Annotated in this window: 47 protein-coding genes and 2 pseudogenes (2 of these 49 only partly in view); 18 read left to right on the top strand and 31 right to left on the bottom strand. The window is 71.8% G+C overall.

The genetic code is table 11. The features are described 5' to 3' along the window. Both ACZ7MG_RS23010 and ACZ7MG_RS23005 read right to left on the bottom strand, forming a co-directional pair. A protein-coding gene (locus ACZ7MG_RS23010) for an ABC transporter permease (protein ID WP_471390742.1) crosses the window boundary here: on the bottom strand, nt 1-534 show its 5' portion. It extends 240 nt beyond the left edge of the window; the window shows 534 of its 774 coding nt (coding positions 1-534); it begins with the start codon at nt 532-534; its stop codon lies beyond the left edge, outside the window. Next, entirely contained in the window at nt 531-1,499 is a 969-nt protein-coding gene (locus ACZ7MG_RS23005) for an ABC transporter substrate-binding protein (RefSeq protein WP_471390744.1), read from the bottom strand. Before ACZ7MG_RS23005 ends, ACZ7MG_RS23010 begins: the two co-directional genes overlap by 4 nt. Nucleotides 1,500-1,718: 219 nt before the next feature. Between ACZ7MG_RS23005 and ACZ7MG_RS23000 the strand changes: the two genes are divergently transcribed. After that, on the top strand, nt 1,719-2,621 hold the full coding sequence (locus tag ACZ7MG_RS23000; protein WP_471390747.1) for an IclR family transcriptional regulator domain-containing protein: 903 nt from the start codon (nt 1,719-1,721) through the stop codon (nt 2,619-2,621). Here ACZ7MG_RS23000 and ACZ7MG_RS22995 read toward each other — a convergent pair. From ACZ7MG_RS22995 to ACZ7MG_RS22985, 3 genes are read right to left on the bottom strand one after another with little or no spacing between them, the layout of a single operon-like run. Continuing rightward, nucleotides 2,598-3,551 (bottom strand): PDR/VanB family oxidoreductase, encoded by a 954-nt coding sequence (locus ACZ7MG_RS22995; protein WP_471390749.1) that lies wholly within the window; start codon nt 3,549-3,551, stop codon nt 2,598-2,600. The two genes, ACZ7MG_RS23000 and ACZ7MG_RS22995, sit on opposite strands and share 24 nt — an antisense overlap. Beyond that, the gene (locus ACZ7MG_RS22990; protein WP_471390752.1) at nt 3,548-3,754 is read right to left on the bottom strand and encodes a hypothetical protein; all 207 of its coding nucleotides are present in this window, start codon (nt 3,752-3,754) and stop codon (nt 3,548-3,550) included. Before ACZ7MG_RS22990 ends, ACZ7MG_RS22995 begins: the two co-directional genes overlap by 4 nt. Continuing rightward, on the bottom strand, nt 3,751-4,815 hold the full coding sequence (locus ACZ7MG_RS22985) for a Rieske 2Fe-2S domain-containing protein (protein ID WP_471390754.1): 1,065 nt from the start codon (nt 4,813-4,815) through the stop codon (nt 3,751-3,753). The genes ACZ7MG_RS22990 and ACZ7MG_RS22985 overlap by 4 nt, the downstream gene beginning before the upstream one ends. A 304-nt stretch (nt 4,816-5,119) precedes the next feature. Here ACZ7MG_RS22985 and ACZ7MG_RS22980 point away from each other — a divergent pair, with 304 nt between their 5' ends. Then, complete coding sequence (locus ACZ7MG_RS22980) at nt 5,120-7,174, top strand: phosphocholine-specific phospholipase C (protein ID WP_471390755.1); 2,055 nt, start codon at nt 5,120-5,122, stop codon at nt 7,172-7,174. Nucleotides 7,175-7,404: 230 nt separating this feature from the next. Here the strand turns inward: ACZ7MG_RS22980 and ACZ7MG_RS22975 are convergent, their stop codons facing one another. Further along, the gene (locus ACZ7MG_RS22975; RefSeq protein WP_471390757.1) at nt 7,405-8,352 is read right to left on the bottom strand and encodes a DMT family protein; all 948 of its coding nucleotides are present in this window, start codon (nt 8,350-8,352) and stop codon (nt 7,405-7,407) included. Beyond that, the gene (locus ACZ7MG_RS22970; RefSeq protein WP_471390758.1) at nt 8,349-9,149 is read right to left on the bottom strand and encodes a phosphatase PAP2 family protein; all 801 of its coding nucleotides are present in this window, start codon (nt 9,147-9,149) and stop codon (nt 8,349-8,351) included. The genes ACZ7MG_RS22975 and ACZ7MG_RS22970 overlap by 4 nt, the downstream gene beginning before the upstream one ends. 231 nt (nt 9,150-9,380) lie before the next feature. On the opposite strand from ACZ7MG_RS22970, the gene ACZ7MG_RS22965 reads away from it, so the two are divergent. Next, entirely contained in the window at nt 9,381-9,995 is a 615-nt protein-coding gene (locus ACZ7MG_RS22965; protein WP_471390761.1) for a TetR/AcrR family transcriptional regulator, read from the top strand. 136 nt (nt 9,996-10,131) lie between these two features. Here the strand turns inward: ACZ7MG_RS22965 and ACZ7MG_RS22960 are convergent, their stop codons facing one another. Both ACZ7MG_RS22960 and ACZ7MG_RS22955 read right to left on the bottom strand, forming a co-directional pair. Then, a complete protein-coding gene (locus tag ACZ7MG_RS22960) occupies nt 10,132-11,196 on the bottom strand; it encodes a DUF2510 domain-containing protein (RefSeq protein WP_471390764.1) in 1,065 nt (354 codons plus the stop codon). A 589-nt stretch (nt 11,197-11,785) separates the two neighbouring features. Beyond that, nucleotides 11,786-12,286, bottom strand: a pseudogene (locus tag ACZ7MG_RS22955) (MFS transporter); the annotation flags it as partial. A 244-nt stretch (nt 12,287-12,530) separates the two neighbouring features. Here ACZ7MG_RS22955 and ACZ7MG_RS22950 point away from each other — a divergent pair. Beyond that, a pseudogene (locus ACZ7MG_RS22950) lies at nt 12,531-15,205 on the top strand (ATP-binding protein). A gap of 51 nt (nt 15,206-15,256) precedes the next feature. On the opposite strand, the gene pcaDC reads toward ACZ7MG_RS22950, so the two are convergent. From pcaDC to ACZ7MG_RS22915, 7 genes are read right to left on the bottom strand one after another with little or no spacing between them, the layout of a single operon-like run. Next, the gene (gene pcaDC, locus ACZ7MG_RS22945) at nt 15,257-16,402 is read right to left on the bottom strand and encodes a bifunctional 3-oxoadipate enol-lactonase/4-carboxymuconolactone decarboxylase PcaDC (protein WP_471390770.1); all 1,146 of its coding nucleotides are present in this window, start codon (nt 16,400-16,402) and stop codon (nt 15,257-15,259) included. After that, entirely contained in the window at nt 16,399-17,760 is a 1,362-nt protein-coding gene (gene pcaB, locus ACZ7MG_RS22940; RefSeq protein ID WP_471390773.1) for a 3-carboxy-cis,cis-muconate cycloisomerase, read from the bottom strand. The genes pcaDC and pcaB overlap by 4 nt, the downstream gene beginning before the upstream one ends. Next, nucleotides 17,757-18,362: a protocatechuate 3,4-dioxygenase subunit alpha gene (gene pcaG / locus ACZ7MG_RS22935; protein WP_471390776.1), complete on the bottom strand. Its 606-nt coding sequence runs from the start codon at nt 18,360-18,362 to the stop codon at nt 17,757-17,759. The genes pcaB and pcaG overlap by 4 nt, the downstream gene beginning before the upstream one ends. Before the next feature lie 6 nt (nt 18,363-18,368). Beyond that, complete coding sequence (gene pcaH / locus ACZ7MG_RS22930) at nt 18,369-19,142, bottom strand: protocatechuate 3,4-dioxygenase subunit beta (protein WP_471390778.1); 774 nt, start codon at nt 19,140-19,142, stop codon at nt 18,369-18,371. Between the two features lie 49 nt (nt 19,143-19,191). After that, a complete protein-coding gene (locus ACZ7MG_RS22925) occupies nt 19,192-20,394 on the bottom strand; it encodes a thiolase family protein (RefSeq protein WP_471391328.1) in 1,203 nt (400 codons plus the stop codon). A gap of 44 nt (nt 20,395-20,438) precedes the next feature. After that, the gene (locus ACZ7MG_RS22920; protein ID WP_471390781.1) at nt 20,439-21,086 is read right to left on the bottom strand and encodes a CoA transferase subunit B; all 648 of its coding nucleotides are present in this window, start codon (nt 21,084-21,086) and stop codon (nt 20,439-20,441) included. Next, nucleotides 21,086-21,865, bottom strand: a complete 780-nt coding sequence (locus tag ACZ7MG_RS22915; protein WP_471390783.1) for a CoA transferase subunit A — start codon at nt 21,863-21,865, stop codon at nt 21,086-21,088. The genes ACZ7MG_RS22920 and ACZ7MG_RS22915 overlap by 1 nt, the downstream gene beginning before the upstream one ends. Before the next feature lie 223 nt (nt 21,866-22,088). Between ACZ7MG_RS22915 and ACZ7MG_RS22910 the strand changes: the two genes are divergently transcribed. After that, on the top strand, nt 22,089-22,550 hold the full coding sequence (locus tag ACZ7MG_RS22910; RefSeq protein WP_471390785.1) for a MarR family winged helix-turn-helix transcriptional regulator: 462 nt from the start codon (nt 22,089-22,091) through the stop codon (nt 22,548-22,550). A gap of 42 nt (nt 22,551-22,592) precedes the next feature. Here ACZ7MG_RS22910 and ACZ7MG_RS22905 read toward each other — a convergent pair whose 3' ends face one another. After that, nucleotides 22,593-23,615, bottom strand: a complete 1,023-nt coding sequence (locus tag ACZ7MG_RS22905) for a DUF3048 domain-containing protein (protein ID WP_471390788.1) — start codon at nt 23,613-23,615, stop codon at nt 22,593-22,595. A 130-nt stretch (nt 23,616-23,745) separates the two neighbouring features. Between ACZ7MG_RS22905 and ACZ7MG_RS22900 the strand changes: the two genes are divergently transcribed. Next, complete coding sequence (locus ACZ7MG_RS22900; protein ID WP_471390791.1) at nt 23,746-24,936, top strand: zinc-dependent alcohol dehydrogenase; 1,191 nt, start codon at nt 23,746-23,748, stop codon at nt 24,934-24,936. Between the two features lie 20 nt (nt 24,937-24,956). On the opposite strand, the gene ACZ7MG_RS22895 is transcribed toward ACZ7MG_RS22900, so the two are convergent. Further along, entirely contained in the window at nt 24,957-26,036 is a 1,080-nt protein-coding gene (locus tag ACZ7MG_RS22895) for an ATP-dependent DNA ligase (RefSeq protein WP_471390793.1), read from the bottom strand. A gap of 89 nt (nt 26,037-26,125) precedes the next feature. Between ACZ7MG_RS22895 and ligD the strand changes: the two genes are divergently transcribed. Further along, the gene (ligD, locus tag ACZ7MG_RS22890; protein WP_471390796.1) at nt 26,126-27,136 is read left to right on the top strand and encodes a non-homologous end-joining DNA ligase; all 1,011 of its coding nucleotides are present in this window, start codon (nt 26,126-26,128) and stop codon (nt 27,134-27,136) included. A gap of 107 nt (nt 27,137-27,243) precedes the next feature. Here the strand turns inward: ligD and ACZ7MG_RS22885 are convergent, their stop codons facing one another. The 3 genes from ACZ7MG_RS22885 to ACZ7MG_RS22875 form a co-directional block, all read right to left on the bottom strand. Then, on the bottom strand, nt 27,244-29,385 hold the full coding sequence (locus ACZ7MG_RS22885) for a HEAT repeat domain-containing protein (protein WP_471390798.1): 2,142 nt from the start codon (nt 29,383-29,385) through the stop codon (nt 27,244-27,246). Nucleotides 29,386-29,497: 112 nt separating this feature from the next. Continuing rightward, nucleotides 29,498-31,702, bottom strand: a complete 2,205-nt coding sequence (locus ACZ7MG_RS22880) for an OmpL47-type beta-barrel domain-containing protein (RefSeq protein ID WP_471390801.1) — start codon at nt 31,700-31,702, stop codon at nt 29,498-29,500. Beyond that, a complete protein-coding gene (locus ACZ7MG_RS22875; RefSeq protein ID WP_471390803.1) occupies nt 31,702-34,182 on the bottom strand; it encodes a ThuA domain-containing protein in 2,481 nt (826 codons plus the stop codon). The genes ACZ7MG_RS22880 and ACZ7MG_RS22875 overlap by 1 nt, the downstream gene beginning before the upstream one ends. A 210-nt stretch (nt 34,183-34,392) precedes the next feature. Here ACZ7MG_RS22875 and ACZ7MG_RS22870 point away from each other — a divergent pair, with 210 nt between their 5' ends. Next, nucleotides 34,393-35,436, top strand: coding sequence for a multicopper oxidase domain-containing protein (locus ACZ7MG_RS22870; protein WP_471391331.1), 1,044 nt, complete (start codon nt 34,393-34,395; stop codon nt 35,434-35,436). A 3-nt stretch (nt 35,437-35,439) separates the two neighbouring features. Here the strand turns inward: ACZ7MG_RS22870 and ACZ7MG_RS22865 are convergent, their stop codons facing one another. Continuing rightward, nucleotides 35,440-35,973 (bottom strand): hypothetical protein, encoded by a 534-nt coding sequence (locus tag ACZ7MG_RS22865; RefSeq protein ID WP_471390806.1) that lies wholly within the window; start codon nt 35,971-35,973, stop codon nt 35,440-35,442. A 38-nt stretch (nt 35,974-36,011) separates the two neighbouring features. After that, nucleotides 36,012-37,328: a DNA polymerase III subunit beta family protein gene (locus tag ACZ7MG_RS22860; RefSeq protein WP_471390809.1), complete on the bottom strand. Its 1,317-nt coding sequence runs from the start codon at nt 37,326-37,328 to the stop codon at nt 36,012-36,014. 117 nt (nt 37,329-37,445) lie between these two features. On the opposite strand from ACZ7MG_RS22860, the gene ACZ7MG_RS22855 reads away from it, so the two are divergent. After that, on the top strand, nt 37,446-38,465 hold the full coding sequence (locus tag ACZ7MG_RS22855; protein WP_471390812.1) for a LacI family DNA-binding transcriptional regulator: 1,020 nt from the start codon (nt 37,446-37,448) through the stop codon (nt 38,463-38,465). A 104-nt stretch (nt 38,466-38,569) separates the two neighbouring features. On the opposite strand, the gene ACZ7MG_RS22850 is transcribed toward ACZ7MG_RS22855, so the two are convergent. Further along, nucleotides 38,570-39,787 carry a glycoside hydrolase family 64 protein gene (locus ACZ7MG_RS22850; protein ID WP_471390815.1) on the bottom strand — a complete coding sequence of 406 codons (1,218 nt, stop codon included), beginning with the start codon at nt 39,785-39,787 and terminating at the stop codon, nt 38,570-38,572. Nucleotides 39,788-39,953: 166 nt separating this feature from the next. Then, on the bottom strand, nt 39,954-40,745 hold the full coding sequence (locus tag ACZ7MG_RS22845) for a VOC family protein (RefSeq protein WP_471390818.1): 792 nt from the start codon (nt 40,743-40,745) through the stop codon (nt 39,954-39,956). A 166-nt stretch (nt 40,746-40,911) separates the two neighbouring features. Between ACZ7MG_RS22845 and ACZ7MG_RS22840 the strand changes: the two genes are divergently transcribed. Beyond that, nucleotides 40,912-41,160 (top strand): WhiB family transcriptional regulator, encoded by a 249-nt coding sequence (locus tag ACZ7MG_RS22840; RefSeq protein WP_471390821.1) that lies wholly within the window; start codon nt 40,912-40,914, stop codon nt 41,158-41,160. Nucleotides 41,161-41,217: 57 nt separating this feature from the next. On the opposite strand, the gene ACZ7MG_RS22835 is transcribed toward ACZ7MG_RS22840, so the two are convergent. The 4 genes from ACZ7MG_RS22835 to ssgD all read right to left on the bottom strand — a co-directional run bounded on the left by ACZ7MG_RS22835 (nt 41,218) and on the right by ssgD (nt 45,836). Then, nucleotides 41,218-42,195 (bottom strand): acyl-ACP desaturase, encoded by a 978-nt coding sequence (locus ACZ7MG_RS22835; protein ID WP_471390824.1) that lies wholly within the window; start codon nt 42,193-42,195, stop codon nt 41,218-41,220. A gap of 236 nt (nt 42,196-42,431) precedes the next feature. Then, a complete protein-coding gene (ddaH, locus tag ACZ7MG_RS22830) occupies nt 42,432-43,208 on the bottom strand; it encodes a dimethylargininase (RefSeq protein WP_471390825.1) in 777 nt (258 codons plus the stop codon). A 214-nt stretch (nt 43,209-43,422) separates the two neighbouring features. After that, on the bottom strand, nt 43,423-45,054 hold the full coding sequence (locus ACZ7MG_RS22825; protein WP_471390828.1) for an ABC-F family ATP-binding cassette domain-containing protein: 1,632 nt from the start codon (nt 45,052-45,054) through the stop codon (nt 43,423-43,425). Nucleotides 45,055-45,419: 365 nt separating this feature from the next. Then, nucleotides 45,420-45,836: a spore wall synthesis regulator SsgD gene (gene ssgD, locus ACZ7MG_RS22820; protein WP_471390830.1), complete on the bottom strand. Its 417-nt coding sequence runs from the start codon at nt 45,834-45,836 to the stop codon at nt 45,420-45,422. A 274-nt stretch (nt 45,837-46,110) separates the two neighbouring features. On the opposite strand from ssgD, the gene ACZ7MG_RS22815 reads away from it, so the two are divergent. The 4 genes from ACZ7MG_RS22815 to mmpA all read left to right on the top strand — a co-directional run bounded on the left by ACZ7MG_RS22815 (nt 46,111) and on the right by mmpA (nt 48,616). Next, complete coding sequence (locus ACZ7MG_RS22815) at nt 46,111-47,178, top strand: WD40/YVTN/BNR-like repeat-containing protein (RefSeq protein WP_471390833.1); 1,068 nt, start codon at nt 46,111-46,113, stop codon at nt 47,176-47,178. 78 nt (nt 47,179-47,256) lie between these two features. Next, nucleotides 47,257-47,583: a plasmid stabilization protein gene (locus ACZ7MG_RS22810; protein ID WP_471390835.1), complete on the top strand. Its 327-nt coding sequence runs from the start codon at nt 47,257-47,259 to the stop codon at nt 47,581-47,583. A gap of 46 nt (nt 47,584-47,629) precedes the next feature. After that, nucleotides 47,630-48,319: an endonuclease V gene (locus ACZ7MG_RS22805; RefSeq protein WP_471390838.1), complete on the top strand. Its 690-nt coding sequence runs from the start codon at nt 47,630-47,632 to the stop codon at nt 48,317-48,319. Nucleotides 48,320-48,469: 150 nt separating this feature from the next. Continuing rightward, nucleotides 48,470-48,616 carry a morphogenic membrane protein MmpA gene (gene mmpA / locus ACZ7MG_RS22800; RefSeq protein ID WP_471390841.1) on the top strand — a complete coding sequence of 49 codons (147 nt, stop codon included), beginning with the start codon at nt 48,470-48,472 and terminating at the stop codon, nt 48,614-48,616. A 31-nt stretch (nt 48,617-48,647) separates the two neighbouring features. Here mmpA and ACZ7MG_RS22795 read toward each other — a convergent pair whose 3' ends face one another. Further along, nucleotides 48,648-49,829, bottom strand: coding sequence for a saccharopine dehydrogenase family protein (locus ACZ7MG_RS22795; RefSeq protein ID WP_471390844.1), 1,182 nt, complete (start codon nt 49,827-49,829; stop codon nt 48,648-48,650). 103 nt (nt 49,830-49,932) lie between these two features. On the opposite strand from ACZ7MG_RS22795, the gene ACZ7MG_RS22790 reads away from it, so the two are divergent. The 4 genes from ACZ7MG_RS22790 (at nt 49,933) to ACZ7MG_RS22775 (ending at nt 55,144) form a co-directional block, all read left to right on the top strand. Further along, entirely contained in the window at nt 49,933-50,313 is a 381-nt protein-coding gene (locus tag ACZ7MG_RS22790) for an MmcQ/YjbR family DNA-binding protein (RefSeq protein ID WP_471390845.1), read from the top strand. A gap of 173 nt (nt 50,314-50,486) precedes the next feature. Next, a complete protein-coding gene (locus ACZ7MG_RS22785; RefSeq protein ID WP_471390848.1) occupies nt 50,487-51,638 on the top strand; it encodes a CaiB/BaiF CoA transferase family protein in 1,152 nt (383 codons plus the stop codon). A gap of 47 nt (nt 51,639-51,685) precedes the next feature. Next, nucleotides 51,686-52,900: an acetyl-CoA C-acetyltransferase gene (locus ACZ7MG_RS22780; protein ID WP_471390851.1), complete on the top strand. Its 1,215-nt coding sequence runs from the start codon at nt 51,686-51,688 to the stop codon at nt 52,898-52,900. A 69-nt stretch (nt 52,901-52,969) separates the two neighbouring features. Beyond that, a complete protein-coding gene (locus ACZ7MG_RS22775; RefSeq protein ID WP_471390853.1) occupies nt 52,970-55,144 on the top strand; it encodes a 3-hydroxyacyl-CoA dehydrogenase NAD-binding domain-containing protein in 2,175 nt (724 codons plus the stop codon). A 322-nt stretch (nt 55,145-55,466) separates the two neighbouring features. Here ACZ7MG_RS22775 and ACZ7MG_RS22770 read toward each other — a convergent pair whose 3' ends face one another. After that, on the bottom strand, nt 55,467-56,095 hold the 3' portion of the coding sequence (locus ACZ7MG_RS22770) for a MerR family transcriptional regulator (protein WP_471390856.1). Its footprint extends 70 nt past the window's final position; only the last 629 of its 699 coding nucleotides appear in the window; the start codon falls outside the window, past its right edge; its stop codon occupies nt 55,467-55,469.

The raw sequence follows: 56,095 nt of genomic DNA, 5'->3' as shown, positions 1-56,095 counted from the left end.
CGTCATGACGTACGGCAGGGCCGTGGGCCACAGCACGTACCGGACCCGGGCCCAGGTGCCGAGGCCGTAGGAGCGGGCCGTCTCCTCGGCGACCGGGTCGACGTCCTGGACGCCGTACAGGGTCTGGATCAGGATCTGCCAGAAGGACGCGTAGACCACCAGCAGCAGCACCGACCGCAGTTCGCTGCCGTAGAGGAGGACCGCGAGGGGGATCAGGGCGACCGAGGGGATCGGGCGCAGGAACTCGATCGTGGACGTCGTCGCCTCCCGCAGATACGGGACGACGGCGATGACGACTCCCGTCACGATCCCGGCCGTCACGGCGATCAGCAGGCCCACCGCCCAGCCGGTGAGGGTGTCGCCGAGCGCCGTCCAGAAGGTCTCGTCGGCGAGTTCGGCGGCCAGCGCGTCGGCGACCCGGCTCACCGGCGGGAGATAGGCGTCCTCGACGAGACCGAGCCGCGGGGCCGCCTCCCACACGGCGAGGAACCCCGCGAGCCCGGCCGCGCCGAGGACGGCGTCTCCACCCCTCACGGCAGCAGCTTGTCCAGGTCCGGGGCCTTCTCGAACAGGCCGTCCTGCTGCCCCAGTTCGGCCAGCCGCTCGATGGAGGCCCGGTCCGGCTCGGCCGGCCAGCGGGGCAGCACGACCGAATCCAGCAGACTCTGCGGGATCTTCGTGTACGTGGTGATGATCTCCCGTACCTCGTCCGGGTGTTCGTCGGCGTACGCCAGCGACTCGGCCGTGGCCTCCTGGAACTTCTTCACCAACTCCGGGTTCTTCGCGGCGTACTGCTCCGAGGTGAAGTACATGGCCACGGTGAGGTCCGGGGAGACGTCCACGAAGTTCGACGCCAGGACCGTGCCGCCCTGCGACTTGATGGTGGCGAGCGCGGGCTCCACCACACAGGCCGCGTCGACCTGCCCCTTGGACAGCGCGGCCGGCATCTGGTCGAACGGCATCTCCACGTACTCCACCTTCGACGGATCGCCGCCGTCCTTGCGGACCGACTCGTTGACCGAGGTGTCGCAGATGTTGCCGAGGGTGTTGGCCGCGACCTTCTTGCCCTCCAGCTCCTTGGCGGACTTCAGCTCACTGCCCTTCGGCACGGCGATCTCCGCGAAGTCGGCGCCCGGCTTCCCGGTGGAGGCCACCCCGTTCACCACGGCCTTGACCGGCACGCTCTTGGACTGGGCGACCAGCAGCGAGGTCATGTTGCTGAAACCGAAGTCGAACTGCCCGGAGACGACACCGGGCACGATCGCCGCCCCGCCCTGCGCGAGCGTCGGCTCCAGCTTCAGCCCGCGTTCGCTGTAGAAGCCCTTCTTCTCGCCCAGGTACATCGGGGCGACATCGATGATGGGAATGACGCCCAGCTTGAGCGTGGTGGTGCCGCCGGAGGCCGAACCCCCGCCGCCCGAACCGGAGTCGGACGAACCGCAGGCGGTCGCGGCGGTGAACAAGGTGCCGGCCGCGAGGCCGATGAGCAGACGACGCATGACTCCCCCAGACGGGAACGCGCTTCGACGGATGTCCTCGACAGGCTGTGCGCACACCGCACAGAAGTGCTCAGCGGGAAGGTAGAACGCCGTCGGTCGCGGGTCAATGCCCTTGCTGTGCAGATGCGTTGACAGTTGCGGAAGTGTGCTCCTAGCGTGCGCAGAGCGCACCGGCGTACGACCAGCGTCACAGGCCCTGGCGGCTTCCTGGAGGCGACGATGCCCGATCGAGACCGGTTCGGCGCGGACCGCGCGCCCCACGCGGACCCCGCACCCCAGGTGGACCGTGCACCGCACGCGGACCGTGCACCGCACTTCGTCCGGTCCTTCGAGCGGGGCCTCGCGGTCATCCGCGCCTTCGACGCCGAGCACCCCGCGCTGACCCTGAGCGAGGTCGCCCGGACGTGCGAGCTGACCCGGGCCGCCGCCCGCCGCTTCCTGCTCACCCTCGTCGACCTCGGGTACGTCCACACCGACGGCCGGCTGTTCCGGCTGACCCCGCGCGTGCTGGAACTCGGCTACGCCTATCTGGCCGCCTTCACCCTCCCCGACCTCGCCGTACCGCATCTGGAGCGGCTGGTCGCGCAGGTGGGGGAGTCGTCCTCGCTGTGCGTCCTCGACGGCGACGACATCGTGTACGTGGCGCGGGTCCCCACCAGCCGCATCATGACGGCGACGATCACCGTGGGCACCCGTTTCCCGGCCCAGGTCACCTCGGTCGGCCGGGTGATCCTCGCGCATCTGCCGGACGAGGAGATCGACGCCCGGCTGGCCCGCGTCGTCCCCGAGGCCTTCACCCGGCGCACCCTCACCTCCGCCGACCGGCTCAGGGCCGAGCTGCGGCGCGTACGACGCCAGGGGTACGCCGTCGTCGACCAGGAGCTGGAGGAGGGGCTCCGCTCGGTCGCCGCCCCGGTCCGGGACCGCGACGGCGAGGTGGTGGCCGCCGTGAACATCCCCGTCCACGCCGGCCGCACCTCGGTCGAGTCGGTACGCCGCGACCTGCTGCCCCCGCTGCTGGCCACGGTCGCCCGGATCGAGGCCGACCTGTGCGTGCCGGGGAGGGCCGCGGGCCACGGCACCGCCGTGCGCCCGTCGCTACAGGTCGAGCACCAGCCGTGAACCCCGGCACCGGGAGACACAGATGAGCATGGTCTCCCCGGCCTCGCGCTCCTCCTCGCTGAGCACCGAGTCGCGGTGGTCGGGGGTGCCCTCCAGGACGTCCGTCTCACAGGTCCCGCAGGTGCCCTCCGCGCAGGAGTACAGCACCTCGACCCCGGCGGCCCGCACGGAGTCGAGCACGGAGACCCCGACGGGAACCGTGACGGTCTTCCCCGACCGCTCCAGGACGACCTCGAACTCGCTGTCCGGGCCCGTCTCCTGCTCCTTCGGCCGGAACCGCTCGACCCGGAGCGCCTTGCCGGGACACCGCTCCTCCACCGCGTCGAGCAGCGCGCCGGGCCCACAGCAGTAGACGAGGGTGTCCTCGGGCAGCCCGTCCAGCACGGACCCGAGGTCGAGCAGCCCCGTCTCGTCCTGCGGGGCGACGGTCACCCGGTCCCCGTACGCCTCCAACTCCGCCCGGAACGCCATGGATTCACGACTGCGCCCGCCGTACAGCAGGGACCACTGGGCGCCCGCCGCCTCGGCCGCGGCCAGCATCGGCAGGATGGGGGTGATGCCGATGCCGCCGGCCACGAACCGGTAGCGGGCCACCGGCTCCAGGGCGAAGTTGTTGCGCGGCCCGCGCACCCGGACCTTGTCGCCCGCCGCCAACTCCGTGTGCACATACGCCGATCCGCCGCGCCCGTCGGGCTCCCGCAGGACCCCGATCCGCCACGTCGTACGGTCCGCCGGATCACCGCACAGCGAGTACTGGCGCTCCAGCTCCGGGCCCAGCAGTACGTCGATGTGCGCGCCCGGCTCCCAGGCGGGGAGTTCCTCGCCCAGCGGATGCCGCAGGGTGAGGGCGAGCACGCCGTCGGCGGCGAACTCGCGCCCCTCGACGACGAGTTCGGCCTCGTAGACGGGTGACGTGGAGGTCGAGGTCATGAGCTGTTTCCTTGCGGCTCCAAGCCTTGCGGCTCGTGTCCTTGGGGGTGGGCGAGCATCCACTCCCACATCTCGATCGGGTCCTGCGCGGTGTGCTCCCGCCCGCAGTGGCAGGTGCCGTGCAGGATGTCCGTGCCCGGCAGCCAGTCGATGCGGTAGACCTCGCCGGTCCCTCCGGTCCGGAGCGTGGGCGGTGTGCTCACTGGACCTTCTCCACGGGCTTCTCACCCTGCTCGACCAGCCGGGCGAGGATCCGCCGGGCGGCCAGACCACCGGTGTCGATGTTGATGCTCAGCTCCTGGTAGCCGGTGCGCTCGGTGCCCAGCGTCTCCTGGAGCAGGTTCAGCGCGACGACGTCCTGCATGACGACCGTGTGGTTGTTGCCCTTGAGGAACTCGGTGACCTCGTCGCTCTCGGTCGCCCAGTCCCGCGAGACCATCCAGAAGTCGTACACCTTGCCGTCCGCCGACGGGGTGATCGCATAGGTGATCTCGGTGTGGAAGCCGTTCGGGTCGCTGCCGTCCGCCTCGGGGAGCACGCCCACGGGGGCGATCCGGCTGTGCAGCAGGTACAGGCACGGGGCGAAGTACTCGATGTCCTGCCAGCGGGTGATCCGGCCCTCGATGCCGGTCGACTTCGCGTAGAACGGCGGGCACTCGGCGTCGTCCATGTGCCGGCTCACCCGTACGACACCGGCGCCCTCGTCGACCTCGGTGGTGATCGGCGTCTCGGCGACCTCGGGGGTGCCGATGTAGCCGCCGTGCAGATACGTCTCGTGGGAGAGGTCGAGCAGGTTGTCGACGAGGAGCCCGTAGTCGGCGTCGATCGGCTCCATACCGCGCACGGTCGTCCAGCCGGGGGCGGCCAGGTGCTTGGCCCGGGGGATGGTCTGCGGGTCGGCGAGCGCCGGGTCGCCTATCCAGACCCAGATCAGCGAGTCCTGCTCGACCACCGGGTACGAGGCCACCCGCGCCGTCCGCGGTATCCGCTTCTGCCCCGGCACGTACACACAGGCGCCGGTCGTGTCGTACGTGAAGCCGTGGTACCCGCAGACGATCCGGTCGCCGTCCAGCCCGCTCTCCGACAGCGGGTACCGGCGGTGCACACACCGGTCGTGCAGCGCGACCGGCGTCCCCTCCTCCTCCGTCCGGTAGAACACCAGCGGCTCCCCGAGGATCGTCCGGCCGAGGAGCTCCCGCCCGACCTCTTCGGCGTAGGCGGCGACGTACCACTGATTCCTGGCGAAGGCGGTCATGTGAGGCATGGCGATCCCGTCCCTGAGAACCCTGAGAACCCGGTGAGCGGAGCCGTGTCGCCCCGCGTGCCACCACATTCCTGAGCGGGCGCGGGGCCGGGCAAGACCCCTTCCGTCAGACGGAAGCCCGCTGCGCACGGCTTTGCCAGGAGGAGGGCGGCCCGCCCGCCGCTGTTCGCACGGCGGACCTCCCCGCGTCACACCCGCGCCACGGACCCTTCCCCGGCGTTCGTTCCTCTTGGACCATTCCTTGCGCGTAGGCCACACCCGATCACATCCGACGCACCACGTCAGGACAAGAGGTCAGTCACCCATGCCTGAAGTCAACCGGCGGCGATTCCTCCAAGTCGCGGGCGCCACAACGGCGTTCAGCGCACTGTCGGCCAGCATCCAGCGGGCCGCGGCGCTGCCCGCGCACCACCGTTCCGGGACGATCGAGGATGTCGAGCACATCGTCGTCCTGATGCAGGAGAACCGGTCCTTCGACCACTACTTCGGCGCGCTGAGAGGGGTACGCGGCTTCGGCGACCCGCACCCGGTGACGCTGGACCACGGCAGGAGCGTGTGGCACCAGTCGGACGGCACGGCCGGCGCCAAGGACGTGCTGCCGTTCCACCCGGAGGCCGACGATCTCGGGATGCAGTTCCTGGAGGGCCTGCCGCACAGCTGGCCGGACGGGCACGCCGCCTACAACGCCGGCAAGTACGACAAGTGGGTGCCGGCCAAGGGCACCACGACGATGGCGTACCTGACCCGCGAGGACATCCCGTTCCACTACGCCCTCGCCGACACCTTCACCGTCTGCGACGCCTACCACTGCTCGTTCATCGGCTCGACCGACCCCAACCGCTACTACATGTGGACCGGGCACACGGGCAACGACGGCAAGGGCGGCGGCCCCGTCCTCGGCAACGACGAACTCGGCTACGACTGGACTACCTACCCCGAGCGCCTCGAAGCGGCCGGGATCTCCTGGAAGATCTACCAGGACATCGGCGACGGCCTGGACGCGGCCGGCTCCTGGGGCTGGATAGCGGACGCCTACCGGGGCAACTACGGCGACAACTCGCTGCTCTACTTCAACAAGTACCGCAACGCCAAGCCGGGCGACCCCTGGTACGACAAGGCCCGCACCGGGACCAACGCCAAGGCCGGCGACGGCTACTTCGACCTGCTGAAGGCCGACGTCAAGGCGGGGAAGCTGCCGCAGATCTCCTGGATCGCCGCCCCCGAGGCGTTCTCCGAGCACTCCAACTGGCCCTCGAACTACGGCGCCTGGTACATCTCCCAGGTCCTCGACGCGCTGACCTCCAACCCGGCGGTCTGGGCGAAGACGGCGCTCTTCATCACCTACGACGAGAACGACGGCTTCTTCGACCACCTCGTCCCGCCGCTGCCGCCGCGCGACGCGTCCCACGGAAAGTCCACGGTCGATGTCTCCCTCGACCTCTACAAGGGCGACGCCAACCGGGTCGCCGGACCCTACGGGCTCGGCCCGCGCGTCCCGATGCTGGTCGTCTCGCCCTGGAGCAAGGGCGGTTACGTCTGCTCGGAGACCCTCGACCACACCTCGATCCTGCGGTTCATGGAGCGCCGGTTCGGGGTGAAGGAGCCGAACATCTCGCCGTGGCGGCGGGCCGTCTGTGGCGACCTGACCGCCGCGTTCGACTTCTCCCGCAAGGACAGCCGGCCCGCCGCGCTGCCCGGCACCGACGAGTACGAGCCGCAGGACCGGGAACGGCACCCCGACTACAAGCCGGCCGTGCCGGCGGACCCGAGCATGCCCCGGCAGGAGCGGGGGCTGCGTCCCGCCCGGCCGCTCAAGTACGCGCCCCGGGTGGACGGTTCCGTCGACCCGAAGGCCGGGACCCTCACCCTCACGTTCGCCTCCGGCGGCAGGGCGGGGGCGGCGTTCCTGGTCACGTCCGGCAACCGTACGGACGGGCCGTGGACGTACACGACCGAGGCGGGCAAGGCCGTCTCGGACACGTGGAGCTCCGCGGCCGCCGGGGGGTCGTACGACCTCACGGTGCACGGGCCGAACGGCTTCCTGCGGGTCTTCGAGGGGCCGGGGGCGGTGCGTGGGGCCGAGGTCACCGCGCGGCACGTCGGCGACGATGTGGAGCTGACCTTCACCAACAGGGGCTCCGCCGCGGTGAGTCTGAAGGTCGTCAGCGCGTACGGGGGGCGGGCCCGGACGGTTCGGGTGCGGGCCGGGGGGATCGTCCGCGAGGTCTTCGAGCTGCGCTCCAGCCGACGGTGGTACGACCTGACGGTCACCGCCACCGGGGGGTTCCTCCGGAGGTTCGCCGGACACGTGGAGAACGGGCGGGTCGGGGTGAGTGATCCGGCGTTGGGGCGGCGGTAGGCGCCGGGCGACTTGGGGCCCGGGCGCCTAGTAGCTCGGCGGGACCTGTGATCGGGCGGGTAGCGGCCGTACGTGGCTGATCGCGCAGTTCCCCGCGCCCCTGGGGGGCCTGCGGCCCCAGGGGCGCGTCCGCCTGTTGCAACTGCGGGCAGTCGTGCCGCTGGGGCGGCACGGGTGGGCGCAGGCGGCGCGCTGTCAGCGCCGGTAAGCGCCTCCCGCCCCCCGTCTGCTCAGAGGGGGGTGAGGTGTCCAGGGGAGGGGGTGCTCGGGCGACGCGGTCGCAACGACGGTTCCGTGGGGGCGTGGTGGGGCTCCAGGGCCAGGACGGCCGCCACCGGGTGGTCCTCGTCCACCGGGGTGGGAGCCGTCGCCCGGGTCAGCAGGACCACGCCGCGCGCCGCGATCACGGCCCCCGCCACCGCGAGCAGCACCCCCGCGGCCCCACCCCGCAGGCCCTCGCCGAGCAGGGAGAGGCCGATCACCGCGGCGGCCAGCGGGTTGGCGAGGGTGACGACCGCGAGGGGCGCCCCCAGACCCCCTCGGTACGCCGTCTGGGAGAGCAGCAGCCCGCCCACCGCGAACGCGGCGACCAGCAGGGCCACCACGACGACCTCCACGTCGAGGAGGGACCCGGAGCGGTCCGTCGCGGCGACGGTGACGGTCTGGGTGAGCGCGGAGGCGACACCCGAGGCCATCCCGGAGGCCCCGGCGTGGCGCAGCCCCGGCTTGGCGCCGGGCCGGGAGAGCAGTCCGACCAGGACGACGGTCGCCCCGGCCACCGCGACGGCCTCCGGAAGACTCAGCACGTCGTCCGGGGCGGGCCCCGACGCGACGACCAGGATCGCGGCCAGCCCGGCCAGCGTGAGCGCGGTGCCCCGCCACTCCGTCGCCGTGACCCGCCGCCCCGCCACCCGCGCCCCGAGCGGCACCGCCGCCACCAGCGTGAGCGCGCCGAGCGGCTGCACGACCGTGAGGGGGCCGTACTTGAGCGCCACGACGTGCAGCAGCGCGGCGCCCGCGTTCAGCGCGACCGAACTCCACCAGGCAGCGCTGGCGAGCATCCGCCGTACACCGGTGCCGGCGCTGCGCGCGGCCAGCCGCTCCTGGGCCACGGCGGCGGCCGCGTAGCCGACGGCGGAGAGCAGGGAGAGGACGACGGCGACGAGGGTGGCGTTCATCGGCCCGCTCCGACCAGGACGGGCTCCTCGGCCGGTGCGAGGGCCGGGGCGTGCCGCCCGGCGGTGGTGACCGTCCGGTGCGGGAGCTGGATCACGGCGAGGGCGACGGCCAGCAGGGTGCCCGCCACGATCGCGTCCAGCCAGTAGTGGTTCGCGGTGCCGACGATCACGACCAGGGTCACCAGCGGATGCAGCAGCCAGAGCCAGCGCCATCGCGAACGGGTCGCGGCGATCAGCCCGATCGCGACCATCAGGGCCCAGCCGAAGTGCAGCGAGGGCATCGCCGCGAACTGGTTCGCCAGCGTGTCGGTGGTCGGCGCCGACGAGTAGACCGTCGGCCCGTACACCTGTCCGGTGTCGACGAGACCCGCGGCCTCCAGCAACCGCGGCGGCGCCAGCGGGAACGCGAGGTGCAGCAGCAGGGCGGCGGCGGTGAGGGCGGCCAGGACCCGGCGCGCCCAGACGTAGTGCTCCGGGCGCCGCAGATACAGCCAGACCAGGAAGGCCGCGGTGGCCGGGAAGTGGACGGTCGCGTAGTAGACGTTCGCGACGTGGACCAGCGTGTCGCCGTGCAGCAGCGCGGACTGCACGGACCCCTCGCCCGGCAGGTGCAGGGCCCGCTCCCAGTCCCAGACGTCCTGGGCGTTGCGGAAGGCCTCGGCGGTGTGGCCGTTGGCCAGCAACCGGCCGAACTTGTAGACGAGGAAGAGCCCTGCGACGAGCAGGAACTCACGGACGAGCGGCGGCCGCGCTATCGCGGCGGCCGGCTCTTTCGCAGGCTCGGTGCGGCATTCCATCCCCCGGCCCTTTCACTGACGGCGCTGGTGGCGCTGGTTCCCTTGGCGGCACAGACGATCGACACGGCGTCGTACCGATACGTGCTGGTACCGATACGAGAGTGTACCGATACGCTACTGTACCGAAACGGCGGGGTATCGATACGGCACTGTACCGATACGACAGCGTTCCGGTACAGTGGCGTTTCGACAGGCCTTTCGGCATGGGGACGACCGAAGGAGACACGAGTCATGACGTCGCAGGCAGCGGAGGGGCCGGAGACGGCCGTCGCCTCGCGCCGCTCCAAACTCACGCCCGAGCGTGAGCAGGAGTTCTTCGACGCTGTGCTCGAACAGATCCGTGAGTGCGGGTACGACGCGGTGACCATGGAGGGCGTCGCCGCGACCACGCGGTGCAGCAAGTCGACGCTCTACCGGCAGTGGCGGACCAAACCGCAGTTCGTGGCGGCCGCGCTGCGCGCCCGCCGCAGTGTCCGCTTCGCGGGGATCGACACCGGCACCCTCGCCGGTGATCTGCGCGAGGTGGCCCGGCACGCAGGGGCGGGCTACGTTCTGGAGGGCCGGCTGCTCCAGGCCCTCGGCCAGGCGTTCGTCCAGGACGAGGAGTTGCAGGCCGCCCTGCGGGACGCGCTGGTGGAGCCGGAGATCGAGGCGCTCAGGGCGATGATCGCCCGGGGAGTGGACCGGGGCGAGGTCGCCGCGGACCATCCGGCGCTGGAGTTCATCCCGGCGCAGATCTTCGGTGTGCTGCGGGCCCGGCCGGTTCTGGAGGGCCGGGACGCGGACGAGACGTACATCATCAAGTTCATCGAGGCGGCCGTGCTCCCGACGCTCGGCCTCGCGTGAGACTCAGGCCGCCGTCCGTGGCATGAACCGGACGACGACCTGATCGCGCCGCACCGTGGGGACGGGGGCGGCGCGTACCCCCGGCCGGGTGGGATTCCTCTGGAGCGGAGAGGATTCCCACCCGGCCGACTTGCTCTCACACGTCCTGGCCGCTGCCGCCCCCGCTGATCGACGCCTTCTTGATGCCCTTGGTGATCTCGTCGATCACCGACTGCTCGGGGGCCTTGTCGCTCACGTCGATGCCGAAGCGGACCACGACGAGCTGCGAGGAGTCGGCGGGGGAGGGGAAGGCCAGCGACTCGACATAGCCGTCGTCGCCCTCGCCCGTGACCACCTTCCAGCGGACGTAGTACCCCTTCTGACCGGCCACGGTCACCGCCTTGGAGGCCAGCTCCTCGTGCGAGGTGATCTTCCCGTAGCCCTCGGAGCCGTAGGCGTCCTCGGCGGCCTGGGAGATGTCCTCCTTGGCGGCGTCCTCGGCGGTGGTGGCCTTCAGCTTCAGCAGCTCGGCGGGCGACGAGTAGGCGCCCCCGCGGGTGCAGGTCTTCGTGGCGTCCGCCGGGCACTCGTACGAGGCCTCCGTCGTCACCTGCGCACCGGCCTGCAGCGGCGAGCCCAGCCAGCCGTCCGGCACCGGGATGCTGATACCGCTGGTCGTGTCGGTGGCGTACCCCTCCTCCAGCTGCGGCGGCTGCCCGGACCCGTCCGGCGCCGGGGTCTGCCCACCGGAGCCACCGGAGCCACCGGAGCCGCCCGGATCGCCGGGGCCGCCCTGGCCGCCGGAGTTGCCGCCCGGCCCGCCCTGTCCGCCGTCGGTACCGCCCGTGCCGTTCTGTCCGCCGGGGCCCTGGGACGTCGCGCTGCCCCCGCCGCCCCCGTCGTCGCCGGCCAGGGCGTACACGCCCACCCCGATGCTGGCCAGCACCGCCGCCGCCACGGCCACGGCTATCCCGGTGCGCAGACCGCGCTTCGGAGCCGCGGCCAGGTACCCGGGATAGCCCGGATACCCGGGGTGGCCCCCGGGCGCCGGCGGATAGGGAGCGGCGCCCGCCGGGTAGGCCGGGGGACCGAATCCCGCGGCCGAACCCACGGGCCGGACCTGGTCCGTCCACGCCTTGCCGTCCCACCAGCGCTCGGTGGCGGGCGCGTCATTTGTCTGCCCGGGGTCGGGGTACCAGCCGGGAGGAGTCACCTGCGTCATGGACCAACCGTATGAGGCCGGAGTGAAAACCGGATGAGAGGGCACGGATATTGCCCCACCCACCGCCGCTCGCGGTGCCATCCACCGCAGTCTTCCGTTCCCCGTTCCCCGTTCTCCGTTCTCCGTTCCCCGTTCCCCGTGCGGGGTGCGGGGTGCGGGGTGCGGGGTGGCGGGCGCCGCGTGCCGTCTGCCGTCCGGGCCGCCGGAGTTGCCGGTCGGTCCGGGCGGCTGCCCTCGGGACCGGACGGTGTTATCGCTGCCGCATGCGGTCGGCCGTCCGGTGCTGCCGTCAGGCGCCTGCCGTCCGGACCGCCGGAGTTGCCGCGTGGCCCGCGCAGTGGTCCGCCGGCCCGGAGTGCGGATTCCCCGCCGACTGCCCGAGTCCGCTGACGACTGGCGACTGGCGCCGAAGTGGACGCAGGTGGATGGGTGTGCCTGCCCGGCGGAGCCTCAGCCGCACGGCTCTCGCCCCGGCTGCTCACCGTACGGTCAGCCGTACCGGTGGCCGCACGGTGAGCGCCGCTGCCGGCAGGGGTGGCAGCCCCCGGCGCCCCGGGGTCACCGCGCCCAGCACGCTCGGGTGGCGGGCGCCCGTGCTCGCCGGGTCGGTGCCAAGCAAGGCGGACACCCCCGCCCCGCCCAGCAGCCCCAGCGCCACCGTGAACGACTGCCACGACCCGTACAGCCCCCGTCTGCCCGGCGGCGCGAACTCCGTCATCACCGACACCGCGCCCCCGAACTCCCCGCCCGCTGACAGCCCTTGGAGCACCCGGAGGAAGGTCAGCAGCCACGGTGCGAGGGCGCCGACCGTGTCGTACGTCGGGAGCGCGCCGAACAGGGCGGCGCCGACCGGCCGGAAGAAGAACGCCAGCGCGAACGAGGCGTACGTCCGCACCAGCCCCTCGGCCTCACCGCCGCCCTCCGGCGTGAAGAACCGGGCCGCGACGACCGTCGCGAAGTAGCCGTAGACACCGAACTCGTACCACTCGATGAGGTTCCCCACCGACCCCGCGAACAGTGCCCCGCGGGACCGTGCGGGCCCCTCGGGCCGGGCGGGGCACGGGGTACGGCCGGGGTCGGGTGGGCGCATGGACTCTCCTGGCGGGGACGGGACGCCGCCGATACCGCAGAACGGCAAAAACGGTGGCGGATCACGGGCAGTTGACTGTCCATCACCTTCAACGCGGCAGGTGGGCGGCCGGATGCGTCGCCCCGGGGCCCTCCGATGTCACCCGACACGGCAATAGGTGCCCGGACCAGCCTCCACTTCGGCAGCCGGAGGGCTACGCTCAATCACCTGTACGTCGTTCGGGCGACGCTGGGGAGGTAGCGGGATGACGGAGGGACGGCCCGGTGAGGCCGCCTCGGCTTCCCTGTGGGAGCGCGACGCGGAGATCGCCGCCCTCACACAGGCGATCGACGAACTCCGCGTCGACACGGCATCTCCGGGCAGTGTCCTGGTGTTCAGCGGTGAGGCGGGCATCGGCAAGACCGCCCTCCTGACCGAGGCCCGCCGGATCGCCGAGGAACGCGGCTGCAAGGCCTGGTACGCACGCGGCGGCGAGACCCCGTCGCGTCCGTCCCCTTCAACGTCGTACGGCAGCTGCTGAAACCCGCGCTGACCGGGCTGCTGGAGGAGGAGGTCCGCGAGTACCTGGGCGACTGGTACGACATCGCCGGACCCGCCCTGGGACTCACGGAGCCGGGCGAGGGCCCTGCCGACCCGCAGGTCGTGTGCGACGGGCTGGTCGCCGTCATGAACCGGCTCTCCCGGGTGAGCTGGCCGCTCGTGCTGCTGATCGACGACGCCCACTGGGCCGACCAGGAGACCCTGCACTGGCTGTCCGGCGTCGTCGACCGCCTCACCGAGATGTGCGTCCTCGTCGTGGTGGCGCACCGGCCCGGTGAGGCCACCCGCGAGGGCAGCCGCCATCTCGCCCGGGTCGCCGCCGAGTCCCGCCCGGTCCCCACCCTCAGACTCCTCACGCCCGGGGCCACCGCCGGGCTCACCCGCGCCACGGTCGGCGAGCACGCCGACGACCCGTTCTGCCGCGAGGTGTGGGCGGTGACCGGCGGCAACCCGTACGAGACCGTCGAACTCCTCGCCAAGGTGCAGGACAGCGAACTGGAACCGGTCGAGGACTCCGCCGCCGAACTGCGCGCCCTGAACCGCACGGCACGCGGCCGCGGCCTCGTCGCCCGGCTGGAGACGCTCGGCGTCGACGCCACCCGCTTCGCCTGGGCGGCGGCCATCCTGCACACCGGCATCTCCGTGGAGATCGTGGCCCGGCTCGCCTCCCTGAGCCGGGAGACGGCGGCGCAGTGCGCCGACCTGCTGACCGCGGCCCGTATCCTCACCGAGCCCAGTCCCGTCAACCGGCGGGCGGAGGCCGGGGACCTGGAGTTCGTGCACCCGCTGATCGCCACCGCGGTCTACAAGTCGATTCCGCCGGGCATCCGCACCGCGTTCCACGGCGTGGCCGCGACGGTCGTCAGCGAGTCCGGGCGGGGTGCCGCGGCGGCCTCACGCCATCTCGTCGAGGTGCACGCCGACGGTGACCCCGAACTGGTCGAGCAGTTGCGGGCCGCCGCGCGCGAACACCTCGCCGTGGGCGCCCCGGACGCCGCCCGCCGCTGTCTGGAGCGGGCCCTCAAGGAACCACCGCCCCAGGAAATCCGCGTCCGAGTCCTCTACGAACTCGGCTGCGCCACCCTCCTCACCTCCCCCGCCACCACGGTCGAACACCTCCGCGCGGCCCTCGCGGAACCGGGGCTGGACAGCACGGAACGGGTGGACGCGGTGTTCCGGTTGTCGCAGGTGCTGCTGCACAACAACCAGTTGGACGAAGCCGTCGATACGATCGACACGGAGATCGCCCGGCTCGATCCCGGCCCCGCCCGCATGCGACTGCAGGCGGTGCGCTACATGTGGGAGGGCGTCCACGCGGGCGAGGAACTCCCGCAGACACACTCCCAGGACCTCGCCACACTGGCCGCGACCTGCACGGGTCACGACAACTCGGAACGCGCGCTGCTCATCCTGCGTGGCTTCGACGCGATGACACGGGGCGAGAACGCCGAAGAGGTCGTCGAGTTCTGCGACCGTGCTCTCGTCAACGGCCGTCTCGCGCCCGGACTCGGCTGGACCGACACGGAGTGGGGCATCGAACTGCTGCTGATGCTGGCCAGCGCGTATGCCTACGCGGACCGGCTCGACCGGGCGGAGAGCCTGTACACGGAGGCGCTGCGCACCTACGAGTCCGCCGGCTGGGGCGGCGGTCACCTGGCTCTGGCCCACGCCTATGTCGGGCTCGGACACCGCTTGCGCGGCCGCCTCAGGGAGGCCGAGTCCCATCTGCGCCAGTCTCTGGTGCTCGCCGAGCGGGTCGGTCGCGGTCTGCCTCTGTACTGGACCACGACCTGCAACCTCGTCGACACGCTCCTGGTCCGCGGGCACGTCGAGGAGGCCTGGGAGGTCGCCGAGCAGTACAACTTCGCCCCGCCGTACCCGTCGACCATCGTGCTGCCGGAGCCCCGTTCCGTACGGGGACGCCTGCTTCTCGCCGTGGGCCGGACCAAGGAAGCCATCAACGAACTGGAGGCCGCCGAGAAGGCGACGGCCGCCCGGGGCCACTACAACCCGGTCTCCGCCACGTGGGGCGGAGCCCTCGCCCGGGCCCTGGCCACCGAGGACCCGCGCCGCGCGGCCGAACTCGCGGCGACCGTCCGTCGCCGTGCCGAGCGCTTCGGGACGGACACGGCCATCGGCGAGGCCCTCCGTGTCGAGGCGGCACTGGCCACGGGCCGTAACGCGGTCTCTCTGTACAGCCAGGCGGTCACCTACCTGGCGGCCTCGCCCTCCGCGTACGAACACGCCGCGGCCCGCGTCGAATACGGCACCGCCCTCCGCTCGGTCTCCGAACTCAATCGGGGCCTGACGTTGGCCGAGTCCTGCGGTGCGGACGGCCTGGTCCGACAGGCACGGGAGGCGCTCGCCCGGATCGGCTAGCGGCGGACGCCGGGGCGATGGATCCCCGGCCCCCGATTCCAGGAAATCCGGTCAGCCCTCGCCCCCGCCCCCGCTTGCGTCCTCGTCCTCCTCCGCCAGCACCCGTTGCGCCGTCGCGAAGGCGGAGTTCGCTGCCGGGACTCCGCAGTACACGGCGGTTTGGAGGAGGACGGCGGCGATGTCGTCGGGGGTGAGGCCGTTGCGGCGGGCGGCTCGGATGTGCATGGCGAGTTCGTCGTACTGGCCGTGGGCGATGAGCGCGGTCAGGGTGATCATGCTGCGTTCACGGCGGGAGAGGGTGGGGTCGGTCCAGATCTCGCCCCAGGCGTAGCGGGAGATGAAGTCCTGGAAGCGGGAGGTGAAGGGCACCTGCCGGGACTGGGCGCGGTCCACGTGGACGTCGCCCAGGACCTGGCGGCGGACCTCCATCCCCCGCTTCGCGTGTCCGTCGAAGTGCCCGCGTAGCGCGGCCAGTACGGCCTCCGGCCGCTCGGCGGGGGCCAGATGCGACGCGCCGGGGATCTCGGTCAGCGACGCCCCGGGCACCGCGTCCGCGATCTCCCGCAGATGCGCGGGCGGCGTCGCCGGATCCTGCCGGCCGGCCACGAGCAGCGTGGGCGCGGAGATCCGGGACAGCTCCTCGCGGATGTCGAACGCGGCGAGCGCGTCGCAGCACGCCGCGTACGCCCCCGGATCGGCGCGCCGATGGTCCTCGACCAGCTCCGGTACGGTGAAACCGGGCGTGAACCAGCGCGAGTCGGCGCTCTCCGCCAGCCCGGCCAGCCCCTCCCCGCGCACCAGCTCCGCCCGCTCCCGCCACGGCCGCTCCCCGTTGAAGTGGGCGGAGGAGCAGAGCACGGCGAGGGAGGAGACCCGGTCCGGATGGTGTGCCGCCAGCTGAAGACCGACCGCGCCGCCCAGGGACACCCCCGCGTACGCGAACCGGTCGATGCCCAGCGCGTCCGCCAGGTCCAGCACCAGCGCGGCCAGATCGGCGACGGTCGCTCCCGGGGCGATCAGGCCGACGGGGGAGTCGCCGTGTCCCGGCAGATCCCAGCGGATCACCCGGTGCGTGACCGAGAGTTCGGGCGCCACCTTGTCCCACAGCTTGGTGGAGGTGCCGAGGGAGGGGCCGAGCAGCAGCGGGGGAGCGGAAGTCGGGCCTTCGGCGCGGTGGTTGAGCAGCTTGTTCGTCAACGTCGCTCCAAGGCGCGGTCGGTGAGGGCTCCGGCGGAGCCGGTGTAGTGGGTGGGGTCGGTGAGGTCCGCGAGGTCGACGTCCTTCAACTCCGGCTCCTCCGCGAGGAGTTCGCCCAGGGGGCGGCCCTCGGCGTAGACGCGCCCGGCCGCCCTGGTGAGCAGTTCCTTGGCGCGGGCCCGCCCCAGCACCGGGGCCAGCTCGGCGGCCAGCCGCTCCGAGACGATCAACCCGTGGGTGAGGTCCAGGTGGTGACGCATCACCTCGGCGTGCACCCGCAGACCCCGAACGAGTTCCTCCGCGTCCCGCGCCGCGCCCCCGACCAGCCGCAGCAGATCGCGCAACGGCTCCCACTCCGCGTGCCACGCCCCGGCCGGCCGTTCGTCCTCGGCGGCCAGCGCGCCGTACAGCGTCGCCGCCAGCTGGGGCGCCCGCCGGGCCGCCGCCGCGATCAGCGTGGACCGTACGGGGTTCGCCTTGTGCGGCATCGCCGACGAACCGCCCCCGCTGCCCTCGGCGACCTCCGCGATCTCCGTACGGGCCAGGGTGAGGACGTCCACCGCGATCTTCCCCAGGCCACCCGCCGTGAAGGCCAGCGCCCCGGCCAGGTCCGCGATCGGGGTGCGCAGGGTGTGCCACGGCAACTCGGGTGCGCGTAGGCCGAGTTCACGTGCGTACGCGGCGCTCAGCGCGGCGGTGTCGGTCGCCCCGAAGACGGTGAACGCCGCCAAGGTGCCCGCCGCGCCCCCGAGTTGGGCGGGCAGGCCCGCCCGGACGACCGCGAGTCGGTCCCGGGCGTCCAGGAGCAGTGAGCGCCAGCCCGCCGCCTTCAGCCCGAAGGTCGTGGGCACGGCGTGCTGGGTGAGGGTGCGGCCGGGCATCGCGGTGTCCCGGTGCGCGGCGGCGAGCGCGGCGAGTGCGGACTCCGTACGGCCGAGGTCGGCCAGGATCAGGTCCAGGGTGCGGGCGGCGACCAGCATCGTCGCCGTGTCCATGATGTCCTGGCTGGTCGCGCCCCGGTGGACGTACGGCCCGTACTCCGGGCCGACCGCCTTCGTGAGGTCCGCGACCAGCGGGATCACCGGGTTGCCGCCGGCGCGGGCGCGCTCCGCCAGGGACCGTACGTCGAGGGCGGCCGAGTCCGCCGCCGAGGTCACCGCCGGCCCGGCCTCGGCGGGGACCAGCCCCAGCGCGGCCTGGGCGCGGGTCAGCGCGGCCTCGGCGTCGAGCAGCGCCCGCAGCCAGGCGGCGTCGCCCGTCGCAGCCGCGGCCGGGGAACCGGTCCACCCGGGGGCGAGCAGACCGGTGTCGGCGTCGGTGTCGGGGTCGGGGTCGGGGTCGGGGTCGGCAGACGTCACTGGAACTCCAGGAAGACCGTTTCGCCTTCGCCCTGAAGGCGGATGTCGAAACGGTAGGCGCCGGGCCCCTGCTCCTCGGCGATCAGCGTGCCCCGGCGCGCCTCGTCCACCCGGGAGAGCAGCGGGTCGGCGGCGAGCGCGGCCTCGTCGCCCGGCAGATAGATCCGGGTGAACAGGTGCACGAGCAGACCTCGCGCGAAGACGCACACGCTCAGATACGGCGCGTTGTGCCCGCGTGCGCCGGGCCGCAGCGTACGCGCCGTCCAGTGCCCGTTCGCGTCGGTCTGGATACGTCCCCAGCCGGTGAACTCCACGCCGTTGCGGCCGAGGAAGCCGCCGCTCGCCGGGTCGCGCCGCATCGAGCCGTCGACCCGGGAGAGGTTGCCGTCCGGGTCCGGGCCCCACAGCTCCAGGAAGGCGTCCGGCAGCGGGTTGCCCTCGCCGTCGAGGATGTGGCCCTGGAGGGAGATGGTGTCCGGGTGGCCGACGGGGGCGATGTCGCCGCCGCCGGGGAAGGGCAGGGCGTGGCCGTAGAAGGGGCCGACCGTGTGCGACGGGGTCGGGAGGACCGTCTCGGGACGGCTGGTGTCGATCTTCGTCATGGCAGGTCAGCGCCCTTCTTCGATCCAGGTGGCCTGCGGGCCGTCGAGCACGATGTCCCAGACGTAGCCCATCGAGAACTCCGGCACGGACAGGCTGTGGTCGTACGTCGCGACCAGCCGCTGCCGGGCCGCGTCGTCCGTCACCGACTGGATGATCGGGTCGTACGGGAACAGCGGGTCGCTCGGGAAGTACATCTGGGTCACGAGCCGCTGCGTGAAGGCCGTGCCGAAGAGCGAGAAGTGGATGTGGGCCGGGCGCCAGGCGTTGACGTGCTGCCGCCACGGGTACGGGCCCGGCTGGATCGTCGTGAAGTGGTAGTGCCCGTCGGCGTCGGTGAGGGTGCGGCCGACACCGGTGAAGTTCGGGTCCAGCGGCGCGTCGTGCTGCTCGCGCTGGTGGGCGTAGCGGCCGGCGGAGTTGGACTGCCAGATCTCCACCAGCTGGCCGCGCAGCGGGCGCCCGTCGCGGTCGAGGAGCCGGCCGGAGACGGTGATGCGCTCACCGATCGGCTCACCGTTGTGCTGCCGGGTCAGATCGTTGTCGATCTCGGTGATGTCCCGCTCCCCGAACGCGGGCGCGGACAGCTCCACCAGCTCCGGGTCCTTGGTCACGTCGATCGGGATCGGCGGCTGCTTCGGGTGCCGCAGTACCGAGGACCGGTACGGCGCGTAGTCCCGGCGCGGCTGATGTTCCACCGGCGCCCCGTCGGCGACCCGCTTCTCGTAGGCGGCGTGCTCGGCGGCGATCTCTTGGTCGATGTCGTGCTGGGTGAGGGTCATGGGGTGTCCTGGGGTGTCCTGGGGTTCCTGACGGGTCGAGTGGTGATGCTCAGCGTTCGAGGACGAGGGCGAGTCCCTGCCCCACTCCGATGCACAGCGTGGCGACGCCGACGCCCGAGCCCTTGCGCGCCAGCTGGTGCGCGACCGTCCCGGCCAGTCGCGCACCGGACGCCCCCAGCGGATGGCCGAGCGCGATCGCCCCGCCCTGCGGATTGAGGATCGCGGGGTCGAACTCGGGCCACTCGGCGACACAGCCGAGCACCTGCGCGGCGAACGCCTCGTTCAGCTCCAGGACGTCCAGATCGTCGAACCCCTTGCCCGCCTTGGCCAGCGCCCGCGTCACCGCCGCGACGGGCGCGAGCCCGAAGTAGTCGGGGTCGACGGCGTGCACACCGGTCGCCGAGACCCGCGCGAGCGGCTCCCGTCCGGTGGCCGCGAGCCCCTCCTCGTCCACCAGCAGCAGCGCGGCGGCCCCGTCGTTGAGCGGCGAGGCGTTGCCCGCGGTGACCGTCCCCCCGTCGGGGCGGAACGACGGCTTCAGCTTGGCCATGGCGGCCAGGGACGCGTCGGCCCGTACGCATTCGTCGGCGCCGAGGACGACCGGGTCGCCCTTGCGCTGTGGGATGGAGACGGGGGCGATCTCACCGTCGAAGGCCCCGGCCGCCCGCGCCTGGGCCGCCTTCCGGTGGGACGCGAGGGCGAACTCGTCCTGCTGTTCCCGGGTGATCTTGTGCTTGTCGGCGATGAGTTCGGCGGACTCGCCCAGCGGGATGGTCCACTGCGGGTCCATCCTCGGGTTGACCATACGCCAGCCCAGCGTCGTCGAGTACAGCTCGGTGTGCCCGGCGGGGAAGGCCCGCTCGCTCTTGGGCAGGACGTACGGGGCGCGGGTCATGGACTCGACCCCGCCGGCGACGGCGATCGAGGCGTCGCCGACCGCGATGGCGCGGGCCGCCTGGATCACGGCTTCGAGGCCGGAGGCGCAGAGCCGGTTGACGGTCACGCCGGGGACGGAGGTGGGCAGTCCGGCCAGCAGCGCGGCCATGCGGCCGACGTTGCGGTTCTCCTCGCCGGCGCCGTTGGCGTTGCCGAAGTAGACGTCCTCGATCCGCGCCGGGTCCAGGTCCGGGGTGCGGGCGAGCAGTTCACGGATGGCGTGCGCGGCGAGGTCGTCGGGGCGCAGGCCCGCCAGGCCGCCGTTGTAGCGGCCGATGGGGGTACGGACCGCGTCGACGATGTAGACGTCCTTCAGGCCGTTGCCCGAGGCGTTGCTCGAAGTCTTGCCGGGGCCGTTGCTCATGACTGGCTCTCCTCGGGGACGCGCACCTTCGCGGCGGTCTTGGCGACGATCTCCTCGACGGTCACCCCGGGGGCGGTCTCCACCAGCACCAGGCCCTCGTCGGTCACGTCGAGCACGCCCAGGTCGGTGATGATCCGGTTCACGCACCCCTTGCCGGTCAGCGGCAGCGCGCACTCCTCCAGGATCTTCGCCGAGCCGTCCTTGGCGGTGTGGGTCATGACCACGATGACCGTACGCGCGCCGTGGACCAGGTCCATGGCGCCGCCGATCCCGGTGATCATCTTGCCCGGGATGGCCCAGTTGGCGAGGTCGCCGCCGGCGGAGACCTGCATGGCGCCGAGGACGGCGACGTCGATGTGGCCGCCGCGGATCATCGAGAAGGACAGCGCCGAGTCGAAGTAGGAGGCGCCCGGCAGGACCGTGACCGTCTCCTTGCCCGCGTTGATCAGATCGGGGTCGACCTGCTCCTCGGTCGGGTAGGGGCCGGTGCCCAGGATGCCGTTCTCCGACTCCAGGATCACCTCGACGTCGTGCGGGAGGTAGTTCGGGATGAGGGTCGGCAGACCGATGCCGAGGTTGACGTACTGGCCGTCCTGCAGCTCGCGCGCGGCGCGGGCGGCCATCTGTTCGCGGGTCCAGGCCATCACTCGCTCACCGTTCCCTCTGCCGCGGCGGAGACCGTCCGCTTCTCGATCTTCTTGTCGGCCGCCTGCTCGGGGGTGAGGGCGATGACCCGCTGCACGAAGATGCCGGGTAGGTGGACGGCGTCCGGGTCGATCTCGCCGGGTTCGACCAGTTCCTCGACCTCGGCGATGGTGATCTTGCCGGCCATCGCGGAGAGGGGGTTGAAGTTGCGGGAGGACTTGTTGAAGACGAGGTTCCCGTGCCGGTCGCCCTTGGCGGCCCGGACGAGGGCGTAGTCGGTGCGGATGCCGCGCTCCAGGACGTATTCGACGCCGTCGAACTCGCGGACCTCCTTGGGCGGCGAGGCCAGCGCGACGCCGCCGTCGCCGTCGTAGCGCCAGGGGAGGCCGCCCTCGGCGACCTGGGTGCCCACGCCGGCCGGGGTGAAGAACGCCGGGATACCGGCGCCGCCCGCGCGCAGACGCTCGGCCAGCGTGCCCTGCGGGATCATCTCGACCTCCAGCTCACCGCCGAGGTACTGTCGCGCGAACTCCTTGTTCGCTCCGATGTACGAACCGGTCACCCGGGCGATCCGGCCCGCCGCGAGGAGGACCGCGAGGCCGGACTCCATGGCGCCGCAGTTGTTCGACACCACTCCGAGACCCGAGACCCCGCGCTCGTAGAGCGCCTGGATCAGTACGTTCGGCACACCGCTCAGCCCGAAGCCGCCGACGGCGAGTGTCGCGCCGTCCGGCACATCGGCCACTGCCTCCAGGGCTGTGGCGACCACCTTGTCCATCCGTGAGGCCCCATCTCGTGCGCACCCGGTGACCAGTTAATCAGGGCACTGAGCATTTCGGTGAAGTTTCCTTCACGCTGCCACTCGTCGGCTTCTCCGTCAAGGGTCAGGAGAATGGCGAGGTCATGTGTGGACGCCGTTCTGGACACGCCGTGGCCGAGGGCGGATAGTGTTGAGCCATTGTTCAGTGCACGAACGAACTGTCCGAGTCGAGGGAGCGCACATGGCCGCGGTGGACCTCTCCACCCACCCCGGGCACCTGGCCCGACGGCTGCAGCAGGCCCACTATCTGCTGTGGAACGTGATGGTCTCCGAGGAGATCACCTCCCCGCAGTTCGCCGTCCTCAACACGCTCGTCGCCGAGCCGGGGCTCGACCAGCGCACGGTGGGGGAGCGGGTGGGGCTCGACCGGTCCACGATGTCCGAGGTGATCAGCCGCCTCGGCCGCCGTGGACTCCTGGACAAGGTGCGCGATCCGCAGGACGGGCGGCGGTTCCTGCTGCGGCTCACGGAGGACGGGGTGCGGACGCATCGCAGGCTCACGGTGCGGACGGCCCGGATGAACCAGGTCTTCCTGGCACCGCTGTCGGCGGACGAGCAGAACGTGTTCTTCGACCTGATCCGCCGGGTCGCGGACGCGGCGGAGGAACTGCGCAGCCCCGCCGAGTCCCTGGGAGCGCGGTAGCCCGCACGGCGCGGCGCGGCAGCCCTCATCGAGCGGCAGCCCTCATTGAGCGGCGGCGTACACCACCCATACCTGGCCCTCCGCGAAGTTCATCGCCTTGCCGTCGGGCGTGGTGAAGTCCGTGCCGTCCGCCGGGTTCGCCCGCCGCCACTCCGCGTCGTACGCCCTGCCGTCCCGCAGGACCTCCGCGCGGCCCGAGCCGACCGTCTCCGTGTACGGGGTGTTGTTGCCCAGGTAGTCCTGGAAGCGGGACGCGCGGATCGTCACGTACTGGACGACGACCGTGGCCGGGGCGACCCGGACGTCGTCGGTGGTGATCGTCGGGGTGCCGTCCATGGAGACCTGCCAGCGGCGGCTGTCCTCGGACCAGGTGAAGGTGAAGCGGGCCGCCGGGTAGCGGACGGTGCGGGAGTCCTCGGGGGTGCCGCCGGCGGGGGCGGGGCCGTAGCGGAACCCGGTGGTGAGGGCGTCGGCGCCGGGCGGTGAGGCGATCAGCTTCTCGGGGCGCACATACAAGTTGTGCGGGGCGGGTTTGTCGTCGCCCCGGAAGTACGCGCTCTCGGCGTCCCCGGGGGTCTCCGCGCGCAGCGGCGCCCGGTCGATCAGCGGCAGGAGCCTGCCCTGGGCGCCCGAGAAGGCGAGGGTCGGCTCGTCGAACTGGCGCAGCAGTTCCAGATCGGATTCCCGGGCGCTGCGCACCGGCCCGACCTCCTCCGGGAACTTCGTCGCGTACACCGCCATCAGCCTGCTGAGACCGCCTTCGACCTGCTCGGCGTAGACGATGTCCGCCGCGTCGATGCCGGTCTGCGGGCGGGCGGCGGAGACGTTGTCGATCTTCACGGCGAGGACCGGGCCGGTCGGCGACGCGCTGACCCGGTCGTCCCGGCGGCCGTCGTCCCCGCCGCGGTCGTCGTCGCCCGAGCCGGTCACCGTGCAGCCCGCCAGCAGGGCGGCCGCCGTGAGCGCGGCGAGCAGCGGTCCCCGCGACGGCCGGTGCCCCGCCCGCCGCGCCCGGAGCCCCTTGCTCACTCTGCTCACCCTGCTCACCCTGCTCAGCCCGTCCATGGTGTCTTCGATTGTGCGCTTGTCGGTTCATGGATGGCTATACCGGTTCTTTTCCGACCGATTCGCGCGCGGGGTGCCGGGTACCCGTGGCGGACCGCCGGCCGACCCGAGAGAACGGAGTGTGGGCGCGATGAAGGCAGTGACATGGCAGGGCAAGCGGGACGTGCGCGTGGAGACCGTGCCCGACCCGGTGATCCAGGAGCCGACGGACGCGGTCATCCGGATCACCTCCACTGGCCTCTGCGGTTCCGACCTGCACCTGTACGAGGTGCTCACCCCGTTCATGACGCCGGGCGACATCCTCGGCCACGAACCCATGGGCATCGTCGAGGAGGTCGGCGCCGGAGTGCCGGACCTCGCGGCCGGGGACCGGGTCGTCGTGCCGTTCCAGATCGCCTGCGGCGACTGCTGGATGTGTCTCACCGGGCTCCCCACCCAGTGCGAGACCACCCAGTGCACCGGCGAGGGCATGGGCGCCGCGCTCTTCGGCTACACCCGGCTGTACGGCGCGGTCCCGGGCGCCCAGGCCGAGTATCTGCGCGTCCCCCAGGCCCAGTTCGGGCCGATCAAGGTGCCCGAGGGGCCGCCCGACGACCGGTTCCTCTACCTCTCCGACGTGCTCCCCACCGCCTGGCAGGCCGTCGAGTACGCGCACGTCCCGCCCGGCGGCAGCGTCGCCGTGCTCGGCCTCGGCCCCATCGGGGACATGGCCTGCCGGGTCGCCATGCAACGCGGCGCCGAGCAGGTCTTCGGCGTCGACCTGGTGCCCGAGCGGCTGCGCCGGGCGCGCGACCGGGGCGTCGAGACGTTCGACCTGCGGGACTTCGACAGTGAGAAGGAGCTGGTCGGCGCGATCCAGGACCGGACCGCCGGACGCGGCCCCGACTCCGTCATCGACGCCGTCGGCACCGAGGCCCACGGCAGCGCGGCGGCCCGGCTCGCCCAGAACGCGACCGGACTGCTGCCCCGGGCCATCGGCTCCCGGCTCACCGAACGCTTCGGCGTGGACCGGCTGGCCGCCGTCTACACCGCCATCGACCTCGTACGGCGCGGCGGCACGATCTCCCTCTCCGGCGTCTACGGCGGCATGGTCGACCCGCTGCCCCTGCTCACCCTGTTCGACAAGCAGATCCGGCTGCGCATGGGCCAGGCCAACGTCCGCACCTGGAGCGACGACATCCTGCCCCTCCTCACGGAGGACGACCCCCTCGGTGTCGACTCCTTCGCCACCCACCGGGTGCCGCTCACCGAGGCACCGCACGCCTACGAGATGTTCCAGCGCAAGCAGGACGGCGCGGTCAAGGTCGTGATGGAGCCCTGAGGCCCTGATTCACTGCTGATTCACTGCCCGGTGCCGGGACCGAGGACCTCCGCCAGGTCGTAGCTCACCGGCTCGTCCAGCTGCGCGTAGGTGCAGCTGGACGCCGTGCGGTCCGGGCGCCAGCGGCGGAAGCGGGCCGTGTGACGGAAACGGACGCCGTTCTCCATGTGGTCGTAGGCGACCTCGGCGACCTGCTCGGGCCGCAGCGGCACCCAGGAGAAGTCCTTCTTCGCCGACCACCGGCTCGGCGCGCCCGGCAGCCGGGCCGTCTCGTGCGCCGCCTCGTCGGACCAGGCCGCCCATGGGTGCTCCCGGGCATCAGCGAGCCGCAGCGGCTCCAGCTCCGCCACCAGCTCCGCGCGCCGCTTCATCGGGAACGCCGCGCACACACCGATGTGCTGGAGGGTGCCTCCGTCGTCGTACAGCCCCAGCAGGAGCGAGCCCACCACCGGCCCGCTCTTGTGGAAGCGGTACCCAGCGACCACCACGTCCGCCGTCCGCTCGTGCTTGATCTTGAACATGGCCCGCTCGTCCTGCCGGTACAGCAGCGTGAGCGGCTTGGCGATCACCCCGTCCAGGCCCGCCCCCTCGTACTGCTCGAACCACTGCTCGGCCAGCTCACGGTCCGTGGTCGCCGGCGCGAGATGCACGGGGGCCGTCACCTCCGACAGGGCCAGCTCCAGCAGCGCGCGGCGGTCGGTGAGCGGGACGTCGAGCAGCGACTCGTCGCTCAGCGCGAGCAGGTCGAAGGCGACGAAGGACGCCGGGGTGGTCCCCGCCAGCATCCGGACCCGGGAGTCCGCGGGGTGGATGCGTTCGGTGAGGGCGTCGAAGTCCAGCCGCCGCCCGTCCCGGACGATCACGATCTCGCCGTCCATCACACAGCGCCGCGGCAAGCGCTCCCGCAGCGCCGCCACCAGCTCGGGAAAGTACCTGGTCAGCGTCTTTCCCGTACGGCTGCCGATCTCCACCTCGTCGCCGTCGCGGAACACGATCGCCCGGAACCCGTCCCACTTCGCCTCGTAGTGCATGTCCGGCGGGATCTTCGCCACGGACTTGGCGAGCATCGGTTTCACGGGCGGCATCACCGGTAGATCCATGCCTTCGATTCTGCGACCGTGATCCCACCCCCGCGCGGTGAGATCCGCCCGGTATGCGGCGTTCTGTCGTTCCGCCTACCGTGGCTCGCATGGGTGAAGCGGTGGAGCTGGAGGCGGCGGGACGGACGGTACGACTGTCCAGCCCGGACAAGATCTTCTTCCCGGAGCGCGGTTTCACCAAGCTGGACCTCGCCCGCTACTACATCGCCGTCGGCCCTGGCATCCTGCGGGCCCTGCGCGACCGGCCCACCACCCTGGAGCGCTACCCGGAGGGGGTGACCGGCGAGAACTTCTTCCAGAAGCGGGCCCCCAAGAACATGCCCGACTGGATCCCCACCGCCCACATCACCTTCCCCAGCGGGCGCAGCGCCGACGAGATGTGCCCCACCGAGGTCGCCGCCGTCGTGTGGGCCGCGCAGTTCGGCACGCTCACCTTCCATCCGTGGCCGGTCCGCCGCGCCGACGTCGACCGCCCCGACGAACTCCGCATCGACCTCGACCCCCAGCCCGGCACCGACTACGCCGACGCGGTCCGTGCCGCACACGAACTCCGCGAGGTCCTGCACGAGTACGGCGGACTGCGCGGCTGGCCCAAGACCTCCGGCGGCCGGGGCCTGCATGTGTTCGTGCCGATCCGGCCCGACTGGACCTTCACCCAGGTACGCCGCTCGGCCATCGCCGTGGCCCGCGAACTGGAACGCCGGATGCCGGAGCAGGTGACCACGGCCTGGTGGAAGGAGGAGCGCGGCGCGAAGATCTTCGTCGACTACAACCAGACCGCCCGCGACCGCACCATCGCCTCCGCCTACTCCGTGCGACCCCGCCCGCACGCGCCCGTCTCCGCGCCCCTCACCTGGGACGAGGTCGGCGACGCCGTGCCGCGCGACTTCGACCTCGCGACCATGCCGGTGCGGTTCGCGGAGGTCGGCGACGTCCACGCCGACATGGACGATCACGCGTTCTCCCTGGAGGCGCTGCTGGAGCTGGCGGCGCGCGACGAGCACGACCATGGGCTGGGGGACCTGCCGTATCCGCCGGAGTATCCGAAGATGCCGGGGGAGCCGAAGCGGGTCCAGCCGAGTCGGGCGAAGAAGGGGTGAGAGAAGGGGCGAGAGCCGGGGAGAGGGCGTTGTCGGTCGGCTGCGGGTGAGCGGGGGTTGGTCGCGCCCGCGCGGCGGAGCCGCACGTCGACTCAGTCCCGCGCCCCTTACGGGCGCGCTCGGTCCGGGTCGGCCTCCAGGTCGGCCGCTATGCGGCGGCAGGCGGTCAGCAGTTCCTCGTCCGCGGTGACGTCTCCGCGCATGTTCACGCTCGCGCCCGCGGTCATGGACGAGTTGTCGGTGCGGTGGCGGCGAGGAGATGCCAGCTCCGCACGTATCAAGGGGAGGGCGGGGGCTGCCGCCGGGCCCATGTCGGCGAGACAGGCGGCGATCTCCGGGCGGGTCATGGGGGTGGTGGTCCAGTGGTGGAGGAGGGTCGGCAGGGCCTCGGTGGGGTCTCCGGTCACCTTCCACAGGGCGATGGCCTCCTCGGCGCCTCTGTCCCGGGCGCGGAGCTCGTCGGCCAGGGGTGAGGCCGCCGGGCCGAGGGAGGCGATGAGGCGGAGGGCGAGATGGCGGTCGTACCAGGTGTCGGAGTCCAGCCCGGAGCGCAGTGCGGGAAGAACCGCCTCGGCGTCGCCGGTCACCGACCAGAGGGCCGCCGCGGTCTCCAGCCGGTCGAGGTCCGAGGTGGTCGCGGACGAGAGCAACTCCCTGAGCAGCGGCTCGGCTTCGGCAGCCGCCCTGCCGTACCGGGCCACTGTCCTCAGCGCATGCCTTCGGGTCGCCGCGTCGTCGTGGCTGTCGCGGAGCAGGGCGAGGACGAGGGGCAGGGACTCGGGAGGGGTGAGGACGCCGAGGCCGGCGAGCAGCCGGTCCAGGGTGACGCTCCGGTCATCGGGGCCGAGGCCGAGCAGACGCTCGTGGAGCACCGGGCCCAGCTCGGGGCCCGCCTCCGGTCCGAGGGCTTCCAGCCAGCGCACGATCTGCTCCGGGGGGTCGAGCCGGCCGAGGATCGACTTCAGGGCGTTCACGATCCGCCCGTCGCCCTGGAGCGTGAGCACCTCGGCGGCCTTGCCGAGGGCCGTGGCGCTCCAGCCCAGGTCGGCGTCGGTCTCGGTGCGCCCGCTGTCCGCCCATCCCTCGATGTAGGCGACCACCTCGTCCGCCACCACGTGCGCGATCGGGGCGAGATGGCGCAGCTCGTCCAACGCCGCCTTGTTCAGGCGTAGTTCGGGGTCGCTCAGCTGTTCGGCGAGCGCGATCAACGGCTCGTCGTCCGGCACCCGCCACCCCGTCATCAGGGCCCCGGCCATGCGGACGGCGGCCATGCGCTGCCCCCGGTCGGGACTGCGCAGCCGGCCGAGGAGGAGGGCGTACCGCACGTCCGTCCGGTCGCCGAGGGCGTGGTGCAGTTCGGTGAGGAGGTCGTCGACCATGTCGGCGTCGACGGTCGCCGCGTGGCTCGCCTCCAGCTCGCGGAGGTACGACACCATCGTGTCCGTGCGCGGACGCTCCGGTTCTCGTTCCGGGTCGGTCGTACGGCGGTCGGACCCCTTCTCCGCACAGGTCAGGCGTAGAACGGCGAGGGCGATCTCGGCCGTGTCCTCGGGCAGTGACTCCGGGGCGCAGAGGGCGAGTTGGGTGAGGCCGGTCAGGCGGACCTCGGGGCCGGAGCGGTCGGAGAGCACCGACGCGCGCAGCAGGGCGCCGGCCTCGGCGCCCAGCGATTCCGGGTGGCGGCCGCCCAGTCGGCCGATGGCCTCCGCCAGGGCGCACTGTGCCGCCGAGTCGTGCTCCCGTGGCAGCCGTTCGCGCAGTGCCCCGAAGGCCCGTGCCGGATCCGGGTGCGTCCGGGCCAGGGCGTGGGCCGCCGCCGCGCGTACCTCCGCGTCCGGGTCGGTGAGCAGGCCGAGGAAGACGTCCGCGCGGTCCTGGACCGCCGCCCAGGCGTCCAGGAAGGGCCGGACGAACGCCGCGTCCTCCTCCTCGTCCTCGAAGAGGCCGCCGATCTCCGCCGGATCGGGCCGCTCCTCGCCTCCGATGCTGCACAGCAGTCCCACGATCGCAGCACGGTCGGCGAGGCCCTCCAGCGCCGCCAGCTCGAAGAGGAACGGCACGCACGCCACCGTGCTGTCGTACACGTCCCCCTGGTGGTGCACCGCCCCGTACATACCGTCGAGCGCGATGTCCCGCTCGGACGGGTCGTCCGACGCGAGCCCCCGCAGCAGGCCGGGCACATCGGTCGCCGACTCGGTGTACGCATGCCCCATCGACGCCCAGTCGACGTCGTCGATCCCCGTGAGCACACAGCCTCCCCGTCGCACAGCGGTGGCGTACGGCAGCCACCGATCACAGCATGCCGTACGCCACTGACAACGGGCCGGGCCGCAGCGGAACCCGTGACTCCGCCGTGCTTCCCTACAGTTCCTTGATCCGGATGTCGCGGTAGGAGACGACATCCGTCGTGCCGTGCACCTGGAGTCCGAGGTAGCCGGAGGCGAACCGCCGCCCGTCCGTGCCCGGGTCGTCCGAGCGGGGCGGGGTGAAGTCCTGGCCGCCGGTGTTGTCGAACTCGTTGATCAGGACGCCGTTGCGGTAGACCGAGTAGTGCTGGTCGACCACCCGGATCTCGTAGTCGTTCCAGGTGCCCTTCTGGGTGACGCCCGCACCGGCGAGCCCCACCCGGTCGAAGCCGTACACCGACCCCGTCTTGTACATGTCGCCGTCGGGCCGGTCCAGGACCTGCACCTCATGGCCGTACTTGATGGCCACCCACTCCGGCCGCGACTCCTCCGGGTGGTCGTGGACCCCGGGGAAGCGCACGAACACACCGGAGTTGGCGTTGCCCGTGCCGGGCGCGTCGTCCCGCCACTGGAGGCGCAGCGAGAAGTCGCCATACTTCCGCTCGGGGAACCACAGCATGCCGAGCCCGGCCTTCGTCGTACCGGAGGTGATCGAGCCGTCGCCGTTCAGGCCGAACGAACCGCCGCCCACCTGCTGCCACTTGGCGAACGACTCGGCCGTCCCGTCGAGGATCGTGCGATAGCCCTCCGTCTGGCCGGGCTTGCCGATGCCGGACTCCTCCGCCGCCTCCTTCACGGCGGTGTACTCGCGCAGGTCGACGACCCCTTCCGTGAACAGCTTGTCGAGGACGGTGTCCACGTGCTTGAGGAACAGCGCGTGGGACGTCCACTCCTTCTCGTCCTCGATCAACTCGTTGATCCGGCACCGGTTGTTGGTGACCCGGTTCGGCACACCCGAGTCGACCGTGCCGACGAAGACCGTCAACCGCTCGTCGTACTCGGCACAGTTGGGCGCCGGAACCCCGCCGCCCGCGACCACCGTGAAGCTCACCGAACGCGCGGCGGCCGTGTTGCCCGCCTTGTCGCTCGCCCGGTACGCCACCGTGTGTGTGCCCGCACGGTCCACCGACACCGGTGCGGTGTAGGCGAGATAGGGGCCGCCGTCCAAGGAGTACTCGACCGCGGCGACACCGGAGCCGCCGTGATCGGTGGCGCTGACGGTGACCTTCGCGCTCTTCAGGTACGCCCCGGCCGAGTTCCGGTCGCCCTCGACGGTCACCCCCGTCACCGGGGGAGTGGTGTCGTTCGCCGGCGGGGCGACGACGGTGAACCCGACACTCTTCTCGGCCGCCACGTTCCCCGCCTTGTCCGTGGCCCGGTAGCGCACCTTGTGCGTGCCGACCTCGTGCACCATGACGGGCGCGGTGTACGGCTGCCAGGCCCCCGAGTCGCCGAGCGCGTACTCGATGGTGTTGACGCCCGACCCGGTGTCCGACGCGGTGACGGTGACCGTCGCCATGGAGACGTAGTCGCCCTGCGGGTTCTTCTCACCGGCCACCGTCGCCGAGGTCTCCGGCGCGGTCGTGTCGTCCGTCGGCGGGGCGACGACGGTGAACCCGACACTCTTCTCGGCCGCCGTGTTGCCCGCCTTGTCGACCGCCCGATAGCGGACCTTGTGCGTGCCGACCTGGTCGATCACCACCGGGGTGGTGTACGGCAGCCAGGCGCCGGTGTCGCCGATCGCGTACTCGATCCGCTCGACCCCCGACCCGCCGGTGTCGGTCGCGCTCACCGCCACGGACGCCGAACCGACGTACGCGCCCGAGGAGTTCTGCGTCCCGCTCACCGATGCCGCCGTCTCCGGCGCGGTGGTGTCCTCGCCGGTGCCCTCGGTCACCACGAGGATGCCCTGCATCTGACCGTGCCCGGGGATCGTGCAGTAGTAGCGGTAGCGGCCCGGGGTGAGCGTTACCTCGGCGGTGTGGCGGCCGCCCTGGTCGTCGCCGGGGTTGGCCAGGATGTTGAGCGGGACGTCGTTGTTGTACTCCGGGTCGGAGACGTCGAACGTCAACGTGTGCGGCATTCCCATGGTGTTGCCGGTCGCCTTGCTGTTCTCGAAGACGATCGTCGTCACGCCCGCCACCGCGGTCTGCGGGGCGGACACGTACTTGGTGATGTCGTCACCGGCGGTCCAGGTGAGCACCTGGGCGGCGGCGTTCTCCCGCGCCGCGTCCGTGCGACCGGACGCGGGCGTCGACGTGAGCCCGAGGACCATCAGCAGGGCCGCCAACAGGGCCGCCCACAAGCGTCTTTCCCGCATCACTCCGCCTTCCTCGCCAGCTCGTCGGCCGCCGGCGTCGGACCGCCGCCCGTGTAAGTGACCCGCCACAGCGCCGACTTGGCGTCCGAGGTGAAGAAGCCGCGCCCGTAGTCCAGGACGTACAGCGCGCCGTCCGGACCGAACTTCCAGTCCATGAGGTTCCGGATGCCGTTGGTCCCGACCGGCACGATCTTCTTCAGCGACTCCGCGTGGACCGGGAGTCCGCCACTGCCCTGGTTCTTCGGGTCCATGACCACCGCGTGGCGAGGCTGGTCCGCGTCGTAGAAGTCGCCGACGAACCACTTGCCGTCCCAATAGGCAGGCCACCGCACGGAGTTGTCGCCCGACGCGGAGTGGCGGTAGACAGGGCCGTTCATCGTGGCCTGACCGCCGCCCTTCAGCCACGGCAGCAGGTACTTGGCGTCCTCGTTCTTGTAGGAGGGGATGCCGTTCGCGTCCCGGGGGAAGTCCGGGGCGCCGCCCTGCGGCGAGTACCAGATGTTGTTTCCGGTCACCGGCGGCAGGTTCACGAGTCCGTCGTTGTTCGGGGACTCGTTCTTCGGGTGGTCGCAGTCGTACCAGCCGAGCGGCTTCGACGGGTCCGGCAGATTGCGGTCCCGGTAGGGCTGCTTGTTGCCCATGCAGAACGGCCAACCCCGGTTGCCCGCCTCGGTGATGGCGGCGAACGTGTCGTACTTCGCCGGGCCCCACGTCGTCGACGGCGCGCTCGCGTCCGGGCCGACCCAGCCGGCGTACAGGACGTCCGTCCGCTGGTCGACGAAGATCCGGGCGGGGTTGCGGACACCCATCACATAGATCTCGCCCCGCGTCTTGTCACCGCCCTCGGCGGTCTCCTTGCCCGTGAAGAGATTGCCCGTGGGCAGCGTGTAGGTGCCGTCGGGCTCCGGGTGGATACGGAGGATCTTGCCGTTGAGGTTGTTGGTGTTGCCGGCGGTGCGGCGGGCGTCGGCGAACGAGACGCCCTTGTAGTTCGGTTGGGGGTTGTTGCCGGAGTAACCGCCGCTGAAGCCACTGGAGTTGTTGTCGCCGGTCGCGATGTACAGGTTGCCCCGGGAGTCCCAGGTCATCCCGCCACCCGCGTGGCAGCAACTGTGGATCTGCACCGGCCACTTGAGCAGTGTCTTCTCACTGCCGAGGTCCAGTTTGTTCGTCGCGAGGTCGAGGGTGAAGCGGGAGACCCGGCGCTCGGCCGTCCGGGTGTCGCGGTCGATCTCGGAGTGGGGTGTGTAGTGCAGATACACCCAGCCGTTCCGCTGGAAGCCCGGGTCCAGCTCGATACCGAGCAGACCCTCCTCGACCTTGATCAGTTCGTCGCCGCCGCCCTTGTTGCCGAAGACGGTGAGCGCGCCCGCGAGGGTCACCTTCTTCGTCCTCGGGTCGTAGACGTGGACCTCGCCCTTGCCCTTGCCGATGTCGGGGTTGTTCCAGTCGGTGACCACGGGCTGGGACGAGTCGGCGCCGCCCCGGCCGATGTAGAGGACGCGCCCGTCGGGGGCGGTGACCAGGCCGTGCGGCTCGCCGATCTGGTCGTTCTGCCCCGGCTGGTTGGGCTGGGTCAGCCGCTCCGCCTTGTAGTGGGCGTCGATCGTCGCCTTGCAGTCGGTCTGCGCCAGCCGGGACGTCCACAGCAGGGCGCCCCGCAGATGCGCACGGAAGTCGGTCTCGTCGTAGGCCGAGACGGTCCCGCCCATGCCCGTGTAGAAGGAACGGCCACCGTCGTAGTCACGGCACCAACTCACCGGATGATCAGCGCCGTTGGCGCTCGCACCCGGCTGGTACGTCGACTCGCGCACCCGGGCCACCGTGTGCACCGTGCCGGACGGGTTCTTCGTCCAGTTGAGCCACTTGTCGGGCCGCTTCCACTGCACCGGCAGATCCTTGGTGGCCGGATTGAGCCGGTCACCGATCTCGACGGTCGCGCGCTGCACGGCCGTCGGGCTCGACGCGGCCGGGCGGGCGCCGATCAGGCCCGTGAACCAGTCCGAGTACGGCTCGGCGCGGGCCGCGTCATGGACGCCGACGAAACCGCCGCCCGCCTCCATGTACGTCTCAAGTCCCGCTTCCTGTTCGGGATCCAGGATGTCGCCGCCGCCGGTCAGGAAGACGACGGCGTTGAAACCGCTCAGCCGGGTCTCGTCGGTGAACACGGAGGCGTCGTCGGTGGCGACGACCCCGAACCGTTCGGCGGCGGGCCCGGACAGACCGATCCGCTCGATCGCCTCGATCCCGGCGTTCACCACGGGCGACTCGTCCCCGGCCGCCGCCGAACCGTGGAAGAGCAGCACCTGCGGGCCGGAACCGCCTGGCGGCGACTTGATCGACATCGTTGTCAGCGGCGGCTCGGGCGCCGGGCGCGCCTGGGCCGCGGGGCCCGACAGGAGCCCCGCGGTGACGACCGAGGCGGTCACCGTGGCCGCCCAGGCCCGTCTCTTCGCGTCGCTCAACCCTCGTAAGTACATGGGCACCTCCTCGGTCACAGCAACAGCGCCAAGGAAGCTAGCGGCCTTTGACGGGACTCGCCAATACCTATGACCGGAATGGTCTGAACTTTGTCCTGGGTGTGGAAAAACGGTCGGGCGGCCGCTACCGTCTCACAGGTTGATCACAGACCGATCGTAGGTGCGTCTCCGCAAGATCCGTATCAGGGTGGGGAGTTCCGCATGGACGGGATGGACAGACGAGGGTTCAACCGGCGGGTGCTGCTGGGTGGCGCGGCCGCCGCGACATCGTTGTCGGTGGCCATCGAGACCGTCGGCACGTCCGAGACCGCGAGCGCCGCCGCGCAGGCGAGAACGGCCCCGGCGGGCGGCGTCGTCAGGCATCTCAAGATGTACGCCGAGAAGCTGCCCGACGGGCAGATGGGCTACGGCTTCGAGAAGGGCAAGGCCTCGATACCCGGCCCGCTGATCGAGCTGAACGAGGGCGACACCGTCCACATCGAGTTCGAGAACACGATGGACGTGGCCGCGAGCCTGCACGTCCACGGCCTGGACTACGAGATCTCCAGCGACGGCACCAAGCTCAACAAGAGCGACGTCGAACCCGGCGGCACCCGCACCTACACCTGGCGCACCCACGCCCCCGGCGCCCGCAAGGACGGCACCTGGCGTGCGGGCAGCGCCGGTTACTGGCACTACCACGACCATGTCGTCGGCACCGAGCACGGCACGGGCGGCCTGCGCAAAGGCCTCTACGGTCCGGTCATCGTCCGCCGCAAGGGCGACGTCCTCCCCGACAAGACCGTCACCGTCGTCTTCAACGACCTGCTCATCAACAACAAGCCCGCGCACTCCGGCCCCGACTTCGACGCGACCGTGGGCGACCGGGTCGAGTTCGTCGTCATCACGCACGGCGAGTACTACCACACCTTCCATATGCACGGTCATCGCTGGGCCGACAACCGCACCGGCATGCTCACCGGGCCCGACGACCCCAGCCAGGTCATCGACAACAAGATCGTCGGCCCCGCCGACTCGTTCGGCTTCCAGGTCATCGCCGGTGAAGGCGTCGGAGCGGGTGCCTGGATGTACCACTGCCACGTCCAGAGCCACTCCGACATGGGCATGGTCGGCCTGTTCCTGGTCCGCAAGACGGACGGCACGATCCCGGGGTACGAGCCCCACGCACCGCACGCGTCCGGCGACTCCGGGGTGTCCGCCGATTCCGGTGAGCCCGGCGACTCGGGTGAGTCCGGCGCGTCCCACGAGCACTGAGGGTCAGCCGGCGGCGGGCTGCCCGGCCGGTGTCCGCTGTGCCGTGTCCCGCCGGGCGACGGCCTCGGCCACCTCCTCGATCGCGGTGCGCAGCAGATCGCCGTACGCGTCCCCGGCCCCGGCGAGATGCGGGGCGTGCCTCCTGGCCGCGTCGATGTGCTCGGTGGCGGCCTCGAAGGACGCGAGCCGGCGGTAGCCGTCCGCGAGGTTGAGGTGCAGGGACGGGTAGAAGCCCGCGAGACGCACCCGGGCGTCGTGCTCCTGGACGCGCCGCTCGGTCGCGGCGTCCGCGGCGTCCAGCGCCCGTACGTCCCAGGTCAACGCCCGGGCGGGGTCGGCGGGGTAGAGGTCCGCCAGGTGGTGGGCGAGGGCGCAGCGGTGCAGCGGATCGCCGGTGCCCCCTATCGTGGACCAGAGGTCCAGGAGCCGCCGGCGGGCGGAGTCGACGTCCCCGGCGTGGCCTTCGGCGACGGCCCGGCCGATGGCTTCCATGGTCGGGTCGGTGGGGGTGTCGACGGGGGTGGGTGTGTCGGGCATGGGGGGTGTGGTCCTTGTTGTCGTGGTCGTCGTGGTCGTCATCGACGCCGCTCGGCCGGAGAGGTCGGAGCGGTCGGAGTGTTCGGACGAACGGGCATGGCCAGGGTGGTGAGATCGCCGCGGTCGGCCGAGCGGATGGTGACGGGCTGGTCGGGGCCCCGTAGATCGAGCATCACGTCCGGGCCGATCGCGGTGCTCACGGCCGGGTAGAGCGTCGTCAGCTCGAACCAGATGTCGATCCCCGCTCCCGTCACGCCGGCCGGAAGGCGCGTCCCGGGCCCCTCGTCACCACCCACCCGGACGTCTCTCCCGTGACCGGTCGCCAGGACGTCTCTCCCGTGACCGGCCCCTAGGGCCTCCGTTCCGTGACCGGTCGCCAGGGCCTCCGTTCCGCCACCGGCCCCCTGGGTCTCCGTCCCGTGACCGGCCCCCAGGGCCTCCGTTCCGTGACCGGTCGCCAGGGCCTCCGTTCCGCCACCGGCCCCCTGGGCCTCCGTCCCGTGACCGGCCCCCAGGACCTCCGTTCCGTCACCGGCCACCCGCAGGGCGATCCGCTCGCCGGCGTGTTCCTCCAGGGCGCGCAGGAACGGCTGCTTGGCGAGCGTCACCCGGGTCGTGACCTCGGGCAGCGCGGCGAGCATCGCCCGGAAGTCGGGGAACTCCTCCGCGAGCGCACGGCAGTACTGGTCCTCCCGGTCCGCCAACCGCAGCCGGATCCCCTGCCCCGTGGCCTCGACACGGACCTGCGCGCTGCGCCGGACCTCGGCGACCGCCGTCCGCAACTCCTCGCCGTCGACCGTGCCCGCCCAGGTCGCCGCCGGCGGCTCGGCCGGCACCAGGGTCCGCGTCGACAGCCGGTACCGGTCGGTGGCGGTCAGGGTGACCGACTCCCGGTCCACCTCGACCCGCAGACCGCCGAGCACCGGCAGATCCGGCTCCCGCGCGGTCGCGGTCAGGACCTGCTCGACCGCGTCGGCCAGCACGGGCCCCGTCAGCGTGGCGACCGGCACCCCCGGCACGTCACCCAGGGCCGACTTGAGGGCGACGGCCGTCCGCCGCGCCGCCGCCGCGTCCCCGAGGACCCGTGCGACGTGCTCGTCGATCAGCCGCGCCGCGTCCTCGGGGTCGGCGTCGAGGACCGCCTCGACACCGGTGAGCGGCATGGCGATCTCGCGCAGCCGGCGCAGCGCGGTGGCCCGGACCACCTGGCCTGCGGTGTAGTAGCGGTAGCCCGAGGCCGGGTCGACCTCGGCGGGCCGCAGCAGCCCGGAGTCGGCGTAGAAGCGCAGCGCGCTGGAGGTCAGCCCGCTGCGGTGGGCGAAGACCCCGATCGGCATCAGTTCGTCATGTGGCACCCGGCCATCATTGGGCTTCGACCAACTCGAAGGTCAACACCGGTGATCCGGGAGCGCTCTCAACGCCGCCCCGCGCGGGTCTATCCTGATCGCATCCGCCCCGAGGAGAGTCCCCCAGTGACCGAGACAGCGTCCCGTCCCACGTTGGAGGCCGTGGCCGCGCGGGCCGGGGTGTCCAGGGCGACGGTGTCGCGGGTCGTGAACGGGGGCGAGGGCGTTCGGGAACCGCTGGTCGAGCGGGTGCGCAGGGCGGTCGAGGAACTCGGGTACGTGCCGAACCAGGCGGCCCGCAGCCTCGTCACCCGGCGGCACGACGCGGTGGCCGTGGTGATCGCCGAGCCGGAGACCAGGGTCTTCGCCGACCCCTTCTTCGCTTTGCAACTCCGGGGAATCAGTAAAGAGTTGACGGCACACGATTCCCAGCTCGTCCTCCTGCTCACCGAAGGCCCGGAGGACTACGCGCGCGTGGGACGGTATCTCGCCGGTGGGCATGTCGACGGGGCGCTCGTCTTCTCCCTGCATCTGGACGACCCGCTGCCCGCGCTGATCCGGGGCGCCGGGGTCCCGACCGTGTTCGGCGGCAGGCCCGGCTGGGCGGACGGCACGCGCGGCGACACGCCCACCGTGTACGTCGACAGCGACAACCGGGGCGGCGCCCGGGACGCCGTACGCCATCTCGTCGGCCTCGGCCGTACCCGGATCGCCCACATCACCGGGCCCCTGGACCAGACCTCCGCCGTGGACCGGCTCGACGGGTTCCGGGACGTCATGGTGGACGGCGACCCCCGGCTGATCGTGGAGGGCGACTTCACCCCGGCGGGCGGGGAGCGCGCCATGCGGGAACTCCTCGACCGCTGCCCGGAGTTGGACGCCGTGTTCGCCGCCAACGACGTGTCCGCCTCCGGTGCGCTGCGCGTCCTGCGGGAGCGGGGGCGGCGGGTCCCCGAGGACGTGGCCGTCGTGGGCTTCGACGACATGCTCCCGGTCGCCGAACAGACCGAACCCCCGCTGACGACGGTCCGTCAGGACATAGAGGAAATGGGCAAGTTGATGGCCCGCCTGCTCCTCCGGGGCCTCGCCGCAGCCCCGTCCAGCGTCGTCCTCCCGACCACCCTGATACACCGAGCCTCCGCGTAGACCCCGCCCCGAAAGGGGCGCGGGGAACTGCGCGACCAGCCACGACGAAGCGGCAGCCGACCGACAACCCATCCCCGCCGTCCCCCAGCGGAGCGACCGCGCCGCTACACCCCCACCGTCACCGTGAACCGCCGCGGATTGCCGTCATGGGCCGCCCCCGACACGTCCGGCTGCCCGTCCGGCCGGACGTCGTCGTACGGAAACGCGTACCCGATGGGCGAGTTGGCGTGCACCACACGCGACCAGTGGTTGGTCACGGTGCCCCGGTAGTAGTCGGCCGCCGTCGCCCCGTTCGGCTGGGCGGGGTGGGTGAGCATGATCGAGCGGTTGAAGCCGGCGGCGAGACGGGCGAGGAGGGCCTTCTTGGCGTCGGGGTCGCCGGGGTTGTTGGCGAACGGGCCGTGGTTGCAGGTGAAGATGTCCTTCGAGGTGGGCCGGGCGAAGGTGTGGCCACCGGCGAAGGTGAGGGTGTCGCCGGAGACCCGGCCGGCCAGGACGCCCCGGCCGCCCTGGAGGTCGACCCTCAGATCCGTCGAACGGTACTTCTCCCACACCTGGTTGATGTAGGAATCCCAGTAGGCGCGGAACGGCATCTGGTCCGGCCGGTCGAAGTACGGTGCCATCAAGTTCTGCGGTGAGATGACCCGCAGCACCCTGCCGTCGCCGCCCCGGATCACGAGCCGGTCCCAGGGCTGGCCGTCCCGCGCCGACTGCGCCACCAGGTCAGCGGCGATCCGGTCCACCGCCCCGTCCGGCAGCGGGGCGACCGTGTGCGTGGCGTCGCCCTCCAGCGTCAGCCCGATCGGCAGGGCGGTCACCAGGTCGACGTAACTGATGTTGGCGAACAGCTGGGTGGGGTTGAACGTGAACTCGCAGAACGACCACGTCTTGCCGTAGTTGGCGTCGGCGGGCGTGGCGAAGGCGGGCTCGACCAGCGCCGGGCCCGGGTTGAGGAAGAACTGCAGGGTGCTGTCCCGTACGAAGTAGACGCGGGCGCCGAACATCTGAGGCAGCGTCAGGACGGTGGGTGCCGAGCCCGCCGGGCCGAGCGGGATCGCGCAGTCGACCGGCAGCGGAGTCTGCGGCGCCGCGGGCGAGGTGGGCCGGTAGACGCTGCCGTCGGCCCGCAGCAGCAGCCAGGCGCCGGTCGCCTGCTCGTGCCCGGTGACGTACGCCCGTACCGTGCCCGGCAACGAGGCGTTCCGCAGGGCGAGTTGGCAGGTCGCGGGCGCAGCCTGGGCGGGGGTGCCGAGAGCACCTCCGACGGTGGTCGCACCGATGGCGGCGGTGGTTCCGGACAGGAACGTACGGCGGGAGATCACGGTGGCCTCCTGGGACGTGGGGGAGTGGAGGCACAGCGGACGGGGCCCCTGCTGTGGTGCCCCCACTGTTCCCAGGGGGAGTTGAGGCGTCAAGACTTATGACTGAGAGCGCTCTCAGAAATGTGTTGGCTTCAGGAGGTGACGACACATCGAACGGCGTTCGACCTCAGTCCTGCGGCTGCTCGCTCCTGATCACCGCGAAGCGTGCGCCGAACGGATCGGCGAGCTTGGCGAACCGCCCGGCGCCGGGGAGGTCGGTGGCGGGCAGCCGGACCTCGCCGCCCAGCTCTCGCGCCCGGTCCGCCACGGCGTCCGGGTCAGGGACCTCGAAGTACGGCAGCCAGTACGGCCGGGACCCCGCCTCGCTCGGGTCCTCGTCGAGCGGGACGATACCGCCGAACATGGCCCTCGGTTCGGTGCCCGCGGGGTTCACGCAGGTGTAACTGCCGCCGGCGATGTCGATCGCGGAGGTCTCCCAGCCGAACACGGAGTTGAAGAACCCGGCCGCGGCGGGCAGATCCGGTGTGTACAGCTCCAGCCAGCACAGCGCGCCGGGGTCCGTGACGACGTCGAGGCCCGTGATGCGGTTCGGCTGCCAGACGCCGAACGGCACGCCCGCCCGGTCGGCGAGGATCGCCATCCGGCCCTCGTCCGCCACGTCCATCGGCCGCAGCAGCACGGAGCCGTGGGCCTGCTCGACCGCCTTGGCCGTGGCGTCGGCGTCCGGTGTCCGGAAGTAGATGTTCCAGGACGGCGGTCCCTGCTCCGGGGGGTTCTGCATACCGGCCGCCGCGGTGCGGCCGTCGAGCTGGAAGAAGCCGTAGCCGCCCATCTCGGGACCGGCCGACCGGAACTCCCAGCCGAAGAGACGGTGGTAGAAGGACGCGGCGCCTTCGATGTCGGGGGTGCCGAGGTCGATCCAGTTCGGTGCGCCGGTGACATAACGGGTGGTGAGCATGGCTGCGCTCCTCCGATGAGGTCCGAGGGGCCCGTTGCCCGTACCTCAGAGTCTGGCACCGCCCACCGACAACCGCCCACGCGTCGGCACGGCCCGCACGCCCCGGGAGGGGTGTGTTGATGTGGCGTTGATCGAACGTTTTTCGGTGCGCGGCACGATGCTGTGCATGCACAACGACACGATCACCCCGATCGACCGTGCCTGGCAGGAGCGGGCGCTGTGTGCGCAGACGGGGGCCGACTTCTTCTTTCCCGAGCCCGGCAGCTCGGTGCGTGAGGCGAAGCGCATCTGCGGGATGTGCGAGATGCGTACCGCGTGTCTCGACTACGCCCTGTCCCACGACGAGCGGTTCGGCGTCTGGGGCGGACTGTCGGAGAAAGAGCGACTGCGACTGCGACACACCGAGAACAGCTGATCCCGCGACCCGGCGGCCCGGCGAAGGCGGCCCGCCGGGCCGCCTTCCCTCGCTACGCTACGCCCCGGCGCGCGCGGCCATCCGTGCCTTGCGGGCCGCCAGCTTCTCGTCGAACTTGCGGGCCTCCGCGTCGAGTCCGCCCATGTAGAGACCCAGTTCCTCCTGGGCCTTCATGCCCTCGGGGCCGAGGCCGTCGATCTCCATGATCTTCAGGAAGCGGATGACGGGCGCGAGGACGTCGTCGTGGTGGATGCGCATGTTGTAGACCTCGCCGATGGCCATCTGCGCGGCGGCGCGCTCGAAGCCGGGCATGCCGTGGCCGGGCATCCGGAAACCGACGACGACATCGCGCACGGCCTGCATGGTGAGGTCGGGGGCGAACTCGAACGCGGCCTTCAGCAGGTTCCGGTAGAAGATCATGTGGAGGTTCTCGTCGGCCGCGATGCGCGCCAGCATGCGGTCGCAGACCGGGTCTCCGGAGTGGTGGCCGGTGTTGCGGTGCGAGACGCGGGTGGCCAGCTCCTGGAAGGCGACGTAAGCGACCGTGTGCAGCATCGAGTGCCGGTTGTCCGACTCGAAGCCCTCGCCCATGTGGGCCATGCGGAACTGTTCGAGCTTGTCCGGGTCCACCGCGCGCGAGGCGAGCAGGTAGTCCCGCATCACGATGCCGTGGCGGCCCTCCTCCGCGGTCCAGCGGTGCACCCAGGTGCCCCAGGCGCCGTCACGGCCGAAGAGGGTGGCGATCTCGTGGTGGTAGCTGGGCAGGTTGTCCTCGGTGAGGAGGTTCACCACGAGGGCGATCCGGCCGACCTCGCTGACCTTCGACTGCCCCTTCTCCCAGGCCTCGCCGTCCTCGAAGAAGCCGGGGAAGTTGCGGCCGTCGCTCCACGGCACGTACTCGTGCGGCATCCAGTCCTTGGTGACCTTGAGATGCCGGTTGAGTTCCTTCTCGACGACTTCCTCCAGCGCGTACAGCAGCCGCGCGTCGGTCCATTCGTCGGACGGGCTGCCGAGGTGGGGAGAAGTGATCGACACAGACGCTCCAGAGGGACGTACAGGGGACGAGGTTTCCGGTGCGGCCACGGGCGGGTGACCTTAACCTACGGCATCGTAGGCTACGAATCCGTAGGTTACGATGCCGTAGGTTAAGGGTGCTGTAAAGAGCGCTGATCAGCGGGGTGGCGCACGGGCTCGGCGGGGACGCCGAAGGCCCCGTGGACGCGCAGGTCCCGGGGCCGGAAGAGTGAGCGGATCACCCGGCGGTCACCCGGTCAGGCGTACAGATCGCGCAGCCGCACCGAGAGGCATGTCACACAGCCCTCCAGCTTCTCGAACTCGCCGATGTTGACCACGACGGGCTCGTACCCGAGGTCGGCGTACAGCTCCGCGGTCTTCGGGGCGCTCGCCGCCATCAGCAGCTTGTCGCCGCCGAGGAGCACCACATGCGCCCCGGACTCCTCCGGCACCGGCAGGAAGCGGCCGAACAGCGACGGGGTGTCCATCTTCGGGATGTGCCCGACGACCGTACCGTCGGGGAGCGCCGTGATCGCCGACTTCAGATGCAGCACCTTGCTCACCGGCGCGGACACCACCCGGGCCCCCAGCGGCTCGAACGCCGCCCGCAGCTGCTGCACCCCGGCCGCGTTGGTGCGCCCGCCCCGGCCCACGAACACCGTGTCGCCGACCTTGAGGACGTCACCGCCCTCCAGCGTGCCCGGCGCCCAGACCCAGTTCACCGAGCAGCCGAGCGCGGCCACGGCCTCCTCGATCCCGTCGGTCTCGCCCCGCCGGGACTCGGCGCCGGGGCGCGCGATCAGCGCCACGTTCTTGTACATGACCACGGTGTCCTCGACGAACACCGAGTCCGGGCAGTCGTCGGCCGGGTCCACCTCGATGGTCTCCCAGCCGTGCTCGCGCAGGGCGTCGCCGTACGCCTCCCACTGCTCGACCGCGAGGTCGATGTCCACCTTCGTGCGTTCGATGTGCGTGACGAGGCCTTCGGCCAGGCGGGGGCTCGGGCGGCGGACGAGGGCTTTCCTGCTGGGCACGTGGGTGACTCCGAATCGAACGACGGTTTTCCGGCGCCCGTGAAGCAGCGCCGGTCCGCCATCATGCAGTCCCGGTGCACGAGGACAAAACCCCCGTGGGCGGGCTGTGGCCCTCCTGAGATACTCGGCGGTAGCCGAGGCCGGGCCGAGCCGGGTGCGCCCGCCCCCGCCGCCGGCCCGCCCCCGTCGGATCGCTCCCGCCGGCCCGGCCCGGTCAGCCGGTGGCCTCGATCTCCGCCGGCGTCGTCGCCCGCAGCTCTCCCTCCTCCATCAGCAGCCACCGGGTGATCCCGATCGACTCCAGGAACGGCAGGTCGTGGCTGGCCACGATCAGCGCCCCTTCGTACGACTCCAGGGCGGTCGTCAGCTGCCGCACGCTCGCCATGTCGAGGTTGTTCGTCGGCTCGTCCAGCAGCAGCAGCTGCGGGGCGGGCTCGGCGAGCATCAGGGCCGCGAGGGCCGCCCGGAAGCGCTCCCCGCCGGACAGGGTCGCCGCGAGCTGATCGGCGCGGGCGCCCCGGAACAGGAAGCGGGCGAGGCGGGCCCGGACCCGGTTGTTGGTGGCGTCCGGCGCGAACCGGGCCACGTTCTCGGCGACCGTCAGCCCGTCGTCGAGGACGTCGAGCCGCTGCGGCAGGAACCGCATCGGCACATGGGCCTTCGTCTCGCCGCTCACCGGCTCCAGCTCGCCCGCGATCGTCCGCAGCAGTGTCGTCTTGCCCGAGCCGTTGCGGCCGATCAACGCGATCCGCTCGGGCCCGCGCAGGTCCAGCCCGCCCTTCACCCGGGCGCCGTACCTCAGCTCCAGGTCCAGCAGGGTGAGGACGGTCCGGCCCGGCGGTACGGCCGTGTACGGCAGCTCGACGCGGATCTCGTCCTCGTCCCGTACGGCCTCCACCGCCTCGTCGAGCCGTTCCTTCGCCCCGGCGAGCCGCTCCTCGTGCAGGATGCGGTGCTTGCCCGCGGACTCCTGGGCCGCGCGCTTGCGCAGACCCGCGACGATCTTCGGCACCCGCTTCTGGTCCTGCATCTTCTGTCCGAACCGTTTGCGCCGGGCCAACTTGACCTGGGCGTCCACGAGTTCACGCTTCTGCTTCTTCAGATCGGACTCGGCGACCCGCACCATCCGCTCGGCCGCCTCCTGTTCGGTGGCGAGCGCCTCCTCGTACGCGGAGAAGTTGCCGCCGTACCACGTGACCTCGCCCGCGTGCAGATCGGCGATCTGGTCGACCAGATCCAGGAGTTCACGGTCGTGGCTGACCACGATCATGACGCCGGACCAGGACTCGACGGCGTCGTACAGCCGGCGCCGCGCGTACAGGTCGAGGTTGTTGGTCGGCTCGTCCAGGAGCAGGACGTCGGGGCGGCGCAGCAGCAGCGCGGCCAGCCGCAGCAGCACCGACTCACCGCCGGAGACCTCGCCGATCGTGCGGTCCAGATCGACGTGACCGAGGCCGAGTTGACCGAGCGTCGCCACGGCGCGCTCCTCGACGTCCCAGTCGTCGCCGACCGCGGCGAAGTGCTCCTCGGCCACGTCGCCCGCCTCGATGGCGTGCAGGGCGGTGCGGGCGGCGGCGATCCCGAGCGCCTCGTCGACCTTCAGGGTGGTGTCGAGCGTGACGTTCTGCGGGAGGTAGCCGACCTCGCCGACCGCGCGGACGGCACCCTCGGCCGGGGTGAGTTCACCGGCGATCAGCTTCAACAGGGTTGATTTCCCTGATCCGTTGACACCGACGAGCCCGGTCCGGCCGGGGCCGAACGCGATCTGGAGATCGTCGAAGACGGGGGTGCCGTCGGGCCAGGCGAAGGACAGGGAGGTGCAGGTGAGGGACAAGGGAGTAGACATGAGGAACCTCGCGGGTGCGATGCGGCCAGGGGGACGCGTACGAAACACCGCGAGGGGCGGCCCGACGAGAGCGAGTGGCGCGGGCGGCCTTCCTCAGGGAGAAGGCCCGCTGCCGGTGGGACGGCTCGTACGCCGAGGTCGCACGCAACGCACACAGCAATGCCCAGAAGAGGCATGGCGCCGGGAAACGGCAAGGTGTGTGACGCGGTGTCTCAGGACCTCAGACGAGCAACGTCCTTCTCCAATCGACGGCAACAGGACCGTGCACCAACGTACGGAGAGGCTCGGAAGACTGTCAACGCATTAAATGCGCATCAAGAAACACGCATCGAGAAATACGCATCGAGCGTGACACGGGCCCGCCCTCAGCAGGCGTCCCGCATCAGCTGTGCGAGGTCGTGGTCCAGGTCGACATGGTGGTGTTCCAGACCGAGCGGCACCAGATCCATCGAACGCTCCAGGAAGCGGCGTATCTCCCCGGCGTGGACATGCACCACGGCCGTGCCCTCGGGGGCGTGGAACTCCAGGACGAGCCGGTCGTAGCCGTACGGGCGGACGCGCACGTCCCCGTGGCCGACGGACTCCTCCATACCCGTCACGAGGAGCTCGCGGGCGAAGGTCCAGCAGACGTCGACACCCTCCAGCGTGGCCGGGGCGGGGAACGTCATACGGACCGCGAAGGGGTCGCGGGGGTCGTAGTGGAGCGTGGCGGGAATGCTCGGCATCCGCGGCGCGGCGGCGACGAGACGGGCCTCTACGGGCTGCTCGATGACGGTGGACAACGCCTTGCTCCCTTGTGACGGGTGGACGGATTCCGGATGGCCGAAGCCTGGCAATGGCAAAGACGCCGGATCGGGCAGATCCGTGCACAGGAGGGTCGAGTGACCTCTGTCACCGAGCCCAATCCCTGTGGTGATCCATTTCTCGTCCCGCGACGCGGGATATGGGAGAGGACACCGGACGCCGTCCGGTGGTTCCCGCCCGAGGCCATCTGGACGGCGCCGGACCGGTGCACTAGCTTCGCCCGCCATGAGGGGCTTGGGGCAGTCGAGACGGATGAGTCGGACGAGTCGGACGCTGACGACGGGCCTGGCCGCGGCGGCGCTCGCCGCCGCCCTGGCGGTGCCCGCGCAGGCACACGGGGAGGGCCGTCCACCGCACTGGGAGCTGAAGGAAACCGGCACTGACGTGCGCTTTCGCGGGCTCGCCGCGGTCAGCCGGAACAGCGCGTGGCTGGCGGGTTCCGCCGGGACCGTGCTGCGCACCGGCGACGGGGGCAGGACCTGGCGCAATGTCTCACCGCCCGGCGCACAGGATCTGCAGTTCCGGGACATCGAGGCATTCGACGCACGCAGGGCGGTCGTCCTGGCCATCGGTGAGGGGGAGGCCTCCCGCGTGTACCGCACGGACGACGGCGGTGCGACCTGGACCGAGTCCTTCCGCAACACCGATCCGCGCGCCTTCTACGACTGCCTCACCTTCTTCGACCCCCGCCACGGACTCGCCATGAGCGACCCGGTGGACGGGAAGTTCCGCATCCTGTCCACGAAGGACGGCGGCCGGTCCTGGGACGTCCTGCCGAACGAGGGCATGCCGGCGGCCCTGGAGGGCGAGGCGGGCTTCGCGGCGAGCGGGCAGTGCCTGGTGACCTCCGGTCCGCGCGATGTGTGGCTGGCCACCGGAGGGGCCGCCCGCGCGCGGGTGCTGCACTCCGCCGACCGGGGGCTGACCTGGACGGCCGCCGACACGACCGTCCCCGCCGGGGACCCGGCCCGGGGCGTGTTCGCGCTCGCCTTCCGCGACCGGGCGCACGGCATCGCCGTCGGCGGCGACTACCGCGCCGACCAGCCGTCCCCGCGGGCCGCGGCCGTCACCGGCGACACCGGCCGCACCTGGACGGCCGCCGCGCAGCCGCCGCCCGCCTACCGCTCCGGCGTCACCTGGCTCCCGTACAGCCGTACGAACGCCTTCGCCGTCGGCCCCACCGGCACCGACCTCACCACCGACGGCGGCCGGACCTGGCGCACGGTCGACACCGGCTCCTACGACACCGTCGACTGCACTCCGGACCGGGGCTGCTGGGCGGCGGGGGAGCAGGGCCGGGTCGCCAGGCTGGAGAACTGACCGGCAGGGGTGGGACCGCCCGAAACGGGTACCCGTGGCGCGTTCCAGTCATGAAGGGCACGAAGGGAGTGACCGGCCATGCCACGCGGTTCGAGCCCCAAGAGGGAACGCCAGTACGAGCACATCAAGGAGAGCGCCGAGGACCGGGGCGAGAGCGAGTCGCGCGCCAAGGAGATCGCCGCCCGGACCGTCAACAAGGAGCGCGCGCGGTCCGGCGAGTCGAAGACCGCGAGCCGCACCTCCACCCAGGACATGTCGTCGAGCAAGCGCGGTGGGCAGCGCTCCCACAAGGGCGCGCAGGGGCCCACCTACGACCAGCTCTACGAAGAGGCCAAGAAGCGGGGCGTGCAAGGCCGTTCGGACATGAACAAGAGCCAGCTCAAGCGGGCCCTCGGCAACAAGTAGACCCGGTCCGCGCCGCCGCCCCGGGATGCGTACGCTCGTCAGCACCATGACGACCGTACGCATCCCCGCGGGCTGGCCCGCCACCGAAGAGCAAGCCCTCGCCGTACAGGACGAGTTGCGGGGGAGGGTGGTCCTCGACGAGGACGGGCCGCCGCCCGGTGCCGGGCATGTCACCGGCGTGGACGTGGCGTACGACGACGAACGGGACGTCGTCGCGGCGGCGGCCGTGGTCCTGGACGCGGCGACGCTCGACGTGGTCGCCGAGGCCACGGCGATCGGGCAGGTCTCCTTCCCGTACGTCCCCGGACTGCTCGCGTTCCGTGAGATCCCGACCGTGCTGGCCGCGCTCGACGCGCTGCCGTGCGACCCCGGGCTGGTCGTCTGCGACGGCTACGGGCTCGCCCATCCGCGCCGCTTCGGCCTCGCCGCCCACCTCGGCGTCCTCACCGGGCTCCCCACGATCGGCGTCGCCAAGAACCCCTTCACCTTCACCTACGACGACCCCGCCGGCCCGCGCGGCAGCGACTCGCCGCTGCTCGCGGGCACCGAGGAGGTCGGCCGCGCCCTGCGCACCCGCGACGGGGTCAAGCCGGTCTTCGTCTCCGTCGGCCACCGCGTCACCCTCCCCACCGCCTGCGCCCACACCCTCGCCCTCACCCCGGCCTACCGCCTCCCGGAAACCACCCGCCTCGCCGACGCACTGTGCCGCCGGGCCCTGCAGGAAACGGCCCGCTGAAGGCGCGGGGCGCGGACAGAGGTTCGCGCAATCTGCGGCTGACGGGCCGCCGGGGCACCTCTCGAAGGGACGCGCGGACCGGGAACCTGAGTACGAACTGAGTACGTGTACGGATGCCGGGGCGTCGTCATGATCGGCAGGCTGTGCCGTATGACGACGCACCGAGCACCGAAGCCCGCCGCCGGACCCACCCAGACCGTCGAGCGTGCCGTGACGACCGGACTGATCATCGCCGTGATCGCCGGACTGGCCTGGATCGCCGGGATGGTCTACACGCTGACCGGCTGGGCCCAGTAGCCCCGGTGGGCCCAGCCGATCAGTCGGGGCCCTACTGGGACGCCGCCACCCGGAACGTGATCCCCGCCGCGCGCAACCGTTCGATCAGGGCGTCGCCCATCGCGACCGCCGTGGTGACCTGGCCCGCGGTGGCCGGGAGATCGTCGAAGGCCAGGCAGAGCGCGGACTCGGCGAACATCTTCGCCGTCTCGCCGTAGCCAGGGTCACCGCCCGCAACCTCCGTGAAGACCCGGCGCCCACCGCCCTCGCCGACGAACCGCACGGAGAACCAGCTCTTCGCCCGCTTCTCCTCGCTCGGCCCCTCACCCGGCTTCAGCCGGTCGCCCAGCCAGCGCCGTACGGGCGGCACCTGGGCCGCCGCGACGACCGCGCCGACGAACGCCACCCCGCCCACCGCGTACGGCAGGGTCTTCACGGCCGCGTAGTGGCGGTAGCGGAAGTCCGGCCCGTAGCGCCGCAGGGCGCGCGCCGAGCGCTGCACCACCTGCGCGTCGATGGTCGGCAGCGGCAGCGCCCACGCCCCGACCTCCTTGGCGAACCGGGGCGCGCTCACCGGCGCGTACGCCCGGCGCCCCACCAGACGCGGCTCGTGCCGCTTGCGGTCCTGCGCGGCGGCCATCGTCTGCCGGCCGCGGGAGAACCCGGTGAGCGCGGAGTTGAACGTGCCGCCCGAGAACATGCCCTCGGCGCGCACATAACCGTCCACGGTGATCGGCACGTCCTCCGGGAGCTGCCGCACGGTGAAGTACGCGCCCAGGTCGTGCGGTATCGAGTCGAAGCCGGCCGCGTGCACGATGCGGGCGCCCGTCTCCCGCGCGCGTGCGTCGTGCCGGACGAACGTCAGGTCGACGAACTCAGGCTCACCCGTGAGGTCCAGATAGTCGGTGCCCTCGTCGGCGCAGGCGGCCACCAGCTCCTCGCCGTGGGTGATGTACGGGCCGACGGTCGTGGCCACCACCCGTGTCTGCCGGGCGAGTTCGCGCACGGCGTCCGGATCGGACCCGTCCGCCTTGAGCACGCCGATCTCCGCGCCGCCGGGCAGCCGTTCACGCAGTGCCGCGAGCTTGTCCGCGTCGCGCCCGGCGATCGCCCAGCGCAGTCCGTCGGGCGCGTGCCCGGCGAGATACTCCGCGGTGAGCTGCCCGACGAACCCCGTGGCCCCGTAGAGCACGATGTCGTACGCCCGCTCCGCCCTGCCCTGCCCGCTGCTCATGTAACCCCTCAAGCCTCGCCCGCGACCCGCCCACGCGCCGTTGTCGGTGGCTGAGGCTAGCGTGAGGAACGAGCAACCGAGCGCGCGGGATCCGGAGGTGGCCGTGACCGTACCGAAGAACGCCCTGAAAAAATGGGAGAAGGTGCGCGAGTTCGCCCTGGCGATGCCCGGTGCGGCCGAGGAGTTCCCGTGGGGCGAGAGCGTCGCGAAGGTCAACAAGAAGGTGTTCGTGTTCCTCGGGACGGATGACGGAGGTTATCCGCTGGGCGTCACCGTCAAGCTCCGGGACGAGGAGACCCATGCCCACGCCCTGACCTGCCCCGGCGCCGAGCCCGCGGGGTACGGCCTGGGCAAGGCCGGCTGGGTCCGCGTCCCTCTGGAGGAGCGGGGCGCCCCGGCCGCGGAGTTGCTGTGCGACTGGGTCGAGGAGAGCTACCGGGTGATCGCCCCGAAGCGGCTCATAGCGGAGCTGGACGCCCGCTGAGCCCGGCGGCACAAGCCCGGTGAGGGCAGGCTGACACCCGCCGTGACTCCGGGCACAATGACTAAGCGTTTGCTCATTCTGGGCTTGTGCGGAGTGGAACACGTTCCTAGCATCACTGGTGTTACATCAGATGTGTCAGACGTGTCGGATGTGCAACAGAGCATGGGGGCTCCATGGCAGTGGCGAAGACGCCCGGGCACGGCCCGCTCGCCGGTGTGCGCGTGGTGGAACTCGCGGGCATCGGCCCGGGACCGTTCGCCGCCATGCTCCTCGCCGACCTCGGCGCCGACGTCGTCCGTGTCGACCGGCCGGGCGGCGCGGGCCTCGCCGTCAACCCGCTGTACGACGTCACCAACCGCAACAAACGCTCGGTGATCGTCGACCTGAAGTCCCCGGACGGCCCGGACACCGTCCTCGACCTGGCCGCACGCGCCGACATCCTGGTCGAGGGCTACCGGCCGGGCGTCGCCGAACGCCTCGGTGTCGGCCCCGAGACCTGCCACGCCCGCAACCCGAGGCTGGTCTACGGCCGGATGACCGGCTGGGGCCAGCAGGGCCCGCTCGCCCCGCGCGCCGGCCACGACATCGCGTACATCGCCCTCACCGGCACCCTCGGCATGATCGGCACCCCCGGCACCCCGCCGCCCGCCCCCGCCAACCTCCTCGGCGACTACGCGGGCGGCTCCCTCTATCTCGTCACCGGCGTCCTCGCCGCCCTCCACCACGCCCGCGCCACCGGCACCGGACAGGTCGTGGACGCGGCCATCGTGGACGGCGCCGCGCACCTCTCCACGATGCTCCACGGCATGCTCGCCGCCGGCGGCTGGCAGGACCGCCGCGCCGCCAACCTCCTCGACGGCGGCTGCCCCTTCTACGGCACCTACGAGACCGCCGACGGCCGGTACATCGCCGTCGGCGCCCTGGAGCAGCAGTTCTACGACGAGTTCGTCGACCTGCTCGGCATCGAGGACCGGGCCCCGGCCCGCAAGGACACGGCCGCCTGGGGCGAGCTGCGCGAGACCGTCGCGGCCCGGTTCAGGACCCGGACGCGGGACGAGTGGACGGCCGTCTTCGAGGGCTCCGACGCCTGTGTGGCCCCCGTCCTGTCGCTGCGCGAGGCCCCGCACCACCCGCATCTCGCGGCCCGGGGCACCTTCACCGACTTCGGCGGCATCACCCAGCCCGCCCCCGCGCCCCGCTTCTCCGCCACCCCCACCTCGGTCCGCACCGGCCCGGCCCAGCCGGGCGCCGACCTGGCGGACGTGGCCCACGACTGGGGCATACCCGGCCTCTCGACGGCCCCCTCCGTCCAGGACACCGACTGACACCGGCCCCCGGGCCGCACCCTCCCGCCACTGGAAAGGCCAGACTCGTGAGCACCGAAGCGTATGTGTACGACGCGATCCGCACCCCGCGCGGTCGCGGCAAGGCGAACGGCTCCCTGCACGGCACCAAGCCCATCGACCTCGTCGTCGGCCTGATCCACGAGGTCCAGGGCCGCTTCCCCGGCCTCGACCCGGCCGCCGTCGACGACATCGTGCTCGGGGTCGTCGGCCCGGTGGGCGACCAGGGCTCCGACATCGCCCGCACCGCCGCGATCGCCGCCGGACTGCCCGACACGGTCGCCGGCGTCCAGGAGAACCGCTTCTGTGCCTCGGGTCTGGAGGCCGTCAACCTGGCGGCCGCGAAGGTCCGTTCGGGCTGGGAGGACCTGGTGCTCGCGGGCGGCGTCGAGTCGATGTCACGGGTGCCGATGGCCTCGGACGGCGGCGCCTGGTTCAACGACCCGATGACCAACCTGGCCGTCAACTTCGTGCCGCAGGGTATCGGCGCCGATCTCATCGCCACGATCGAGGGATTCTCCCGGCGCGATGTGGACGAGTACGCGGCGCTGTCGCAGGAGCGGGCGGCGGCGGCCTGGAAGGACGGCCGCTTCGACCGCTCCGTCGTCCCCGTCACCGACCGCTCCGGCCTCGTCGTCCTCGACCACGACGAGTACATGCGGCCCGGCACGACCGCCGACTCCCTCGCCAAGCTGAAGCCGTCGTTCGCGGACATCGGCGAGCTGGGCGGCTTCGACGCGGTGGCGCTGCAGGAGTACCACTGGGTCGAGGAGATCGACCACGTCCACCACGCGGGCAACTCCTCCGGCATCGTCGACGGCGCCTCCCTCGTCGCCATCGGCAGCAAGGAGATCGGCGAGCGGTACGGCCTGCGCCCGCGCGCCCGGATCGTCTCCGCCGCCGTCTCCGGCTCCGAGCCCACGATCATGCTCACCGGCCCCGCCCCCGCCACCCGCAAGGCCCTCGCCAAGGCCGGGCTGACCATCGACGACATCGACCTCGTCGAGATCAACGAGGCGTTCGCCGCCGTCGTGCTCCGCTTCGTCAAGGACATGGGCCTCTCCCTCGACAAGGTCAACGTCAACGGCGGCTCCATCGCCCTCGGCCACCCGCTCGGCGCGACCGGGGCGATGATCCTCGGCACCCTCGTCGACGAACTGGAGCGGCAGGACAAGCGGTACGGCCTGGCCACGCTCTGCGTGGGCGGCGGCATGGGCGTCGCGACGATCGTCGAACGCGTCTGAGCCGACCGGCGGATCACCCCCACCAAGACTTCTGTGACTTCTGCGGAAAGACGCTACGGAGACCCTGTCATGACACAGAGCACCACCATCCGCTGGGAACAGGACCGCACGGGCCTCGTCACCCTCGTCATCGACGACCCGAACCAGTCCGCGAACACCATGAACCAGGCGTTCCGCGACTCCCTCGCGGTGATCACCGACCGCCTGGAGGCCGAGAAGGACACCATCCGCGGTGTCGTCATCACCTCCGCCAAGAAGACCTTCTTCGCCGGCGGCGACCTCCGCGACCTCATCAAGGTCACCCCCGAGACCGCGCAGGAACTGTTCGACGGCGGTCTGGAGATCAAGCGCAACCTGCGCCGCATCGAGACCCTCGGCAAGCCGGTCGTCGCCGCGATCAACGGCGCGGCCCTGGGCGGCGGTTACGAACTGGCCCTCGCCTGCCACCACCGCGTCGCCCTCGACGCCCCCGGCTCCAAGATCGGCTGCCCCGAGGTCACCCTCGGCCTGCTCCCCGGAGGCGGCGGCGTCGCCCGCACCGTCCGGCTGCTGGGCATCGCCGACGCCCTGCTGAAGGTGCTGCTCCAGGGCACCCAGTACACCCCGCGGCGCGCCCTGGAGAACGGCCTGATCCACGAAGTGGCCGCCACCCAGGACGAGCTGATGGACAAGGCCCGCGCCTTCATCGACGCCAACCCGGAGTCGCGGCAACCCTGGGACAAGCCCGGCCACCGCATCCCCGGCGGCACCCCCGCCAACCCGAAGTTCGCGGCGAACCTGCCCGCCTTCCCCGCCACCCTGCGCAAGCAGACCAACGGCGCGCCCTACCCGGCACCGCGCGCCATCCTGGCCGCCGCCGTCGAGGGCGCCCAGGTCGACTTCGAGACCGCCCAGGTCATCGAGGCGCGCTACTTCGTGGAGCTGGCGGCGGGCCAGACCTCCAAGAACATGATCCAGGCCTTCTTCTTCGACCTCCAGGCCGTCAACTCCGGCGCGAACCGCCCCAAGGGCGTCGAGCCCCGCCAGGTCCGCAAGGCCGCCGTCCTCGGCGCCGGGATGATGGGCGCGGGCATCGCCTACTCCTGCGCCCGCGCCGGCATCGACGTCGTCCTCAAGGACGTGACGCCCGAGGCGGCGGCCCGGGGCAAGGCCTACTCGGAGAAGCTCTGCGCCAAGGCGGTCGCCAAGGGCCGCACCACCCAGGAGAAGGCCGACGCGCTGCTCGCCCGGATCACACCCACCGCCGATCCGGCGGACCTCGCGGGCTGTGACGCCGTCATCGAGGCCGTGTTCGAGAACACCGAGCTCAAGCACAAGGTCTTCCAGGAGATCGAGGGGGTCGTGGCACCGGACGCCCTGCTCTGCTCCAACACCTCCACCCTCCCCATCACCGAACTGGCCGAGGGCGTCGTCCGCCGGTCCGACTTCATCGGGCTGCACTTCTTCTCGCCCGTCGACAAGATGCCGCTCGTCGAGATCATCAAGGGCGCGGAGACGGGCGACGAGGCCCTGGCCCGTGCCTTCGACCTCGTCCGGCAGATCAAGAAGACCCCGATTGTCGTCAACGACTCGCGCGGCTTCTTCACCTCCCGGGTCATCGGGCACTTCATCAACGAGGGTGTCGCGATGGTGGGGGAGGGCATCGAGCCCGCCTCCGTCGAACAGGCGGCGGCCCAGGCGGGCTACCCCGCGAAGGTCCTCTCCCTCATGGACGAACTGACCCTCACCCTCCCGCGCAAGATCCGCGCCGAGTCGCGGCGGGCCGTGGAGGAGGCGGGCGGTACGTGGGCGGAGCACCCCGCCGAGTCGGTCATCGACCGCATGGTCGACGAGTTCGCCCGGCCGGGGCGCAGCGGCGGTGCGGGCTTCTACGACTACGGCCCCGACGGCAGCCGCGGCAAGCTCTGGCCCGGCCTCCGCGAGCACTTCACCCGGCCCGGCCACCGCATCCCCTTCCGCGACATGCAGGAACGCATGCTGTTCTCGGAGGCCCTGGACACGGTCCGCCTCCTGGAGGAAGGCGTCCTCACCTCCGTCGCCGACGCCAACATCGGCTCCCTCCTCGGCATCGGCTTCCCCGGCTGGACCGGCGGCGTCCTCCAGTACATCAACGGCTACGACGGCGGCCTCCCGGGCTTCGTAGCCCGCGCGCGGCAACTGGCCGACCAGTACGGCACCCGTTTCACCCCGCCGCCCCTGCTGGTGGAGATGGCGGAGAAGGGGGAGCGCTTCGCGGACGAGTGAGGGGTGGGTCGTCGGCTGCGGCTCCGGCGGGGGCTGGTCGCGCAGTTCCCCGCGCCCCTGAAGGGCCGCAGGCCCTGACGGACCTGCGGCCCCTTCGGGCCGAAAAGCAGGGGCGCAGCCCCGCTTTTCCAGGGGCGCGGGGAACTGCGCGACCAGCCCCCACCGACCCGCACCTACCCACCCACCCCCGCGCGGAGCGCGAAAAGGGGGTCGAAGGGGCGCAGCCCCTGGATGGGGGCACCTCCCGCTCGAGCGCAGCCGAGAGTGGGGGAGGGACGGGTAGGGGCGGCGGGGGCGAGAAAGACGGGCACGCGGATCGGCGTCACGACTCCGCGAGCCACTCCCGCAGCTCGTCCCTCAGCGACCGCTGGAAGGTCGTCAACAGGGCCTGCACCACCAGCGGTTGCATATGGGCCGACAGAGACTTCACGGCGTGCGGATCACGTTCCGCCACCGCGTCGCGGAACAGCCGCGACAACTCACGCGCCGCCGCCCGCGCATGCGCGACCAGCACAGCCCGCGCGGCGAGGATCGACTCCTCGGACAGGGGCACGTCGAGCAGCTCCACCCCGAGCCGCAGCAGCCCGGGATCCACCCGCAGACCGCCGCCGTCCCGCTCGGCCACCCCCATCGCGACCAGCCGCTCCACCTCCTCCTCGCCCAGGGACCGCCCCGCCCGCCGGTCCAGCTCAGCTCGGGTGACCGTCTCCACCGCGTCCGGCGCCCAGGACGCCACCACGGCGCGCTGGAGCGCGAGGTCGCGCGGGCTGAGGTCCGGCGGCAGCCGCCGCAGATACCGTTCGATGGCCGCCAGGGTCATCCCCTGCCGCTGCAACTCCTCGATCAGCGCGAGCCGCGCCAGATGGTCCCGCCCGTAGTGACCGACCCGGCGCGGCCCGATCACCGGCGGCGGCAGCAACCCCCGGGTGCCGTAGAAGCGGACCGTACGCA

It is taken from the genome of Streptomyces sp. NPDC107538 (genome assembly GCF_055657445.1).
This window is presented reverse-complemented; position numbering and strand designations above follow the sequence as displayed.

Excerpts from the sequence above, each read along its gene's own strand:
- ACZ7MG_RS23005 (WP_471390744.1), bottom strand. The coding sequence starts at position 1,499 with ATGCGTCGTCTGCTCATCGGCCTCGCGGCCGGCACCTTGTTCACCGCC.
- ACZ7MG_RS23000 (WP_471390747.1), top strand. The coding sequence starts at position 1,719 with ATGCCCGATCGAGACCGGTTCGGCGCGGACCGCGCGCCCCACGCGGAC.
- ACZ7MG_RS22995 (WP_471390749.1), bottom strand. The coding sequence starts at position 3,551 with ATGACCTCGACCTCCACGTCACCCGTCTACGAGGCCGAACTCGTCGTC.
- ACZ7MG_RS22985 (WP_471390754.1), bottom strand. The coding sequence starts at position 4,815 with ATGCCTCACATGACCGCCTTCGCCAGGAATCAGTGGTACGTCGCCGCC.
- ACZ7MG_RS22980 (WP_471390755.1), top strand. The coding sequence starts at position 5,120 with ATGCCTGAAGTCAACCGGCGGCGATTCCTCCAAGTCGCGGGCGCCACA.
- ACZ7MG_RS22975 (WP_471390757.1), bottom strand. The coding sequence starts at position 8,352 with ATGAACGCCACCCTCGTCGCCGTCGTCCTCTCCCTGCTCTCCGCCGTC.
- ACZ7MG_RS22970 (WP_471390758.1), bottom strand. The coding sequence starts at position 9,149 with ATGGAATGCCGCACCGAGCCTGCGAAAGAGCCGGCCGCCGCGATAGCG.
- ACZ7MG_RS22965 (WP_471390761.1), top strand. The coding sequence starts at position 9,381 with ATGACGTCGCAGGCAGCGGAGGGGCCGGAGACGGCCGTCGCCTCGCGC.
- ACZ7MG_RS22960 (WP_471390764.1), bottom strand. The coding sequence starts at position 11,196 with ATGACGCAGGTGACTCCTCCCGGCTGGTACCCCGACCCCGGGCAGACA.
- pcaG (WP_471390776.1), bottom strand. The coding sequence starts at position 18,362 with ATGACGAAGATCGACACCAGCCGTCCCGAGACGGTCCTCCCGACCCCG.
- pcaH (WP_471390778.1), bottom strand. The coding sequence starts at position 19,142 with ATGACCCTCACCCAGCACGACATCGACCAAGAGATCGCCGCCGAGCAC.
- ACZ7MG_RS22920 (WP_471390781.1), bottom strand. The coding sequence starts at position 21,086 with ATGGCCTGGACCCGCGAACAGATGGCCGCCCGCGCCGCGCGCGAGCTG.
- ACZ7MG_RS22915 (WP_471390783.1), bottom strand. The coding sequence starts at position 21,865 with ATGGACAAGGTGGTCGCCACAGCCCTGGAGGCAGTGGCCGATGTGCCG.
- ACZ7MG_RS22910 (WP_471390785.1), top strand. The coding sequence starts at position 22,089 with ATGGCCGCGGTGGACCTCTCCACCCACCCCGGGCACCTGGCCCGACGG.
- ACZ7MG_RS22905 (WP_471390788.1), bottom strand. The coding sequence starts at position 23,615 with ATGGACGGGCTGAGCAGGGTGAGCAGGGTGAGCAGAGTGAGCAAGGGG.
- ACZ7MG_RS22900 (WP_471390791.1), top strand. The coding sequence starts at position 23,746 with ATGAAGGCAGTGACATGGCAGGGCAAGCGGGACGTGCGCGTGGAGACC.
- ACZ7MG_RS22895 (WP_471390793.1), bottom strand. The coding sequence starts at position 26,036 with ATGGATCTACCGGTGATGCCGCCCGTGAAACCGATGCTCGCCAAGTCC.
- ligD (WP_471390796.1), top strand. The coding sequence starts at position 26,126 with ATGGGTGAAGCGGTGGAGCTGGAGGCGGCGGGACGGACGGTACGACTG.
- ACZ7MG_RS22880 (WP_471390801.1), bottom strand. The coding sequence starts at position 31,702 with ATGCGGGAAAGACGCTTGTGGGCGGCCCTGTTGGCGGCCCTGCTGATG.
- ACZ7MG_RS22875 (WP_471390803.1), bottom strand. The coding sequence starts at position 34,182 with ATGTACTTACGAGGGTTGAGCGACGCGAAGAGACGGGCCTGGGCGGCC.
- ACZ7MG_RS22870 (WP_471391331.1), top strand. The coding sequence starts at position 34,393 with ATGGACAGACGAGGGTTCAACCGGCGGGTGCTGCTGGGTGGCGCGGCC.
- ACZ7MG_RS22865 (WP_471390806.1), bottom strand. The coding sequence starts at position 35,973 with ATGCCCGACACACCCACCCCCGTCGACACCCCCACCGACCCGACCATG.
- ACZ7MG_RS22845 (WP_471390818.1), bottom strand. The coding sequence starts at position 40,745 with ATGCTCACCACCCGTTATGTCACCGGCGCACCGAACTGGATCGACCTC.
- ACZ7MG_RS22840 (WP_471390821.1), top strand. The coding sequence starts at position 40,912 with ATGCACAACGACACGATCACCCCGATCGACCGTGCCTGGCAGGAGCGG.
- ACZ7MG_RS22825 (WP_471390828.1), bottom strand. The coding sequence starts at position 45,054 with ATGTCTACTCCCTTGTCCCTCACCTGCACCTCCCTGTCCTTCGCCTGG.
- ACZ7MG_RS22815 (WP_471390833.1), top strand. The coding sequence starts at position 46,111 with ATGAGTCGGACGAGTCGGACGCTGACGACGGGCCTGGCCGCGGCGGCG.
- ACZ7MG_RS22810 (WP_471390835.1), top strand. The coding sequence starts at position 47,257 with ATGCCACGCGGTTCGAGCCCCAAGAGGGAACGCCAGTACGAGCACATC.
- ACZ7MG_RS22805 (WP_471390838.1), top strand. The coding sequence starts at position 47,630 with ATGACGACCGTACGCATCCCCGCGGGCTGGCCCGCCACCGAAGAGCAA.
- mmpA (WP_471390841.1), top strand. The coding sequence starts at position 48,470 with ATGACGACGCACCGAGCACCGAAGCCCGCCGCCGGACCCACCCAGACC.
- ACZ7MG_RS22795 (WP_471390844.1), bottom strand. The coding sequence starts at position 49,829 with ATGAGCAGCGGGCAGGGCAGGGCGGAGCGGGCGTACGACATCGTGCTC.
- ACZ7MG_RS22785 (WP_471390848.1), top strand. The coding sequence starts at position 50,487 with ATGGCAGTGGCGAAGACGCCCGGGCACGGCCCGCTCGCCGGTGTGCGC.
- ACZ7MG_RS22775 (WP_471390853.1), top strand. The coding sequence starts at position 52,970 with ATGACACAGAGCACCACCATCCGCTGGGAACAGGACCGCACGGGCCTC.